The 55,202-nt window shown below is 59.8% G+C and carries 72 protein-coding genes and 1 tRNA gene (2 of these 73 running past the window's edge); 70 read left to right on the top strand and 3 right to left on the bottom strand.

Annotation, left to right across the window (positions count from 1 at the left end):
* The 45 genes from EDD75_RS02030 to EDD75_RS01835 all read left to right on the top strand — a co-directional run.
* Positions 1-50, top strand: partial view of a hypothetical protein gene (locus EDD75_RS02030; protein ID WP_123927304.1) — the end only. It extends 250 nt beyond the left edge of the window; only the last 50 of its 300 coding nucleotides appear in the window; the start codon falls outside the window, past its left edge; it ends in the stop codon at positions 48-50.
* An 85-nt stretch (positions 51-135) separates the two neighbouring features.
* Positions 136-444 carry a hypothetical protein gene (locus tag EDD75_RS02025; protein WP_123927301.1) on the top strand — a complete coding sequence of 103 codons (309 nt, stop codon included), beginning with the start codon at positions 136-138 and terminating at the stop codon, positions 442-444.
* A 13-nt stretch (positions 445-457) separates the two neighbouring features.
* Positions 458-658 carry a hypothetical protein gene (locus EDD75_RS02020; RefSeq protein WP_123927299.1) on the top strand — a complete coding sequence of 67 codons (201 nt, stop codon included), beginning with the start codon at positions 458-460 and terminating at the stop codon, positions 656-658.
* A 77-nt stretch (positions 659-735) separates the two neighbouring features.
* Positions 736-2,052, top strand: coding sequence for a ParB/RepB/Spo0J family partition protein (locus EDD75_RS02015; RefSeq protein WP_170157670.1), 1,317 nt, complete (start codon positions 736-738; stop codon positions 2,050-2,052).
* Entirely contained in the window at positions 2,030-2,830 is an 801-nt protein-coding gene (locus EDD75_RS11140; RefSeq protein WP_170157669.1) for a hypothetical protein, read from the top strand. The genes EDD75_RS02015 and EDD75_RS11140 overlap by 23 nt, the downstream gene beginning before the upstream one ends.
* A 14-nt stretch (positions 2,831-2,844) precedes the next feature.
* Positions 2,845-3,357, top strand: a complete 513-nt coding sequence (locus EDD75_RS11135) for a Holliday junction resolvase RecU (protein WP_170157668.1) — start codon at positions 2,845-2,847, stop codon at positions 3,355-3,357.
* A gap of 2 nt (positions 3,358-3,359) precedes the next feature.
* Positions 3,360-3,530 carry a hypothetical protein gene (locus tag EDD75_RS11130; protein WP_170157667.1) on the top strand — a complete coding sequence of 57 codons (171 nt, stop codon included), beginning with the start codon at positions 3,360-3,362 and terminating at the stop codon, positions 3,528-3,530.
* Positions 3,531-4,001: 471 nt separating this feature from the next.
* Complete coding sequence (locus EDD75_RS11125; protein WP_170157666.1) at positions 4,002-4,166, top strand: hypothetical protein; 165 nt, start codon at positions 4,002-4,004, stop codon at positions 4,164-4,166.
* A gap of 15 nt (positions 4,167-4,181) precedes the next feature.
* A complete protein-coding gene (locus EDD75_RS02005; RefSeq protein ID WP_123927290.1) occupies positions 4,182-4,394 on the top strand; it encodes a hypothetical protein in 213 nt (70 codons plus the stop codon).
* Positions 4,395-4,744: 350 nt separating this feature from the next.
* Entirely contained in the window at positions 4,745-5,671 is a 927-nt protein-coding gene (locus EDD75_RS02000) for a hypothetical protein (protein ID WP_123927287.1), read from the top strand.
* Positions 5,672-5,908: 237 nt separating this feature from the next.
* Complete coding sequence (locus EDD75_RS01995; RefSeq protein ID WP_123927284.1) at positions 5,909-6,412, top strand: Holliday junction resolvase RecU; 504 nt, start codon at positions 5,909-5,911, stop codon at positions 6,410-6,412.
* A complete protein-coding gene (locus EDD75_RS01990; RefSeq protein WP_123927282.1) occupies positions 6,399-7,067 on the top strand; it encodes a reverse transcriptase-like protein in 669 nt (222 codons plus the stop codon). The genes EDD75_RS01995 and EDD75_RS01990 overlap by 14 nt, the downstream gene beginning before the upstream one ends.
* A gap of 166 nt (positions 7,068-7,233) precedes the next feature.
* Positions 7,234-7,629: a hypothetical protein gene (locus EDD75_RS01985; RefSeq protein WP_123927280.1), complete on the top strand. Its 396-nt coding sequence runs from the start codon at positions 7,234-7,236 to the stop codon at positions 7,627-7,629.
* Between the two features lie 15 nt (positions 7,630-7,644).
* Complete coding sequence (locus EDD75_RS01980) at positions 7,645-9,162, top strand: CpaE/TadZ family protein (RefSeq protein WP_123927277.1); 1,518 nt, start codon at positions 7,645-7,647, stop codon at positions 9,160-9,162.
* Positions 9,125-9,835: an EAL domain-containing protein gene (locus EDD75_RS01975; protein WP_170157665.1), complete on the top strand. Its 711-nt coding sequence runs from the start codon at positions 9,125-9,127 to the stop codon at positions 9,833-9,835. Before EDD75_RS01980 ends, EDD75_RS01975 begins: the two co-directional genes overlap by 38 nt.
* Positions 9,822-11,006 carry a nucleotide-binding protein gene (locus EDD75_RS01970; protein ID WP_123927271.1) on the top strand — a complete coding sequence of 395 codons (1,185 nt, stop codon included), beginning with the start codon at positions 9,822-9,824 and terminating at the stop codon, positions 11,004-11,006. Before EDD75_RS01975 ends, EDD75_RS01970 begins: the two co-directional genes overlap by 14 nt.
* Positions 11,003-11,656, top strand: coding sequence for a Flp pilus assembly protein CpaB (gene cpaB / locus EDD75_RS01965; RefSeq protein WP_123927267.1), 654 nt, complete (start codon positions 11,003-11,005; stop codon positions 11,654-11,656). Before EDD75_RS01970 ends, cpaB begins: the two co-directional genes overlap by 4 nt.
* 4 nt (positions 11,657-11,660) lie before the next feature.
* The gene (locus tag EDD75_RS01960; RefSeq protein ID WP_123927264.1) at positions 11,661-12,941 is read left to right on the top strand and encodes a CpaE/TadZ family protein; all 1,281 of its coding nucleotides are present in this window, start codon (positions 11,661-11,663) and stop codon (positions 12,939-12,941) included.
* Positions 12,938-14,218, top strand: a complete 1,281-nt coding sequence (locus EDD75_RS01955) for a TadA family conjugal transfer-associated ATPase (RefSeq protein WP_123927261.1) — start codon at positions 12,938-12,940, stop codon at positions 14,216-14,218. Before EDD75_RS01960 ends, EDD75_RS01955 begins: the two co-directional genes overlap by 4 nt.
* Position 14,219: 1 nt before the next feature.
* Positions 14,220-15,083 carry a type II secretion system F family protein gene (locus EDD75_RS01950; RefSeq protein WP_123927258.1) on the top strand — a complete coding sequence of 288 codons (864 nt, stop codon included), beginning with the start codon at positions 14,220-14,222 and terminating at the stop codon, positions 15,081-15,083.
* 1 nt (position 15,084) lies between these two features.
* Positions 15,085-15,375, top strand: coding sequence for a hypothetical protein (locus EDD75_RS01945; protein WP_123927255.1), 291 nt, complete (start codon positions 15,085-15,087; stop codon positions 15,373-15,375).
* 12 nt (positions 15,376-15,387) lie between these two features.
* Complete coding sequence (locus EDD75_RS01940) at positions 15,388-16,233, top strand: type II secretion system F family protein (protein WP_123927252.1); 846 nt, start codon at positions 15,388-15,390, stop codon at positions 16,231-16,233.
* A gap of 4 nt (positions 16,234-16,237) precedes the next feature.
* A complete protein-coding gene (locus EDD75_RS01935) occupies positions 16,238-16,801 on the top strand; it encodes a pilus assembly protein TadG-related protein (protein WP_123927249.1) in 564 nt (187 codons plus the stop codon).
* Between the two features lie 19 nt (positions 16,802-16,820).
* A complete protein-coding gene (locus tag EDD75_RS01930) occupies positions 16,821-17,036 on the top strand; it encodes a hypothetical protein (RefSeq protein ID WP_123927247.1) in 216 nt (71 codons plus the stop codon).
* A 68-nt stretch (positions 17,037-17,104) separates the two neighbouring features.
* Complete coding sequence (locus EDD75_RS01925) at positions 17,105-18,127, top strand: TadE/TadG family type IV pilus assembly protein (RefSeq protein ID WP_123927244.1); 1,023 nt, start codon at positions 17,105-17,107, stop codon at positions 18,125-18,127.
* A gap of 336 nt (positions 18,128-18,463) precedes the next feature.
* Complete coding sequence (locus EDD75_RS01920; protein ID WP_123927241.1) at positions 18,464-18,955, top strand: hypothetical protein; 492 nt, start codon at positions 18,464-18,466, stop codon at positions 18,953-18,955.
* A gap of 51 nt (positions 18,956-19,006) precedes the next feature.
* Complete coding sequence (locus tag EDD75_RS01915) at positions 19,007-19,561, top strand: hypothetical protein (RefSeq protein WP_123927238.1); 555 nt, start codon at positions 19,007-19,009, stop codon at positions 19,559-19,561.
* A gap of 4 nt (positions 19,562-19,565) precedes the next feature.
* Positions 19,566-20,855, top strand: coding sequence for an RNA-guided endonuclease InsQ/TnpB family protein (locus EDD75_RS01910; RefSeq protein WP_123927235.1), 1,290 nt, complete (start codon positions 19,566-19,568; stop codon positions 20,853-20,855).
* A gap of 53 nt (positions 20,856-20,908) precedes the next feature.
* Positions 20,909-21,070, top strand: a complete 162-nt coding sequence (locus tag EDD75_RS11120; RefSeq protein ID WP_170157664.1) for a hypothetical protein — start codon at positions 20,909-20,911, stop codon at positions 21,068-21,070.
* 110 nt (positions 21,071-21,180) lie between these two features.
* Complete coding sequence (locus EDD75_RS01905) at positions 21,181-21,522, top strand: hypothetical protein (RefSeq protein ID WP_123927232.1); 342 nt, start codon at positions 21,181-21,183, stop codon at positions 21,520-21,522.
* On the top strand, positions 21,522-22,382 hold the full coding sequence (locus tag EDD75_RS01900) for a hypothetical protein (protein ID WP_123927229.1): 861 nt from the start codon (positions 21,522-21,524) through the stop codon (positions 22,380-22,382). Before EDD75_RS01905 ends, EDD75_RS01900 begins: the two co-directional genes overlap by 1 nt.
* Positions 22,379-23,422: a phosphodiester glycosidase family protein gene (locus tag EDD75_RS01895; RefSeq protein ID WP_123927226.1), complete on the top strand. Its 1,044-nt coding sequence runs from the start codon at positions 22,379-22,381 to the stop codon at positions 23,420-23,422. Before EDD75_RS01900 ends, EDD75_RS01895 begins: the two co-directional genes overlap by 4 nt.
* Positions 23,423-23,480: 58 nt before the next feature.
* Positions 23,481-23,783 (top strand): STAS-like domain-containing protein, encoded by a 303-nt coding sequence (locus tag EDD75_RS01890; protein ID WP_123927222.1) that lies wholly within the window; start codon positions 23,481-23,483, stop codon positions 23,781-23,783.
* Between the two features lie 69 nt (positions 23,784-23,852).
* Positions 23,853-24,278 (top strand): hypothetical protein, encoded by a 426-nt coding sequence (locus tag EDD75_RS01885; RefSeq protein WP_123927219.1) that lies wholly within the window; start codon positions 23,853-23,855, stop codon positions 24,276-24,278.
* Positions 24,278-25,030: a hypothetical protein gene (locus tag EDD75_RS11115; RefSeq protein WP_170157663.1), complete on the top strand. Its 753-nt coding sequence runs from the start codon at positions 24,278-24,280 to the stop codon at positions 25,028-25,030. Before EDD75_RS01885 ends, EDD75_RS11115 begins: the two co-directional genes overlap by 1 nt.
* Before the next feature lie 98 nt (positions 25,031-25,128).
* The gene (locus EDD75_RS01880) at positions 25,129-26,604 is read left to right on the top strand and encodes a ParB/RepB/Spo0J family partition protein (RefSeq protein WP_170157662.1); all 1,476 of its coding nucleotides are present in this window, start codon (positions 25,129-25,131) and stop codon (positions 26,602-26,604) included.
* A gap of 41 nt (positions 26,605-26,645) precedes the next feature.
* Positions 26,646-27,017, top strand: coding sequence for a hypothetical protein (locus tag EDD75_RS01875; protein ID WP_123927213.1), 372 nt, complete (start codon positions 26,646-26,648; stop codon positions 27,015-27,017).
* A gap of 71 nt (positions 27,018-27,088) precedes the next feature.
* Positions 27,089-27,490 (top strand): hypothetical protein, encoded by a 402-nt coding sequence (locus EDD75_RS01870; RefSeq protein ID WP_123927210.1) that lies wholly within the window; start codon positions 27,089-27,091, stop codon positions 27,488-27,490.
* A gap of 4 nt (positions 27,491-27,494) precedes the next feature.
* Positions 27,495-28,349: a hypothetical protein gene (locus tag EDD75_RS01865; protein WP_123927207.1), complete on the top strand. Its 855-nt coding sequence runs from the start codon at positions 27,495-27,497 to the stop codon at positions 28,347-28,349.
* An 86-nt stretch (positions 28,350-28,435) separates the two neighbouring features.
* Positions 28,436-28,615, top strand: coding sequence for a hypothetical protein (locus tag EDD75_RS01860; protein WP_123927204.1), 180 nt, complete (start codon positions 28,436-28,438; stop codon positions 28,613-28,615).
* 45 nt (positions 28,616-28,660) lie between these two features.
* Entirely contained in the window at positions 28,661-29,317 is a 657-nt protein-coding gene (locus EDD75_RS01855; RefSeq protein ID WP_123927201.1) for a hypothetical protein, read from the top strand.
* A 163-nt stretch (positions 29,318-29,480) separates the two neighbouring features.
* Positions 29,481-29,645 carry a Flp family type IVb pilin gene (locus EDD75_RS01850; RefSeq protein ID WP_123927198.1) on the top strand — a complete coding sequence of 55 codons (165 nt, stop codon included), beginning with the start codon at positions 29,481-29,483 and terminating at the stop codon, positions 29,643-29,645.
* A 186-nt stretch (positions 29,646-29,831) separates the two neighbouring features.
* Positions 29,832-30,251 (top strand): exoribonuclease R, encoded by a 420-nt coding sequence (locus tag EDD75_RS01845; protein WP_123927195.1) that lies wholly within the window; start codon positions 29,832-29,834, stop codon positions 30,249-30,251.
* Between the two features lie 2 nt (positions 30,252-30,253).
* Entirely contained in the window at positions 30,254-30,475 is a 222-nt protein-coding gene (locus EDD75_RS01840; RefSeq protein WP_123927193.1) for a type II toxin-antitoxin system HicA family toxin, read from the top strand.
* A gap of 108 nt (positions 30,476-30,583) precedes the next feature.
* Positions 30,584-30,781 (top strand): hypothetical protein, encoded by a 198-nt coding sequence (locus tag EDD75_RS01835; RefSeq protein WP_123927190.1) that lies wholly within the window; start codon positions 30,584-30,586, stop codon positions 30,779-30,781.
* A gap of 143 nt (positions 30,782-30,924) precedes the next feature.
* Here EDD75_RS01835 and EDD75_RS01830 read toward each other — a convergent pair whose 3' ends face one another.
* Positions 30,925-31,740, bottom strand: coding sequence for a DUF3800 domain-containing protein (locus EDD75_RS01830; protein WP_342780948.1), 816 nt, complete (start codon positions 31,738-31,740; stop codon positions 30,925-30,927).
* Between the two features lie 382 nt (positions 31,741-32,122).
* On the opposite strand from EDD75_RS01830, the gene EDD75_RS01825 reads away from it, so the two are divergent.
* The 3 genes from EDD75_RS01825 to EDD75_RS11110 all read left to right on the top strand — a co-directional run bounded on the left by EDD75_RS01825 (position 32,123) and on the right by EDD75_RS11110 (position 35,257).
* Positions 32,123-33,127, top strand: a complete 1,005-nt coding sequence (locus EDD75_RS01825; protein WP_123927182.1) for a copper amine oxidase N-terminal domain-containing protein — start codon at positions 32,123-32,125, stop codon at positions 33,125-33,127.
* Between the two features lie 16 nt (positions 33,128-33,143).
* A complete protein-coding gene (locus tag EDD75_RS01820) occupies positions 33,144-34,955 on the top strand; it encodes a hypothetical protein (RefSeq protein ID WP_123927179.1) in 1,812 nt (603 codons plus the stop codon).
* Positions 34,956-35,029: 74 nt separating this feature from the next.
* Positions 35,030-35,257 (top strand): hypothetical protein, encoded by a 228-nt coding sequence (locus tag EDD75_RS11110; protein ID WP_170157660.1) that lies wholly within the window; start codon positions 35,030-35,032, stop codon positions 35,255-35,257.
* On the opposite strand, the gene EDD75_RS01810 is transcribed toward EDD75_RS11110, so the two are convergent.
* Positions 35,250-35,459, bottom strand: a complete 210-nt coding sequence (locus EDD75_RS01810; RefSeq protein ID WP_123927173.1) for a hypothetical protein — start codon at positions 35,457-35,459, stop codon at positions 35,250-35,252. The genes EDD75_RS11110 and EDD75_RS01810 overlap by 8 nt on opposite strands.
* A 52-nt stretch (positions 35,460-35,511) precedes the next feature.
* On the opposite strand from EDD75_RS01810, the gene EDD75_RS01805 reads away from it, so the two are divergent.
* Positions 35,512-36,105 (top strand): hypothetical protein, encoded by a 594-nt coding sequence (locus tag EDD75_RS01805; protein WP_123927170.1) that lies wholly within the window; start codon positions 35,512-35,514, stop codon positions 36,103-36,105.
* A 436-nt stretch (positions 36,106-36,541) separates the two neighbouring features.
* Positions 36,542-37,591 (top strand): RRXRR domain-containing protein, encoded by a 1,050-nt coding sequence (locus EDD75_RS01800; RefSeq protein ID WP_123927167.1) that lies wholly within the window; start codon positions 36,542-36,544, stop codon positions 37,589-37,591.
* Here EDD75_RS01800 and EDD75_RS01795 read toward each other — a convergent pair.
* Positions 37,527-38,309, bottom strand: a complete 783-nt coding sequence (locus EDD75_RS01795) for a hypothetical protein (RefSeq protein WP_123927164.1) — start codon at positions 38,307-38,309, stop codon at positions 37,527-37,529. The genes EDD75_RS01800 and EDD75_RS01795 overlap by 65 nt on opposite strands.
* A 354-nt stretch (positions 38,310-38,663) precedes the next feature.
* On the opposite strand from EDD75_RS01795, the gene EDD75_RS01790 reads away from it, so the two are divergent.
* From EDD75_RS01790 to EDD75_RS01700, 20 genes are all read left to right on the top strand, one after another.
* Positions 38,664-38,867, top strand: a complete 204-nt coding sequence (locus EDD75_RS01790; RefSeq protein ID WP_123927161.1) for a hypothetical protein — start codon at positions 38,664-38,666, stop codon at positions 38,865-38,867.
* Between the two features lie 61 nt (positions 38,868-38,928).
* A complete protein-coding gene (locus EDD75_RS01785) occupies positions 38,929-39,375 on the top strand; it encodes a hypothetical protein (RefSeq protein WP_123927158.1) in 447 nt (148 codons plus the stop codon).
* 78 nt (positions 39,376-39,453) lie between these two features.
* On the top strand, positions 39,454-42,006 hold the full coding sequence (locus EDD75_RS01780; RefSeq protein ID WP_123927155.1) for a hypothetical protein: 2,553 nt from the start codon (positions 39,454-39,456) through the stop codon (positions 42,004-42,006).
* A 51-nt stretch (positions 42,007-42,057) separates the two neighbouring features.
* A complete protein-coding gene (locus EDD75_RS01775; RefSeq protein ID WP_148087040.1) occupies positions 42,058-43,467 on the top strand; it encodes a diguanylate cyclase in 1,410 nt (469 codons plus the stop codon).
* Between the two features lie 112 nt (positions 43,468-43,579).
* On the top strand, positions 43,580-43,786 hold the full coding sequence (locus EDD75_RS01770) for a hypothetical protein (protein WP_123927148.1): 207 nt from the start codon (positions 43,580-43,582) through the stop codon (positions 43,784-43,786).
* Positions 43,776-43,997: a hypothetical protein gene (locus EDD75_RS01765; RefSeq protein ID WP_123927145.1), complete on the top strand. Its 222-nt coding sequence runs from the start codon at positions 43,776-43,778 to the stop codon at positions 43,995-43,997. Before EDD75_RS01770 ends, EDD75_RS01765 begins: the two co-directional genes overlap by 11 nt.
* Positions 43,998-44,125: 128 nt before the next feature.
* Complete coding sequence (locus EDD75_RS01760) at positions 44,126-44,686, top strand: AAA family ATPase (RefSeq protein WP_123927142.1); 561 nt, start codon at positions 44,126-44,128, stop codon at positions 44,684-44,686.
* Positions 44,687-44,850: 164 nt separating this feature from the next.
* Positions 44,851-46,044, top strand: a complete 1,194-nt coding sequence (locus EDD75_RS01755; protein WP_170157659.1) for a cytochrome c3 family protein — start codon at positions 44,851-44,853, stop codon at positions 46,042-46,044.
* Positions 46,045-46,085: 41 nt separating this feature from the next.
* Positions 46,086-46,304 carry a hypothetical protein gene (locus EDD75_RS01750; RefSeq protein ID WP_123927136.1) on the top strand — a complete coding sequence of 73 codons (219 nt, stop codon included), beginning with the start codon at positions 46,086-46,088 and terminating at the stop codon, positions 46,302-46,304.
* A gap of 258 nt (positions 46,305-46,562) precedes the next feature.
* Positions 46,563-46,639: transfer RNA gene (locus EDD75_RS01745), tRNA-Arg, on the top strand.
* 41 nt (positions 46,640-46,680) lie between these two features.
* Positions 46,681-48,906 carry a cytochrome c3 family protein gene (locus EDD75_RS01740; protein ID WP_123927133.1) on the top strand — a complete coding sequence of 742 codons (2,226 nt, stop codon included), beginning with the start codon at positions 46,681-46,683 and terminating at the stop codon, positions 48,904-48,906.
* Between the two features lie 133 nt (positions 48,907-49,039).
* Positions 49,040-49,366: a hypothetical protein gene (locus EDD75_RS01735; protein ID WP_123927131.1), complete on the top strand. Its 327-nt coding sequence runs from the start codon at positions 49,040-49,042 to the stop codon at positions 49,364-49,366.
* Positions 49,367-49,384: 18 nt separating this feature from the next.
* Positions 49,385-50,956 carry a methyl-accepting chemotaxis protein gene (locus EDD75_RS01730; RefSeq protein WP_123927128.1) on the top strand — a complete coding sequence of 524 codons (1,572 nt, stop codon included), beginning with the start codon at positions 49,385-49,387 and terminating at the stop codon, positions 50,954-50,956.
* A 13-nt stretch (positions 50,957-50,969) separates the two neighbouring features.
* Positions 50,970-51,191 carry a hypothetical protein gene (locus EDD75_RS01725; protein WP_123927124.1) on the top strand — a complete coding sequence of 74 codons (222 nt, stop codon included), beginning with the start codon at positions 50,970-50,972 and terminating at the stop codon, positions 51,189-51,191.
* Between the two features lie 194 nt (positions 51,192-51,385).
* On the top strand, positions 51,386-51,604 hold the full coding sequence (locus EDD75_RS01720) for a hypothetical protein (protein WP_123927121.1): 219 nt from the start codon (positions 51,386-51,388) through the stop codon (positions 51,602-51,604).
* The gene (locus EDD75_RS01715) at positions 51,597-52,145 is read left to right on the top strand and encodes a sigma-70 family RNA polymerase sigma factor (RefSeq protein WP_123927118.1); all 549 of its coding nucleotides are present in this window, start codon (positions 51,597-51,599) and stop codon (positions 52,143-52,145) included. Before EDD75_RS01720 ends, EDD75_RS01715 begins: the two co-directional genes overlap by 8 nt.
* Positions 52,142-52,474 (top strand): hypothetical protein, encoded by a 333-nt coding sequence (locus EDD75_RS01710; protein WP_123927116.1) that lies wholly within the window; start codon positions 52,142-52,144, stop codon positions 52,472-52,474. Before EDD75_RS01715 ends, EDD75_RS01710 begins: the two co-directional genes overlap by 4 nt.
* A 183-nt stretch (positions 52,475-52,657) precedes the next feature.
* Positions 52,658-52,855: a hypothetical protein gene (locus EDD75_RS11105; RefSeq protein WP_170157658.1), complete on the top strand. Its 198-nt coding sequence runs from the start codon at positions 52,658-52,660 to the stop codon at positions 52,853-52,855.
* Positions 52,852-53,202: a sigma factor-like helix-turn-helix DNA-binding protein gene (locus EDD75_RS01705; RefSeq protein ID WP_211328040.1), complete on the top strand. Its 351-nt coding sequence runs from the start codon at positions 52,852-52,854 to the stop codon at positions 53,200-53,202. The genes EDD75_RS11105 and EDD75_RS01705 overlap by 4 nt, the downstream gene beginning before the upstream one ends.
* Positions 53,203-53,206: 4 nt before the next feature.
* On the top strand, positions 53,207-55,202 hold the start of the coding sequence (locus tag EDD75_RS01700; protein WP_170157657.1) for an S-layer homology domain-containing protein. It continues 2,501 nt past the right edge of the window; 1,996 of the gene's 4,497 nt are visible here — the first part of the coding sequence; its start codon is at positions 53,207-53,209; the stop codon falls past the right edge of the window.

Genomic DNA, 55,202 nt, shown 5'->3' with positions numbered 1-55,202 from the left:
GGGATCGGTGCTTAAAAAAAGGTTTCAATACAGTAATGGCTGATGTCTAATAAGCGAAGCGACTTTCGCGCGAACGAACTCTGGACGATCCGCGAAGATCCTTCTTAAAGAGTAAGAAAATAAGAGGTGATGACTTTGTTTGATCCAGGCTTCACTGTCGGATGCAGTGTGTTCGCCAGCATCTGTGTAGGTGCGGCATCCGCTATCCAACGTGTGCCGCGGGCGCTGGTGGATTTCCTCGCGGCTGCCGCGACGGGATGGGCCTGTGCCGTACTGGCGGCGGCAGAGGGGTGTTTTGCCGCTAAGGCGGCTTCCGGCGCGGCCACCGTCGCGCTCTGGGCGCGGCTGTGGTGCTCCGGGGAATCTGTGTCTGTGCGCGCCGCGATGGTGGCGGTGGGCGTTGCAACAGGAATTGCTGCGGCTTTTGCTTTGAGAGTTAATTAGGGGAGGGATAAACTTGGACACTTCTGAATTCCTGCGCCAACATTTAGAGCTTTGCTGGCCGGACATCAATAGGGTGGCGGCCAAAGTGATGGATCTGCTGGCCGAAGAGGGGCTACTTATATGCGAGGCGAGAGAGGTGCTTCGGGAAGTAAGCAACCGGCTGGAATTCACTAAGCTGTCGGTGTCTCAAGAGCGCAATGATCGGCGGGACTGAAGTGCTGTAGTTGTTATACGAAGAATGCAAACTCCGGCGCAACGCCGGTTTTTGTTTTTCAGGAGGTGTTTTTTATCGTGAACGAGATTTCTGTTTCTTTTCTTAAAATCCACCCGAAGAACGGAGAGTACTTTTCTCCCCCTACTCCGGAGGAGAAGGAGGCGCTGAAGCGCAGCATCGCGGCGGAGGGCATCCGCGACCCGCTGAAGGTAACCCCGGATTACACGGTGATCGCTGGACACGTGCGGCTGGAAATAGCGAAAGAGCTCGGACTGAAGAAGGTGCCCGTGGTCATCGTGGACGGCGACCCGGAGTACCTGGAGTACCTGCTGATCGCGGACAATGATGAGCGGCGGACGTGCAATGACCCCATCAAAAAAGCGAAGCGGGCTGAATTCCTGAAGCGGTACTGGGGGATACAACAGGGTGGAGACAGGCGATCAAAGGAGAAAAATTCTCCTTTGAAAACACTGGATGATGTTGCCAGAGAAGTTGGGGAGGATGTGGCTAACCTGAAAAAGCTCCTCAAACTCAACGACCTTATTCCTGAGCTCCAGCAGCTCGTTTCCCAGGGCAAACTCTCCCAGACCGCGGCCTATTCCCTGGCTTTCCTGCCGCCTGATGAGCAAAAAGAACTGCTTGCTTCCCTGGACGAAGCGGGCGTAGCCGGTCTCTCCGTAAAGGAGGCCCAGGAGCTCCGCAGGAAGCTGGACGCTTTCAGGAAGGAGAAAGAATCCCTCCAGGGCCGCCTGGTTGAACTGGAGGAAGAGAAGGAGTCCCTCTCCAGACAACTCGCGGATCTCCAGGATTCCCTCTCTTCGGTGGAAGAGGAAGTCGCCGAAAAGTTAGGCCGGCAGTACGAGGAAAAACTGCAAGAGGCCCTCTCTGGCTTGCAGAAAAGACTCCGGGAGGCGAAAGAAGAGTCCGAGCATCTGCGGGCGAAGCTCAGGGAACTTAAACAGAACCCCGTGGAGAGGGTCGTCGAGAAGGTCGTCTACCAGACCGATCCTTCGGTCGAAGCCGAGCTGAAGAGCCTCAAGGAGCAGCTCGCTTCCCTGAAGAAGGAACGCTCTGAACTCAAAACCAAACTCGAAGAAACCCACCGGACGCTCAACAACTACCTGGAAGCGAACGCCCGTATCAAGGGGCACAGTATCACCGACGAAACCAGGTTCCGCTCGTCCGTCACGATGGCCGCGAAGACGATTGGGGAAGCCGTGGCCAGGGTCAAGATCGATTTCAAGCCCTCGTTCCGCCGCAACAAAGACTTAACCGACAGGCTTCACCTGCTGGTGGAGCACCTTGAGGAGGCCGCGCGGGAACTGCGCGAACTCGCTGAAGGCGGAATGCTCGACGCGGAGGTGATCGGGGTTGAAGCTGCTGGAGTTAATTGACCGGGATCTTTATAGCGAAATAATCGCCCACTCGATGGAAGAGCTGTCGGCGGCGGCGGAGATATTCATTGCCGAAACGTACGCCCGGACGTACTACAATCAGATACTCAACAAAAACGACTTCCCCGGCCTCCTGGGAAGCCAGCAGTTTGTCGCGTGGATCAACGACCACACCGGCAGGACGGGCAAGACGAGGCCGGGCCTTCTCCGCCTTTACATCGCCGACAATCCTTCGCATTTCAAAAAAGAGAAGTGGCTGACAATCTATCTTCCTGTAGCAATGGCCTACGCACGGGATAAAATGCAGGACAAGAGCTACGTTAAACGCGGCGAGGTGAGGCTTCTCGCCGCCAGAAGCTTTGCGGACGAGGAGTGGCTGAGACGCGCGACCGGTCTTTTCGGCGTGAAGATGCTCGAGTTTCTGGCGCGGCACAAAGCCTTGAGGACGGAAGCCGCCCGGGCGGTCGTCGAGGCCAACCAGCAGTTCAGGACCGAGGTCAAAGAATTCACGGCCGTCCTCTTTCGGGCCAGGAAAGACGGTCTCCCCGACCACGCCTTCCGGCGGCTGGAAGACATGATCCAGCGCACCGTTCCCACGAGGATATTCGGCGACGTGCTGAGAAAGATCCGGGCGGAGAGCGGGTTCGAGTACCGCCAGTACCTCCGGTTGAAGCCGCGTCTGGAAGGGCTTCTCCGGGAAGTGGCCCGGCAGTCGGCCCTCCTCCTTCCCGGAGAGCAGGCAACCCTGGACGAGTCTCAACCGGGGCTTTTCTTTTGAGGAGGTGTTCTCTTGTGCTCTCCGTTTACGCCAACAGGGGTTGTGCCCTCGAAGACCTGGTTGAGGCGGTCTTTGAGGCCAATCCGAACTCGAAGGTGTTCCGCCAGAACAACAGGTGGGTTCCCCTGCGCTCCGGCAAAGGGGGCGCGTTCCCGTCCAGGGGTGCCCCCGTGGACTTCGTGGGTTGCATTGAGGGCGTCCCCGTGGCGATAGAGTGCAAAGAGACAAGTTCTCCCAGGCTCCCCCTGACGGAAAGCCGCTTTCCCGAAAAGGAGAAGGTGGCGCTGGTGGAGTTTGAACGGGCCGGAGGGAGGAGCTTCATAGTAGCGGCCTTCTGGAGGGAGAACGCCCTGGCGGTGTTCAAACTGGAAACCTTCCTTCGAGCCCTGGAGCACAAGAAGAGTGTTAAATATGACGACGCGGACGCCGTTATTTCCCTGGACTTCGCTCTGGAGCTTCCCGTGAGGATTGCAGCACTAACACGAAAAAGGCGGGGCAGGCGCGAAAAAACAAAAAAGAGGTGTTAACGTTGGATATTAAGACGGAAGTCCTGAAGTCCCTGTGCGAAATGATCAGGAAGTGCGCCGCAGATTTTGCGGAGAAGATCGAAAAAGACCCGAACTACGACTCCTGGCAGGAAATTGCCCTAATAAAAGAACTGAGCGATGCTCTCTACAATATCAGACTGTCGTGCGGGTAGGGACGGTTGTTTTGATTTCCCGGTAGATAGCTAATCAACGGAACATAAAAACACGAATGGCCCACCGTGGTCCGCATTGACACTCTACGAACCAGCTCACAGAGTGTCCCGAGGCGTGGTGGGCTCTATTGTCTATAGTAGTTTATAGCGTGTAATTGCCAAAAGTCAAGTCCGAATTTACTTTTAGGGATCAATATCCTGCTGGTTGGAATTTCATAATCCCTGCTGCCGAAATATCAACGAAAGTCCCATCAGTTTTGCCGCAAGCTTTTCAAGCAAAGCACCATCACCTTCTTGGGGGTGGTTTTCCTGAACCGGAAGTCTGTTAAGATCGGCGACCTCCTGATCGATTAGAAAAGGGCTATTCACAGGGTACTCTTCTTTACAGAAGACCTTGCTCTAACCGAACGAGTTCTCCCCGCGATCGAAAATTCCCTGCTCGGGTACGCCCGGGAAAGCGGGGTTCCTCTGTTGACGCTTACCGGCAAGCCGTTTGAGTTCCGCGGCGTTTCTTTCACGCTGGAGGAGTTTGTTCACTACGTTGACGCGCGGCGGCCTTTCGGCGGGTACGTCCTTTTCATCAGACCGGAGCTCTTCAGGGACCGTGTGGCGGCGGTCTTCGCCCTCGGGCTCTAGAGGCGTTCCCGTAAGATGGGCACGCCAGCGTTCGCGCTTTACACCCTTCTTGTCAAAAGGGACAACCACCGGAGCTTCGAGACGGGCGCTTTCACCAGACTTTACTTTTTTGACCGGGAGGTGCCGACCATGTTTGCGGGTTCGCCTTCGGTCGAAGTTTTTCCGGGAATCCGGGCGGTCTGTGAGGAAGAACGGTTGTCGTTCTTTCCTTCTTCGGAAGAGGACTGAGCAACAGTTGTATACTCCTGGCGCACGCGCGTGCGCCTTTTTGATTTTCAGGAGGAGGATTCAGGCGGAAAGCGGATTCGAGTACCGCCGCTACCTTCAGGTCAAACCTCGATTGGAAAGGTTGCTTCAGGAAATAGCCCGACAGTCGGCCCTTCTTCTCAAAGAAGGGCAAGCGGCCTCCGAAAACTGTCAATTAGAGCTTCTTTTTGCCTTACCAGAACCGATGAAGACGAAAAACGGTTGACAAAAAAAGAAGCATTGCGTTTGCCGTAATGGACCGTAATGCCGCCAAAGCCTGCCGCATCAAGGCTTGAGCGGCATTTTTCATTCATTGCGGGAGGTGTTTTGCCTTGGACTTCTTCAACGATATTTTCAAGTTCGTCGCGCAGGGCAAAGAGTTTGCCGAAGTCTTCACGCCGGAAGTCGTCGACAAGCTGGCCGAACTGGATGAAAAAGACTACGACCTGTTCAAGGTGCAACTCGACGCTCACCTGATTCTGAACCAGATCGAGATGGAAGAGATCAAAAATCTGGACAAGCTGGTTCGCGCAGCCCGGGCCAGGCTGGAGGAAAAGCGGTCGAAGCTCCCGCTGGCTCCTGTCAGGGAACAGTTGCCGGACGCCCCGGATGAGCTGGTATTCGTCCCGCCCGGGTGGCTGCTTGCCCCCGACGGAGTGTACCAGACCGATGCGGAGGGCGCTCCGAAGCGCCGCGTGTGCACGTCCCCCTTCTACGTCTCCAGGAAGCGGCTGGACCCCGACAGGAGGAAGACATACATTACTCTGACGCTGAAGGTCAAGGAGTGGCGCACCACAATGGTCCCCGCGTCTTCTCCGGTCAGGAAAGTGGTCGCCGCAGTTGCGGAGATGGGTGCGCTGGTGTTGGACGACAAGGCTTTCTCCCGGTACTGGGGCGACCTCTTGAAAACAAACTGGGACGCGCTTCCTGTCGTAGAAGCAGACTGCGCCCTATACGACGAGCTTATGGCTTTTGTCGCCGACAACATGGACAAGATCTCCGAGGCCGGTCCCTGGGGCAAGCTGGTCGACGGCAAAGACTCCTACCTGGCGCTGAAGCCCGAAATCGTCAAGAAGTTCGCCGGGTCCGCCGGCGTGGACTACGAACACCTGCTTCTCTCTCTGAAAAAGAACGGCCTCTTGCTCTCCGACGCTGACTCCCGCCTTAAGACCGTCTGGTTCGGCGGCCGGGCGCGCCGGATGGTGGCGGTCATGTGGGACCGGCAGGCTTCAGCGCAGCGTTCTGTTTGCGGAGCGTAACAGGCGCCGACCCTGCGCACGCGCGTGCGTTTCTCGAAAGAAAATCCCGTTTTGCGACAAGAAAGCCTTTTTCGAAAAACCGGCGGCAGAATCGATCGGGAAAGCGTCATATCAAGCCGATTCTGCCGGTTGCAATGCTCAGCTCAGGAGCTTTGTTTCTGAGACCTCCGCGCAGGGGCGGGACATAAAAGTCCTGCGGTAAGTTGTAGTGCCCAGCTAAAGGAGGCGCATTCTCCAATGCTTCCAGCTACAGCCAACCGGGGTTGTGCTTTAGAAGACTTGGTTGAAACAATCTTCAGTGCTGATCCCAAATCGGCGATGCACCGGCAGAACAACAAGTGGATCCCGCTGCGCGGCGGCAAAGCAGGCGCGTTTCCCTCCAGAGGCGCGCCGGTCGACTTTGTGGGGGTGATTCGCGGCGTCCCTGTAGCCCTGGAGTGCAAGGAGTGCGGAGCACCGCGGTTCCCGCTTTCGGAAACACGCCTTCCCCAGAAAGAGAAGGACGCGCTCCTGCGGTTCGTCAAAGCCGGCGGAAAGAGCTTCCTGTTGGTCTGGTTCTGGAAGAGCAACACGCTTGCGGTTTACCCGATCGCAGACGTGCTGGCGTTCTTAAAAGAGGGGAAGAAGAGCTTGACGCCGGGCGACGCGGCTTTCGTGTTGTCTGTGGGCGAGATGCTTAAACTTCCTGCCAGGCTGGTTTGTGAACCCAAAGCGGGAGGTGACGCAGTTGCAGCACCTTAGCGTTTATTGCGACGGCTCTTGCGGGCCCAATCCGGGCGGCGTCGCCGCGTTCGGATGGACGGTCTACGACGGCGAAGAAAAGGTTTGCGAGTTCTGCTCTGTCGCCTGCGTGGGAGAAGGCGCGACCAACAACGTCGCTGAATACAGCGCAGTTGTTTCTGTTTTGAGCTGGCTTCTGGCCAACGGCTACGCGAAGAGGAGAGTTGTCGTCTATTCGGACAGCGAGTTGCTGGTACGCCAGTTCGCCGGGAAATACAGGGTCAAGGCTTTAAACCTGGTTCCCCTGCACCGGCAGGCTTTAGAGTTGGCCGTGCGCTTCAGGGAAGTCGCCTTCAGGTGGATCCCCAGGGAGAAAAACGCCGAGGCCGACGCGCTTTCCCAGAGGGCCCGCCGGGGCGCCCTGTTAAGCTGCGGAAGAGGGGAGAAGGCCCAAAAACTGGCCCCGCTCGTCCGCCACCTGGGAGCCGATTTGTACGCCGTTCCTTCCCAGTCGGATCCGTTCAAAGCGTATACCGTGGATCTGTCTAAAAACACCTGCGATTGTCCCGACTTTCAGGCCAGGGGGAAGAAGTTGGGATATTGCAAGCACATTCTCGCCGCGAGAAGGTTCGCGGCGAAGCATCCGAAGCCTCCGGGTTTGGAAGAAACCGCCTAAGTTTTCCGGGTTGTCACCAGATATTCAGGGCGCACGCGCGTGCGCCTTTTGTTTTTTTAGGAGGTGTTTTTTATGAAAATCCTGCTCTTTTGCTACCGCGGCAAGGTTAAAGATCTGCTGGCTGCGATTGAGGCAGCTATAAAAATGCATTAGGAGGTGTGTATCGGTGCCGAAACTTGCCGAGCTTCTCGACCGGAAAACATTAGAGGATCTCCGCGCGCTCGTTCGTCCGGAAGAAAAGGCGGAAGAAAAGGTTTCCGTCACGGCCCACGCGGTCGACCGCCTTCTCAACGGAGGCTTCCGCTTTCCCTCCGAAGTGCCGCGCACCCGCGAAGCGGCGGAGCGGCTGCTGGCCAGGGCGGTACTGAAAGGCAGGTTCGTCCGGAAGTGCGCGGGAGGCGCGGAGGAGGTCTGCTGGAACGATCTCTACCTCGTGATAAGACGCTTCCCCGACGGGAAGATCGTCGTGCTCACGGTGAACGGCGACCGCGCCTGGCGCGGCTGGTGGGTTAAAAAAGAGACATACAAGCGTTTCAGCGCCAAGGCGCTGGCGGCGTTGTAGGAAGGGGAATAACGAATGTCCGGAACCCGTCTTTACGTAATTTTCGGGAGTTATACAGAGAAACTCTCCGAGCACCTTTCCCCCGCATACGAGATAGCCGGCTCGGACCGGACCCTGGAGGCGGCGGTCGCCACGTCCAGAAAGCTGTCTCCTCCTCCCGATATTTTCCTTGTCCTGGGCTCCGCGCTCGCGTCGGGCATGGTCGAAGGGAGGATAGACTATGGGGCGGCCCTGGTCAAAAACCTTAAGGAACTCAGGAAGGCCTGCCCTATGAGCCGGGTCGTGGTCGTGCTTTCTTCTTCCGCGGACGATCTTTTAGTCCAGGAGATAGCGAAACTGGGGATCTACGACGTTCACAGGGTCGACGAGGTTCGCGTGGACGACCTGGTTTCCTTCATCGAGAACCCCAGGACGTTCGCGGACCTCGAAGTAGGCGCGGCGGCCACGGGAGACCCGGGCAAAGTTTCTTTCTCTTCCGAGAGTCGGGCGAGCTGGCTTCAAGGCCTGCTGCGGAGGTTCCAGAAAGAAAAGCCCGCCTACAAAGAGCGGGTTCAGCCGACCCGGACAACCACGAAAGCCCTCCAGGGGCCACTCGTCGTGGCCGTGGGCGTGTCGCTTCCGGGAATTTCCCAGGTTAGTGTGCCTCCCGCGACCGCCGTGGCGGTCCTGTTCGCCCCGGGGTGCGCGGACCGGTCCCTCCTCCCTCCGGGGGCGAAGGGCTACATCGTGGGAACGGGGCCCCTGGCGTGGCGGGATGCGGCGCGGACCGGCCTCCCCGTGATCGATCCCGGGAAGGCGACGACGCTGGTCGACGCCGGGCGGAGCAACTTCTGCGTCGTGGTCTACTCCTCCTCGACCGCCGTGGGCAAGACGACCGTCGCGCTCAACCTCGCCTCGCTTCTCTCCAAAGAGAAGAAGGTCTGCCTCGTGGACCTCGACTCCGGGAAGCCCACTTTAACGGAGCTCGTCACGGGGCGGGTCGACGCGAGGGGAGACCTGTCCGCTCCGGTGCCGACGCGGTGGGGCTTCGACTTTGTACCGGTCGTTTCGGAAGACGTTTCCCTCCAGGACGCCCTTTCGGGCTTCCGCGGCCTCCTGGCCCGCTGTGATGTCGTGGTGGACTGCCCCGGGAGGCTCAATTTATTACCCTGCATGGAGGCCGCCCTGCGGGTGGCGGACAGGATCCTTCTGGTCTCCGACTGCACCAACAGGTCCGTGGCGGCCGTGCGAAACTTCGCCGTCGGTACGATGCGGGAGCTTGGGATTACCGAAAGGACCTTGCTCGTGGTCAATAGGAAAGAGATGAAGCCCTTCCTCAAGCCTACGGAAGTAGCGGAGAGGGTCGGAATACCGCTTTCTTTCGAGCTGCCCTTCGACCCCCTCGTGGAGAAGATGTTCGGGGAGTGCCAGCCCCTCACGCACCTGAAGTTCAAGCGGTCGCCGCTTCTCGAAAAACTCCAGGAGATTTCCGTTTTCTTGAAAGGAGATGACGCGCTTGTTCAACCTGGAGTACCAACCCATAGTGCAGGCTAAGACCCTCAATTTAATGGGTTACGAGGCGCTTTTAAGACACCGGGAGCACAGGAACCCTTTAGAGGCGATAGACGAGGCCCGGAAACAGGGGACCCTGGCGCTGCTGGAGGCCGCCATCCTGGAAAGGGCCGCCCGGGATGTGGTTGCAACGAATTCGAGACTATGGTGGAACCTCACCTGGGACGACTTCTCCAGTCCCGCGTTCCTTCCAAAGGCGCTCAAGAGGCTCGCCGACGCCGGGATGCCTCCCTCCCGCGTGGTGGTGGAGCTTTCCGAGCGGTCCCTGATGGACAAAGAGGAGTTTATCGCAGCCGCGGAGCGGTGGATCTACAACGGTTTCGGGATCGCCCTCGACGACTTCGGCAGTGGGAGGTCCAACCAGGATCTCCTCTTCGGGGAGATAAGGCCCCACGCTGTGAAGTTCGACCGGTCCCTGTGTCACGGGGTTTCCGAGGACGAGGACCGGGGCCGGTTCCTGGTCGCGCAGATAAAGGAGATCTGGCGGCTGGGAATCGACGTGGTGGTGGAGGGTATCGAGACCAGGGAGGACCTCGCCTTTTTCAAGGCGCTCTCCGTTCCCGTGGGGATCCAGGGGTTTGTCTTCGGGTATCCCGCGATGTTCTCGGTGCTGGAGGAGAAGAGAGAGGAGTGGATCAGGATTGCTTGCGGGTAGAAAAGTGCTGTTTTATTTAAAGAACCCGCCCGCGGAGCGGTGGTTCGCCGCCCGCGTGGAGGGGGCGCGGTTCGAGCTCTCCGACGAGTGGGATCCGGACGCCGCGGTAGTGGTGGGACGGTCCCCCGCCGGCGGGGTGGACGACCCCGCGCGCGTGGTGGAAGAGCTCCTCTCCAGGGGGAGCTGCCCCGTGTGTCTGGTCGTCGCGGCCCCGGACGCGGAGCTGGAGCGCAGATTAAAACTCTTAGGGGTCCCCGGAGAATGCGTCGTCTGGGCCAACGGGGTGGGCGTGCGCCCCTCCGAGGTACTGAAAAAGCTCGAAGAGGCGATCGAGAAAGACCTCCGCCCCGAGCCGGTCGTCTTCGCGCCGGGAAAGGAAGAGGAGCCCGCCCTCTTCGCCCCGGAAACGCCGAACCTGCCAGACCTTCCGGAACCGGCCGAAAAGAAGGCAGAACCCTTGGAGTTTTTGGGGAAAGTCTCGCAGACCGAGGCCCCGGCCGACTGGAGCGCTTTATCTCCGTTCAAAGACAGGATCATCGTCGTCACCGGCGCGGGAACGGGGATCGGCCGCACCACGCTCGCCGCCTCCCTGGCCGCACACTTCGCTTCCCTGGAAGAGAACGTCGCGGCGGTGGATTTGGACCCCTCCCCGGAGCTTGCCCTGCACCTGGAGCGGCCGCAACTCTTCGCGGTTAAGGAGGAAGGGCTCGAGCGGTGGAAGCGGGGCCGCTCGAAGCACGGCGAGCTCTACGTCCCCGATGGCGCCTCCCCGCTCGACGCCTTCGTGCTCTTAGGTGTGCTTTCCTCCCAGGGGAAGCGCGTCGTGGTCGACGCGCCTCTCGACCTCGCCCCCTGGGGCGATTTCGCCAGGGTGATCTTCGTCGTCGGGAGCGACCTGCGCTCCCTCCAGGCGAGCAAAGACAGGCTCCCGCGCGGAGCGGTCGTCGTTGCCTCCAGGGTGCAGCCGGCGGACGTGAACGTGTGGCCGGAAGTGGTGGAGGACGCGCTGGGGGCGAAGCCCTCGATAGTGCTCCCCGAGGATTCCGAAGGCTGCCGGGCGGCGGGCGCCAGATTTGCTCCCGCGGTGGGCTCTCCCGGCAGCACGTTATTGGCGCAGGCGGTCGGGGACCTGGTTCCGTTGATTTTGCAAAAGGGGGCTGAAGTCCGGTGAAGCACAGGACGTTTTTCGTCGCCGCGGCGCTCTTCGCGTTCGCGGCTGCGGTGGCAGTCGTGACGCTGGTGAACGGTTACCTGAAGACCGAAAAAATCGTCGTGGCCGCGAGGGATATTGACGCGAACGTGGTGCTTACAGAGAGGGATGTCCGGACGGAGACCGTCTCCGCGAAGACGGTGGGGCGGGACGTTCTCAAAGATCCCTCCGGAGCGGTGGGGAAGGCCACGGACCGGCCCCTGCCCGCCGGGACCCCGGTCTGCTCCGGGTACCTCAAGCCCCCTCTTGCGGCGGGCGCCGCCGGGAAGCTGAGCGCCTACCCCGGCACGGTGGCGGTCTCTGTTCCGGCCAACGCCGACGCCACCGTAGGGGGCTCGATCAAGGCAGGCGACAGGGTGACGGTCTACGCGCTCTACAAAGGCGGTTCGCCTGTGGTGCAGCAGGGCCAGAAGGCGTTGTCTCCCGGCTCCCTTGAGGAGCTCGCCGTGAACGTTCCCGTGCTCTCCGTCCCTTCAGGGAATTCTCCCGTCGGACAGGGGAGCGCCGTGACCCTCGCGGTCTCTCTCGAGCAGGCTTCCAGAATACTCAAAGCCAGGGCTGCGGGCGCCGAGATAGCCTGCGTGCTGCTTCCTCTGGGGAAGGAGGAGTAATCAGGTGGCCTATCTCGTCTTTGGCGACCGCGAGATCACGGACCGGTTCCTGAAAAGCGGCCTTCCCGTCGTGGGGGTCGCGCACGACACCACCACCGCTTTGAGCGCGCTCAAATCCTCCACCGCGGAAGACGTGGTGGTAGGCTTTCCGGCCTACGAGGGCGAAGAGTTCGCTTTCCACGCGGCAGAGCTTTACCGAGACCGCCGCTTCTATCTGGTCTGCGACCGGCCCACGGCGGACCTCTGGGCGCGGGCCGCCGCTTTAGGGGTGAGGTTGATCGGCAGGAGGACGGCGGTCGAGGACGTGAAGCGCGCTTCTTCTTCTCCGCGAGGCTCCCTTACGGGAAGGGAGAACATAGACCCCGAGGTCATGAGGGACGCCGACGCGGAATATCAGGCCGCAAAGGCCGTGGCCCTCCGGACCTTGAAGCACCAGAGGGTCGCCGTCTACTGCCCCTCGGGGGGCAAGGGCAAGACGGCGATAACGTGCGGCCTGGCGACCGTGGCCGCTTCGTGGACGAAAAGAAAGGGCTTGAACTACAAGGTCTGCGTGGTTGAGGGGTCTCCTCCCACGCAGCAGCAGTCGGTTTGGGACTGGCTCCGGGTCCCCGAAAGCGTTCCTGTGGACATTACCGCGTGGGAGAGGGTCGAGGGGCTGCCCGGGTGGGACACGGTGGAGCGGCTCTTGGTCAACGTGGGGAGCATCTCCCGCGTCCCCGACCTCACGGAACTCTACTTCCTGCCCCCTCCCAGGAACCTCGCCGCCACGGTTTCCGGGGAAACCATGCTCCGGGTTTTAGGGATACTCGACCAGTACTTCGATTTAGTGGTGGTGGACCTTCCTCCCGATCTCAGGTACAACGCCGCGCTGGTGGCCGTGCAAACGTCTCCGCTCGTCCTGCTGGTTGTGACGCCCGAGAAGCCCGTGGTCAAGCAGTGCCAGAACATCGTCTCCCAGGCCCCCAAGCTGCAGATCAACCTCTCTGCCTTAAGGGTGGTGCTGAACTGCCCGCACTCCCCGGCGGCGGTCACTTTGGATCCTCGCAAGTACTCGGAAGCCCTGGGGGGGATACCCTCCATCGGACCGGTGATCCCCCACGACCCGGAACTGGTGGCGCTTCTAAACAGGGAAGGCCCGCCGCCCGTCCTGGCGAAGCCCGACGGGCCTTTCGGGAGGGCGCTCTGGCAGCTTACCGGGGCCGTCCTGGGGCACGAGATTTTCCGCCAGGTCGAGAGGCGCCGGGGGTTTTTACCCAGGCTCTTCGGGAGGAGGCTGGCGCGGTGAACAACGAGGAATCGCTGATCCAGAAACTCTTGAGCGGGCAGGAGTTCTTCTCGGAGCAGGACGCGGGCGCGGTCGAGATCCTGCGCCTGAAGGTTTTAGAGCGCGTGCGGAGGGAAAACCCGGCGGCCCTCAGAAACCCGCGGGCGCACGAGGGCTATCTGAGGACCGTGGCGCACCTGGAAGCGGAAACCCGCGTCGACCTCATCGAGAGCGTCGTCCAGGACATCCTTGGCTACGGCCCCCTCCAGCGCTACATCTTTCCCGAGAGAGACGAGGACAGGGACGTTACCGAGGTCATGGTGACGGACCACAGCCAGGTCTACGTGGAGCGGCGGGGCGTCCTCGAAGAGGCGCCGGTCCGCTTCAGGAACGAGGAGCACCTCCGGACCATAGCGCAGAAGATCGTCATGACCTGCGGCCGGAGAATAGACGAGTCCTGCCCGGAGCAGGACGCGCACCTGCCGGACGGCTCGCGCGTCCACGTGGTCATCCCTCCCCTCTCCCCTTTGGGGACCACCATGACCATCAGGCGGTTCCCGGAGCCCCTCACGATGAGGGACCTTTTGGAGAGCAATACCCTGACGGAGGAGGTCGCCTCTTTTCTCAGGGAGGCGATCGGCAGGAAGCTCAACGTGGTCATCACCGGGGGCATGGGCTCGGGCAAGACCACCCTGCTGAACGCGCTCACCTCCTTCATTTCGGAAGCGTACGGCCCGACCGCCTCCCTGGTGTGCTTCGAGGACGCGCTGGAGCTGCAGCCCCAGCACAGGAACGTGCGGCGCTTCCTCTCCAGGCCTCCGGGACTTGACGGCAGAGGGGGGATAGAGCTCGCGGACATGGTGAAGAAGATGCTCCTCCGCCTGCGGCCGGACTTCATCATCCTGGGCGAGAGCAGGGGAAGGGAGGCCTACTACGTGGCCTCGGCCATGTTCGTGGGCCATCCGGCCATGACCACCTTCCACGCGGACAGCGCCGTTGACGCCGCGCTCTACCGGTTCCCGACAATGCTCATGATGAGCGACGAGGGAAAGTCGGAGGGGAGGGCCGCGTGCCTGGAAAAGACGGCGATGGCCCTCGACGTCGTGGTCCACTGCGCAAAGGTTGAGGTGGAGCCGCGGCGGTTCGCCCGCAGAGTGGTGCAGGTCGCCGAAGTTTTACGTCAGGAGACCCCCGACGGGTTGAAGCCTGCCCCCAGGGTCGTCTTCGCCTACAAGGGCGGGCGGATCGAGCAGGTCGCGGAGCCGAAGGTCTTCTCCAAAAAGAGAAGGGAGTGGTAACGTGCCGCTGATCTTCTTCTTCGTGGCGGCGGCCGCCTTCAGTTTCTTCTGCGGAGTCGCGCTGCTGAAAAGACGGAACCCCATTCTGGAGATGGTAGCCCTCCAAAAGAAAGGGAAAGAGGCCGCCCGGCGCTCCTTCCTCAGGGAGCTGTGGCGCTGCGACGACGACCTGCTCTCCGTGGGGGTGGTCTCCGCGCTCACCACGGCGGCCGTGGTTTACGGGCTGACGCGGTTCGTTCCTGCCGCCGTCCTTTTTGCCGCGCTCGCGTTCGTCTTCGTCCCGCGCTTTTACGGCCGCGTGCTTCAGGAGAAGAGGAAGGCTGCCTTCCTGCAGCACCTGGCCCGGTGCGTGGCGGGGATGTGCTCGGTGCTGCGGGCGTCTCCGGACGTCCTGAACGCGCTCGAGTACGGCGCGAAGAGCGTGCCGGAGCCGATGCGGTCCGAAGTGCTCTTCGTGCTCGACAAAGCAAAGTCCAACACGCCCATCTCGGAAGCCGCGCAGCAGATGGCCGAGAGGGTGGGCCTGGAAGAGGTCAGGGTCCTGGCCGAGGGGTTATCGTTGGTGACCGACGTGGGCGGCCCCGCGGGGATAAAGCTCCTGGAGAGCACGGTGGAGTTTTTGAAGGAGCGGGCGATGCTGCGGCGCAAGGTGTCAGCCGCCACCGCCGACATAAGGCTGGGCTTCACCATCGGGAGCGTGTTCCCCTTCGGCCTGGCGGGCCTCATGGCCCTCGCGATGCCCGAGTACCGCGCGGCATTCTCTTCCCCTTCAGGGAGGTTGCCAATACTCCTGGCGGTCGCGCTTGTAGTCGTCGGCCACGTCATCGTGCGGAAGCTGCTAAAAGGGGCGGAGGAGGTGCTTTGAAGTGTGGGGCGAGTTTCTCTCCGCCGAGAATTATGCGCTTTCCTTCTTTGAGCGGCTCCCCGACTTTTTGTGGGGAGCCGTCTTGATGGCGCTCTCCCTGCTCGCGGTGCGGTTTCTTTTAAGAGCCGCGTTCTGCTCCTGCCTGGGGCGCGAGGAGGGCTCCGTGCTGGCGACGCTCGCCGAGTTCCTGGCGGCCTCTTTGCTGGGGCTCAAGCTCTACCAGCAGCCCGGGGCCGTGTTCGTGCTGATCGGTTACTTCGCGGCCCTGGCGCGGACGCTCGCGGCAGTTTAGGGGGTGTTGATTTTGTTCGTCCTGCTCAGCGTCTTCTCCGCGCTCTGCTTCTTCTGCCTCTTTCTGGGAACCGCTTTCTTGATCGGGCGCAACCCGGTTTCCGAAATGGTCGCGACCCGCTCCCCTTCCTCTCTCGCGGAGAGCTTCGGCCGGCTGCTGGAGCGGGTCTCCTTTCTGCGCCCCGCCCTGACGGGTCCCTCCCTCGCGCGCGACCTGCGCCGGGCGGGGTGGAGGCTTTCCTCCCAGGAGTTCTCCGGGATCTGGTTCGGGTGCGGCGCCGCCGGGGCGCTGGCCGCCGCGGCGCTCGTTTCGATTAGGCCCCAGGCGTTCCTCCTCGCGCTCCCGATACCCCTGGTGGCCTTCGCCCTGCCCAGGTTTCTCCTTTCCAGGAAGGCCTCCGAGATGCAGAAGCAGCTGGAGCGGGACTTCTTAATTTTCGTCGAAAAGACGGCGGTCTACGTGGCGGCTTCGGTCTTGCCCCTCAAGGTTTTAGAGAAGCAGTCCGAAATCCCGGGGCCCCTGGGGGCGGAACTGAAGATTCTCGTCGAAGAACTGGGCGGCACCCTGAAGGAAGAGCCGCTCAGGCGGTTCGCCGACAGGGTGGGGACCGACGCCGCGCGGGACTTCGCGGCCGCGGTCATCAACGCACTGAGGCACGGGTCGGAGAACTTACCCGAGGCGCTGCTGGCCCAGGCCAGGGAGATCAGGCGCGCCCGGGAAATGAAGATCGAGGAGATATCCAGGAAGATGGAGATCAAGACCATCATTCCCGTGGTCCTCACCGTGCTCCCTGCGGCCGCGATACTGCTCCTGGGGCCCCTGGCCGTGGGCCTGGTGCGCTCTATGAGAGGAGGCTGATCGGATGCTCCACGACGAGAGGGGCATGGTCCCGACCACCATCTCCTTATTAATGATCCCCCTGGCGATGCTCGCGATGCTGATGTTTTTTGATTTAGCCAGGATACACCTGGTCAGGGGACAGCTCAGGACGGCGGCGGACGCCGGGGCGCTGGCCGCGGCGCAGACCGCGGTGCTGGAGCCCCGCTACGTCTACGAAGCGGTCTATGACTCCCAGGGGAACCTGATTGCGCTCAACGCGAAGATCGCGGGTTACGACGCCGTGATCAAAGACCCCGTCCTGGCGGAGACAGCCGCGAGGGACGCCGTGCGGCGCAACATCTCCGGAATACTGAAGGCCCAGGAAAAGGCGGGCCTGCTGGAGTTCGACGTTTCTCCCGTACCGGCAAACGACAGCTTCGCGGGTCGAATCGAGGGCGACACAAACAACAAGTACCGGGTATCGCTCAGCTCCAGGCTCAAGCTTCTCCTGGCGGGGCCCTTAGCGAAGCTATGGGGACTGAACGACGCGGACAAGGGGGTGGGCGCGACCGGAACCGGGGAAGCGGTGGCTCCCGCCGCACCTTAAGGAAAGGAGGTGAACCGGCATGCTCGGCAAGGTCAACGAAATCGCGCTGCGGGCCTGGGCGCGCCTCGAGGTTCTGAGGATCCCCCTGAGAAACGAGAGAGGGGGGATGGGGGTCGTCGAGGCTCTCCTGATTTTAGGGGTCGGCACGATCATTTTAATGGGGACCTACTTCCTGGCGAAGGACCCGATCACCAACTGGTGGAACAAGTACATCATGCCGCAGTTTCCGCAGTAATAAGAAGGAAGCCTCCGTGAAGGAGGCTTTTCTTTTTTGAGAACTTGAACGAAAGGGGGTGAACCGGCGTGCTCAAGAGACTGAGAGACGAGTCGGGCATGACTACCGTCGAGTGGCTCCTCATCTCGCCTTTCGCGCTCTTCTTTATTCTCGCCTCAATTCAGATTCTTCAGGCGCTTGTGGCCCAGAACGTCGCCGCTTCCGCGGCCAGGGAAGCCGCGCGGACCTACGCGGTCTACCACGACGCGGCGCTGGCCAGGCAGCGGGCCGACGAGGTGATCTCGGGAACCCTTCCCACGGGAAGGGAGAACTGGGCGAACGCTGCGGCCGTCGTCCAGCCGTTTCCCGGTAACTCACGTATCCCTTCCGTCCAGGAAGGCTTCGGCGTGGCTTATTCTCCCGACCTGGCCGGCGCGAAAGAGACAAAAGACGGGGCGGAGCTGCCCGTCGCCGTCACCTTGTTGCCTGTCGGCCCGAACTTGAAGGGGGTGAACCTTAGCTACCACGTGGTGGACCAGAACAAAGTCCTCGTCTGGGACGGCGCGCGGACCCCCGTGGGTGATCTGAACCAGAGGGAGAGCAAGACGGTCGATCTACGCATCCCTCAAAAAGACCTGGAACTGCTGCAAAAGGGCTTCACGCTGCGGCTCGACCTGGTGAAGGAGGGCCAGTGGTGGGCTTCTCAGAGAGGCTCGCCGTGCAGGGACGTCTCCGGGAAGGACATCTGCGCCATGCTCGATGTAAAGAAGCAGCTCGACGAGGCCAGGAAGCAGGCCGAAGAGGCTAAGAAGCAGATGGAGCAAAGCAAACAGGAAGGCGTCGCGCAGGGTCCCGCCCCGGAGCCGAAAGAAGGGCAGCTCTCGATGACGGACAAGCCCCATAAAGAGAGGGACTACGACTGCAACTTCGACCCGGAGAAAGACGTGAAGCTCTACGACGACGGCGTTTACTGCACCGCCGTGGTGGATTATCACATCAGGACCATCTGCCCGGCGCTGCCAAAATTGTTCAACCCCGACGCCAGCGCGTGGGCAAAGTGGATCGACGTGAGCGGTAAAGCCGTATTTAAGCACGAGCTCGAAACGCCTTAGAAAAACGGGGGAGCGCGAGGGGGCAGTAATCCCCTTTCAATTTATTGAGGGGATACACGGACCTTCTCGCCTCAGTTCAGGTATCTCCCGTGAAGGGGAGTAGTGGCCGTGTGGCGCGGCCTGTGGTCCTGTCGCTCCACCTGGGGTAGCACGGAGTCCACGAACCGAAGCGCAGGAGCAAAAGCCTGCGTGCATGCCCTTAAAGAGATGCCCCTCAATTTATTGAGGAGAGGACGTCACTTAGCCCCCTCCGACCGCGGCCCGGTCTTTCGGGGGCCGGGCCGCATTTTTTTTTAAGAAGATTAACAAAACCCGAAAGGAGTTGGTCTTTTCTCGATGAAGCGCATCCTTAGTCTTATTGTTTTAAGCGTCTTTTGCCTCGCTCTGGGCTTCGGCTCAGGCTGGTTCGGGGCGCGCCAGCACTACGTCGTGGCCCCGCGGAAGAAAGCCCAGGAGATGGCGAAGAAGCACCAGGAAGAGCTGAACAAGATGGTCCGGCGCGGTAAGGTCGTCTCCGTCGAACCCGACGCGATCACGGTCAAGGTCGAAAAGGGCGGCGAGGCCGGGAGGACCGTCACCTACCGGACGAACGAGTTCACTTCCGTCCAGGTGGGGATGGGCTTCGTGAACCAGCCCGGGCAGAAGGTTGATCTGACGAAGCACTTCAAGCCGGGCGACTACGTTGATTTGCTGGTGAAGGACGGCCAGGCGCTGGCCCTGCACCGGGACTTCAGGCCCGAGGAGCGACCCGCGCCTCCGGAGGGCGTGCCCGGGCAGGTGTACGGGCCGCAGGTGAGGCTGGCGCCAAACGTGGCCCCGCAGAAATAAGCAAGAAAAAGCGGTCGGGCGGAAAGCCCGGCCGCTTTTGTTTTTCGGGAGGTGTTTGCGGTGGACTGGATAATCGCGAGGCTTCTTATAAGATGGGCTGCCATTAGCCTCTCTCTATTGTTTTTGTTTAAACAATTTACAGACAACCCTGCAGTTATTATGGTCGCGCTTTTTATAGGCGGCTCACTCAGTTTCTGGTGGGAGGAAAGAGAAATAGATGATTGGATCGTGAAGGAAATCGGCGCCCTTAAAAAGAAACTTAAAGAATCGCGGCGGAAAGAGGCATTACCGTGGGAGCAGTTGACTCAGGCGGAAAGGAAGGGTCGGTTCCTGGATTTCACCCTCTCTGAAAATAATGGTTTGGTAATTAGAAAAGCGGAAGGCCGGGCGACGCCGGAAAAGTTTTCTTTAAGCCCGGCTTCGTCCCTGGACGTGGAGCTTTTTCGGCTTCGCAGCCTGGGGCGGAAGCCGCACCTGACGGTAAGGCTCAGGAACGGTACGGAGCTGGTAGGGGCGTGCCGCACCTACACCTTCACGATAACTAGGCGCAGGATGCCCTTGAATTCATTCAGGGGAGGAATGCGCCTAAAATTTATGGTAAAATAAAAACATGAAACGTACCAACGTAATCCGCGTCCTATACGCCAGAGAGCAAGCCGAATACCTCGAAATCCTGGCAGACCGCTGCGCCGCACTCTGGAATGCCGTCCAGTACAGGTGCAGGCAGTTGTTTCTCAAAGGAGAGCCCGTGCCTTCCTACGCAAAGCTGTGCTCCGAATTCAAGGAGTGCTCAGCTTACAAAGCCCTACCGTCTGACATCGGGCAGGAGATAATCAAAAAAGCGCGGAAGGCATGGGACTCCTTTTTCGCTCTCCTGCGGCTTTACCGGAAAGGCGAGTTGGAAAACCGACCGCGCCTGCCGGGCTACTGGAAGGACCGCAAGACCGGGAAACGGACCGCCAAAGTCATCCCGGTCAAGTCGCCGAAGTCGTACCGCCTGACGGCCAGAACGCTTTCGCTGACGCTGCCCGCAGACCTGAGAACCAAAAACGGACACCGGCTGGTGCTGCAGACCAGAGGCGTCCTGCGGTTCTCGGGCACGCCCAAAACCCTGGAGCTGAAGTGTGACCAGGTGAAGAAACGCTGGTACGCCCGCCAGGTCGTCGAAGTATCCAAGTCGGTCAGATCCCTCAAGCCGGAAAAGCACGCTGCCGCAGACCTGGGAGCCAGGATACTGGTCGCCCTCGCCGTGGAAGGCATGGATCAACAACTGCTCTTCTCGGGACGCGAAGTCTGGAAGGACTTCCTGTACTGGACGAAACGCATCGCCGAAGAGCAGTCGAGGCTCAACAGGTCCGGCCGCAGGACGTCCCGCAGATTGAGGCAACTCTACCGGATGAGAGCCCTGCGCCTGAAGCACGCCCTCGCCGCGCTGGCTGCAAGAGTGGCAAGAACCCTGAAGCGCCACCGCGTGACCGTTTTGCACGTCGAAGACCTGACGCACGTCCGCGACGAGATGGACTTCGGACCGAAGAACCTCCTGGTCCACAACTTCTGGGCATTCCGGATGGTGCGGAACCTGATCACACAGGCGTGCGAACGGGCCGGGATAAGGGTCGCTGCCGACGGGACCAGGGACTCCCTGACCTGCGCCGTCTGCGGGTCGAGAGTGAGAAGGTTCGCGCGGCACAAAGCCCTCTGCAGACACTGCGGTCGTACCTGGCACGCAGACGCCAACGCGGCCGCATACATGCTAAAAGTTTCGGGCTCCTCGAAGGGGCACGGGCCGGAGGCCGGCCCGGGCAAGCCGCTCCGCTACAGGTGGAATAAACACCGGTGGCAGAGCCGCGCCGAATCCGCTGCCTCGCGCAGCGGCCCGAAAGCGGCCCAAGCCGCTTGACGGGAATCCTCTGACTTCAGTCAGGGGAGGAGGTCAAAGAACCACGGGAATTAATGCTTGAGGTTGCCTTCGGTGAAAACGAAGGGGAAAGAAAGCTCGTCTGGCTTCGCCTCGACGAACAGGTGGAGAGGGTGGAAATCGAAGCCGGAGGCGTTCCACACCCGAAGTGCGTCTCGCTGCGCGAGAGGCTCCGGCGGAAAGAGAGCGGGGAATGAGACGTTTTTTCTTTGCCGCAGAGAAAGCAAAAGAAAGGCGGTCAGGCAGAAAGCCTGGCCGCTTTTGGTTCTCAAGGGGTGTTTTGCTCATGCGGTGGAGAACAAGTCGGATGCTTCTTTTGAACTGGCTTTGCCAGGTCGAAAAAGATCCTTGGGGCGAGTTTTGGTTGGGAGCGTCTTCGCTAGCTTTCGTTGCGGCTGTTCTTCTGGCGTTTCCGGGTGCGGCGGCGGCGCTCGTTTGGGATCAAATCCAGGGAACCGGAAACACCCTTTGTTTTGTGTTGAAAGCGGCTTTCTGGTTGGGAGTTGGGGCGGCAGGAGCCTGGGCCACGGCCGTATCCGGTGTATTTTGGGCGGAGCTTGTTGCGGAACGGCACGGCAAAAAGAGGAAGGGGATCACCTTGAAAGAAATACTCACTAAGAAACTCGACTTTGAGCGGTGGTGCGATTGATGGAAGCGGGACTCACGCTGTCGGTGCTTCTTTTCCTGCTACTCGTCTACTTGCCCGGAAGCCTGGCGACGGCGGTGGCCGGGCGGAAGCGCGAAGAGCGCACGGTGGCTGCGACCGTGTTTTACGGAACACTGGTCCTCGTTTTGTCGCTGTCCTTGCTGTACGCTCTCGCGCTGGCCAAGAAAAGTGACGTATTGGAGCGGTTCGTATCTTCCCTTGCCGCAGCGGCTTCCGGCAAGCCCGTGGACCTGCGCGCGGTAGGAGGTGTCTTCGCCTTGACGTACTTCGCTTCCTCGGCGGTGGGGTTGGCGGAACTGTTTTTCCTCAGCGGGCTGGTTGCCCCGCCTGGATGGATGAGGCGGTGCTTCGCTTGGCGCCCCGTGCGTCGGACGGTTCGTTTCTGTGAGCGACAACGGGAGAGGTTGCTTTCTTTGATCGCAGAAAGACAGCAGGGTGCCCGGGTCAGGCCCGGGGACCAGTTCTTGGGGATCTTCGTTCGCTTCCGGAGGGCCGGGAAGCGCCCTCTGGTGAAGATTACGTTCGCGGACGGGACACAGTACAGCGGCGAGTGCCTGTCCTACAGCTGGAACGGGAAAGAGAGCGTGTTCCTGCGCAATCTGGACGACCCCCGGAAGGTATCCCACGTCGTGTTGGAAGGCGCGCGAACCGTCGAGTTTCTGAACTTCGCAGAAATCGAGAGCGCCCGGGCGGGAGCCAGAACAAAGGAAGAACTGGAAGAGTATCTGTCCGACCTGAGGAAGAACAGGTACATACTCAACGGCATCTCGTACGGCTACGGGGACGAACTGTACGGGGATCTTATCCAGAAAATAGAGAAGAAGCTGGAGGAGCTGGGATGAGGCGCTTCTTGTTCGCTGTCGTAATCCTTTTAGCAACACTCTTACTCGCCGCGCCCGCGCTGGCGGGCGATCCCGTTTCGTATAAGACGGCAAAGATAAACGGCCACGCCGTCAGCATGGTGACCGTGGACCTTTCCGACCGGAGGGTCGAGGTGCGGCCCGTCCTGGCCAACGGGAAAACCGGGCAGGTCTCCGACCTCGCCGTGATGGCGAAGAGGGTCAACGCTATTGCCGCAGTCAACGGTACCTTCTTCAACGCCTACAGCGACATGACCTCCTGGGGCACGATCGTGATCGACGGTATACTCCACAGGGCCGGCAACTCCGGCGGGGCCATCGGGATCACCGCGGACAACCGGGTGAAGGTGGCCCACCTGCGTGTGAAAGTAGAGGGGACCATCAACGGCGGGGAAAAGTGGTTCGAGAGCTGGTACGCCTGGGACTTGAACCGCAACATAAATGATTCTCAAGCCATAGTGGTCTTCACGCCGAGCTTCGGCCAGGCCATGCGCGCGCCGGTCGCCACCACGGTCGCCGTGCGGCAGGGCAGGGTGGTTTCGATCCAGCCCGGACCGGTTTCGATCCCCTCTGACGGCTACGTGATCGGCTTCGGCCCCGGCTCCCGGCACATCGCTTCCCGGTTCAGCGTCGGGGACGCCGTGCGGGTGCGGTACGTCTTTACAGACGAGAAGGGCAACCCTTTGGACTGGGGCGACGTGCGCCACGTGATCCAGGCCGGGCCGCTCCTGGTGAGGGACGGGAAGAACGTGCTGGACCTGGCCGCCGACGGGATGCGCGAGCCCAAGTTCTTCAGGAAGGGCTCCTGGAGTTTCGTCGGGGTTAAATGGGACGAGAAGCTGGTCGTAGGCACCGTCTCCGGCGTGACGATGGGCGAGATGGCCCAGGCGGTTCAAAAATTAGGGCTGAAGGACGCGATCAGCCTGGACGGCAACGCCTCCTGCGGGCTCTACTACCGGGGCGGGTACAAGGTGAAGCCCGGGCGGAGGCTGTCGAACTGTTTGGCCGTGATCGTTCGATAAATATTGGTTCTTGTGTCTTTACGGTTTATGGTGTTAAATCGAGAAAGGAGTGGTGTAAATGATCAAAATGAAGGAATTCGGTACCCATTTGACGGGACGTGCTTTAGGCAAGAAGGTTCGCGAATTAATCTTAGGAAAAACAAAAGAGTCGACGCCGGTTCTTTTGGATTTTGCCGGGGTGCAGATGGCTTCGCATTCTTTTTGTGACGAAGCCATTGGCAAGATGCTCCAGGAATTGGAGTTCAAAGAATTCAAGCGGGCGGTAAAATTTGTTAATTGCTGTGCAGAAATCAAGTCTATCATCAAATTTGTCCTGAGAGATAGGCTTACAGAAAAAAGGACGTGTGCTACGCTGGTATAACATTGTTAATGTAGTTCGACCAAAGGCGCACGCGCGTGCGCCTTTTTGTTTTTCAGGAGGTGTTTCACCATGTTCGCCTTTCTTGCCTGGAAGTGGAAAGAGTACCGTCGCTGGCGGGACGAAGTTCTTCTCGCCGGACGACGCCCGGAGAGTCACCCGGTTGCGCTGGGCATCATAGAGCGTTTCGGCGGCGAGGGGATCACTTTCGTAGCGGCGATGTTTTTCTTCTTGTGGGTTGCCGCGTTCGTGTCATCCGCCGTCTTGCTGTTTTTCTTGAGAGTGCCTTGGGGGGCGCGGTTGGAGTATTTAGTGGCGAAAGCCGGCTTTTACTTCTTCGCATTGCTGGCCGGATCGCTTCTTGCGGAATGGTTCCTATGCTTTGCGGTTTTTCTGTGGGAGGACCTGGTTGCAGAGGCCCGTGGAGAAAAGAGGAAAACAATCACTTTCCAAGAATTTTCTCGCAAAGAAATAGATTTTGAAAGGTGGTGCGGTTAGTGGAAATCGGTCTTTCGCTGGCAAGCGTCATTTTTCTGCTTTACGTCTTATTGCCGGGCGGCGTTGTTCTTACCGTTGCAGGGCGGCGCGAAAAAGACGTCACCCTGGCAAGGATGGTATTTTATGGCACGTGGGTTTTTGCCGTAGCTTTGTTACTCTGCTGGGGTGTCGAAACGGCGAGCGACTTCCGACTGTATACCGGTTTCACCGCCAGCTTGGCGAAGTTTTCACAGGGAGAGGGGCTTCTCGATGTGCGGCCACTCGCGCCGGTTTTCTTGATTGTTTACGCGCTCGCATGTTTCATTGGGTTTGCCGAACTGTGGAGCAAAGTAGGCGTATTTCCCTCGGGGTATTGGCTCCGGGTTAAGAGGCTTTACTGGAAAGTCGCACGGCAGAAGCCCTTTGCGGCCAGGTGGGTAAAGGTTGGAAATCTGCCCGGAGACGTCTTTCTTGCCTATCGAAAGGCAGGGAAGCGCCCCTACATCAAGGGAACTCTAAAAGACGGAACCGCAGTGCAGGGCGAGTGCCTGCGTTATTCGTGGAACGGGTCGGAGAGCGTCCTTCTCCGGGACGCCGACCGCCCCGACAGCTTGATTTGGGTGCGCTTGGACGATTTTGTCAGGCTGGAATTTGCCAACATTCCGACGGCGGAGACGGCAGGTGCCTCCTTCGAAGAAACCTGGCGGTGGCGGAAAGTGCTGAACGGGATAGTGCCGGGATTGGGGGAGGAATTTTTCTCCGGCGGGATGTAGACAACGAGCAGGTCCGAAGAGCAAGGACCGACAAAGGCGCACGCGCGTGCGCCTTTTTGTTTTCTGGGAATAATCGTTTTTCGAGAGGAGCTGGTCTCGTGCCCAACGAAGTCCCCGTCTCTCTTTTAAAGCCCCACCCCAGGAACGCGGAGCTGTTTCCCGAAAAACTTCCCGACGAGCTGTGGCGGCAGATGGTCGAGGACGTCCGGGAGAACGGGATACTGAACCCCCTCATCGTCGCGCCGGACTACACCGTTCTCGCGGGACACCTGCGCTTGGAGGCGGCGAAAGAAGCCGGCCTTGCCCGCGTTCCCGTGATCATCAGAGACCTTGACCCGGAGAGCGAGGAAGCGGTCTCCCTCCTGATCCGCGACAACTTGCTGAGGAGGCAACTCTCGGACGTGCAGGTGGCGCGGCTGATCCGGAAGCTCAAGGAACTGCGCGGCGTGAAGCGCGGCGGCGACAGACGTTCGGAGGAGGCGAGATCAAACTGCCAATTTGGCAGTTTGATCGAAATAGCTAATGTAGTTGGTCTGCCGGAAAGAACCGTGTACCGCCTCGACAAACTGAACGATCTCATCCCCGACCTCCAGGCGCTGCTGGAATCCGGCAGGTGGACGGCCACCACGGTCGCGGCGATTGTCGGGTCGTTGCCGCCCGAGGAGCAGAGGGAGCTGCTCGCTTCCCTGGGCGAGTCCGGCGTCTGCGGCCTCTCCGTGAAGGAGGCCCAGGAGCTCAAGAGGGAGCTCGATATCGCCAGGAAAGAGAAGGAAGCCCTCAACAGCCGGCTGATCGAACTGGAAGAAGAAAAACAATCCCTTTCCAGTCAGTTGGCCGACATCCAGGACTCCCTTTCTTCTGTGGAAGAAGAGATCGCGGAGAAGCTGGGACGGCAGTACGAGGAAAAGCTCCGGGAAGCCCTTTCCGACCTGCAGAGGAAACTGCGGGAGAAGCAGGAGGAGGCCGAGGAGTTGCGCGCCAGGTTGAAGGAGCTCAAGACAAAGCCGGTCGAGAGGGTCGTGGAGAATGTCGTCTACCAGCGCGACCCCGCCCTGGAGGCGGAAATCGAGGCCGCCAGGAGGGAAGCGGCCAGCCTCCTTCGGGAGAAAGAAAGGATCGAGTCCCGCTTCCGGGAGCTGGCCCAGGAGAAGGAGAAGAAAGAGGCGAAGCTCCGCGCGCTCGAAGAAGAGGTGGAAAAGCTCCGCCGGTGGCTGGACAACGCGCGCAAGGAACTGGAGAAGGAGAAGAGTCGCCCGAAGCCCCCGCAGTGGTCGAAGGAGCACCTGGAGTTCCAGGGATTGGTGCAGGAAGCATCCCGAAACGCGGCCTCGCTCGCCACGGCGCTGGGCCACCTGCTGGAGAAGCACCGGGCGAGGCTTCTGGCGGCGGCCCGCGTGCGCGGCGCTCCGGGCGACGAACTGGGCGAGATGATCGAAGTCGTGGGGGACGCGCTGCTGTTCAAGGGGTTCGACGCGGCCCTGAAGGCAGCCGCTTCCAAAATAACGGAAACGTGGGAGGCCCTGGAGCCGGGAAGACCGAACCTCCAGCTGGTAAAGGGAAGGCCGGAGAGCTGAGGAGGCTACTCCGGCCTTTTCTTTTTCGGGGAGGTGAGAGGATGAAGGCCCTCGCGGCGGAGATGCTGGAGCTTATCGAGGCCCGCCACCCGTTCGGGGTCCCCGTCGGAGAGCTGGCCGAGACGCTGTACGGCGAAGACACCCACCAGAGCCGCGCCAGGGTGCGCGGCCTGGCGCGCACGCTCAGGGCGTGGGGCCATCGGGTGTACGGCGTCGGCGGGGCATACAAACTGGTTACCGACCCGGACGAACTCGCCCTGGTCTCCGAGAGGGGGAGGAGCCTGAGCCGGGGCTTCCTGCTTTTCACAAGCGACACCATCGCGGGCGTCGCGGAGCTCGGGAACCCCGACAAGGCCCTGAAGCTGCGCCGGGAGCTGAAGCGCACGCTTGCGGAACTGGCCAGGGCGCTCTAGGGCGGGAGAAAGCATGGTTCAACCAGGCGCACGCGCGTGCGCCTTTTTTCTTTTCGGGAGGTGTTACAAAGATGGACCAAAAAGTTTTACAAGCGCTCGCGGACCCTATGGTATTCGGTGCTTTGGTGGTGAGAACCGCAGACGGAGGGGTGGCGCTCCGCCCCCTCGGAGGGGAGTGGGGCAACGACATAAGGGAGGCCGTGCAGGAGGTGGCGGAGAAGTACCCGGGCTGCAAGGTGCGCCTTCTGGAACAGAAGTGCGGTCTCCGGATGTACGAAGAGTTTTTTGAGGGGATTATTCCCCGTGACCGGGTGCTTCCTTACGCGGACTACCTGCCTGAGGCGAAAGCAGCTCTGGAAGAGATAAGGCAGCAGGTACTGGATCCTCACCGGAAGGAATTTTGGAGGAGGTTTTGGGAGGAAAAAAGCGAAACGCCGGGGAAATCCTCTTCAAAAGATTTTCCAGGGAGGTAGACCGGTGCAAAAAGCCGAACTCCGCGTAGTCCGGGTCGCAGACATTGCCGAGTTCCCGACGGAACTGGGAAACAGGTGTTCGCTTCTACCGGAACTGGGGCTCAACGCTTACTACAACTCCGAAGAGGAGCTTCTGGAAGCGTTGACCAAGAGTGCACGCAAGCCGGGTAGTCTTGATATTTGCTTGCGGAACAGCCGCTGCCGGCGCTTTTACGAAGCCTTTCGGGAAGGACGCACCCCATTCAGCGACAAAGACCCCATCTGCCTGCTGGAGCACGGAGGGCGGTACTGGGTCGTAGAAGGCAAACACCGCGTCTGCCTCGCGATGAGGGCCGGGGTGGAAAACCTGGAGGCGTTCGTCTATCACCTGAAAGAGGACACCGAATCTCTGTTGCCCCACAAAGGAAAACCGGAGCGGTTCCGCTTCTATCTTTCCTTCTCTTTAGGCTCCAGGGGTCCTGAAGAGGTCCGGGGTTCGGTGGCCTACTTGTGGGTTCAAAGTCCTCCGGGGGTGATCCCCGGCAGGTTTGATTTCAGAGGGGCATGGCTTGATGCGTCTCAGGACACCCGGGGAAGGTGGACGGAGCTCTTCCCAGGGCTCCGGTACCGCGTTTTGGCCAACAAGGAACTGAAGAAACAGGGCTTCTTTCGGCGCCGGGAGCGATACTTCGTGGAGTCGGAGGTCGCGGTAGAGCCGGATCACGCAAAAACGAAGGTCTGGCTTACAGAGGTGTCTGCTGCGGAGGTTTTGGGTCCGCAGCTCGCCGGGCCTCCTTCTTTTCGCACCGTGTACCGCTTCGGCTGCTGGCGCCGGGGCCACCTGCTGCGGCTGTCCCGGACGTGGCCGAGCCTTTTCTGAAAAGGTTTTCAGGAGAAGACAAAAACAACGGAAAGTTAGCCAAACACCGGGTCTTCCCGGTTTTCACTTTCCAGGAGGTGTTTTTCGTGGTTTTTACGCGCCCGGACGCGGTACTTGTCGCTCTGAACGGTGCGTGCTTCCTGGTTTCCTTCCCGCTTTACCTCTACTTCAGGGGCTGCGACAGGCAGGGCATGTACCTGGCGGGCGGCGCCGTCGCGCTCTGCGCTGCGGCCAACGGCGCCTTATTGATCGCGAGCTGGTTGTAGGAGAAATCCTTCTGCGCGGCGAATCTCCCGTCGGGGTGGTTTGCCGTGGAGAAGGTGCTGCTCGCCATTTCGATCCCGGTGTTGATATTGGGAGCGTTGATGTGGATGCTGCACCAGCTGACAGTTGCCTGGAAAAGGCGGAAGGTCGATTTTCCGGTGGGCTGCGGAGAATTAACCGAAACTCTTTTAAAAAAGCACGGCCTCGATTATCGGATTATCCACGATTCCAGCACCGTTGGGCGTTGTGATTGGAGTCGGAGAACGATCTGGCTCGGCTACGGCGAAAAAGAGAGCCACCTTGCGGCGGTCTTTCAGGCGGCGCACGAAGTTGGGCACGCCGTCCACGGCCCGCCCCTGTTCGGCAAAGTCGTGCGCCTCTTCTGGGGTGCTTACTTCGCATGGCTGCTCGCGTGCCTGTGGAGCGGTTTTACTCATAACGAAACAGGCTGGCTTCTGGTACCGATGGCCCTCCTCTTCGGTGTTTGGACCCTTGATTCCTGGGTTGACGAACTGCGTGCCACGTGGTATGCGCGGAGAGAATTAGAAGGACTGACTGCGGACCGCGCCGCAAAAACGGCCCTTCAAGTTCACTTTTTTGCTTACTGCCTTGTATCTATTGCGCTCCCGGTGTCCTTTTCGGTGGCCCTCCTCTCTACGGGAGAACTATTCCGGCGCTTCGGCGCCCTCATGGGGGTATCTTAAGATGAACGATATTTCTCCGGCGGTCGTGGGTCTGTTCGACCAGTTCGTTTTGCTGGCGGCCCTTTTCAACGCGCTGTTCCTGTTGGCGGCAATTGTGTCGGTGTTTTAACCGGAGCTTGCGGGAGAAGCCGAAGAAAAACTTTTAGGAAGGGAGGGAGCGTTGATGAAGGAGCTCCTCAAGCGGCTGGCGACGGAAGAAGACGGCCAGGGGATGGCGGAGTACGGCTTGATCCTGGCGCTGATCGCGGTGGCGTGTATCGCGGCCCTGGTTGTCCTCGGCGGCAGGATTAAAAACAAGTTCGAAGAAGTTTCAAACAACCTTCAGTAAAAGAAAGAGAACCAGAGAAGCGAAGGGGAGGGTTGACTTCCGGTTTTCCGGTCGGGCGATGGCTTTCTGTTCGCTGCCGACCTTACGTGCCAACATTTCCAACGTACCAATATCCCGTGTCCCTCAATACAATCTGCACTGAATGTGCAGTTTGTGTTATAATGGGGAGCAAGGGAGGTTGTGAAGATGCTCGAAGAAGTCAAATTCACCTCGGCCCGGAGTTCCCTCTCGGATCTGTTCGATCAGGTGTGGCACCGGTTTCTCCCGGCCCTCGTCAAGCGGCATCAGGACGAAGAGGTTCTACTGGTGCGCCGCGACCTCCAGGAGGAGATTCTGCGGACTTACGCTTTTAAGCCGGAAGTCTTGTATGAGGAGGACGGGTCGGTTACCCTGGCGCTCAACGAACTGGAATTGGCGGTCAACGCCCCCACGCTGGAGGAGGCGATTCAGGAACTCGTCCGGGAAATGAAGGTCTACGCAGAGGATTACAGGGACCGGATTCAGCTGTTCCTCCACGCGCCCAACCGCCGGGGGCACTTTCCTTACGTCCTGAGAATCTGGCTCTGCGACAGCGACGAAGAGATCCGCTCTCTCCTGGAGGTGTAGCGGTGCCTCCGACTTTCGGCCAGCTCAAGAGATACTGCGACAAGAACGGGTGGGTGATGGTGAGGAACACCGACCACTGGTACTACGAAAAAGTGCTCCCCAACGGGGAAGTATTACGGACCAGGGTGAGCCATGCGGTCGCCAAAGAGATCCCGGGGCACTTGTGGAGGAAGATCCTGAAGCAACTAAGGACGACCGAAGAAGAATTCTGGAAGGGTATCTAAGAAACCTCCTGCTGATGGTAAAGCCGGATGAGCAGAACGCCAAAAATCTGGCGTTTTTCTTTTTTTTCGGGGTGCTGCTTCCAGACTTTTGCGAAGGGAGGTGTTACCTTGCTTAGCAGGGTGGCGTCTACCCTCTTAGACGTTTTTAACGCCCAGGCCGAGGTGCTGTGCCGGAAGATCCCCCAGTCGGTCACTTACAAAACAGATCCTATTCAGCCCGAGGTTGAAGCCCTCTGCCAGCTCGCGGAGACCATCGTGCTGGTTGAAAAAGAGAGAAACGCTCAATCCGAGCCGGATTCAGAATGAAAAATTTTTATACCACCTACTTGTTTTTTTCCCTTTGGAGTGGTAAACTGAATTTAAGTTTAAGCAAATTTACTTTCGGGGATCGTGACTACACGGTCGAGCAAAAGGAGTCTTCGAGGACTCCTTTTGCTTTTTTCTCTCTCTCAGGGAAAGATTTTGTAACCCCTTCCTGTAACACTCTGCTGTTCATATCCCACTAGCTTGTGCCACACTTTCATCGCGTACTTATTAGTTCCACGGACATACTTGGCACCAAACGCGTAGGCACACAGATCTGCGACCTCCAAACCGCAAACTACCTTTCCCTCTTGGTTAAACTTTGGGTGCCATCCCACTTCGAGAATCTTTGACCGAAACTCTCGTGCTTCGATGAACTTTGTTCCGTTCTTTAGGATTGTTTGAACGTGCTCCCACAGAGCCCGATCTTCTTCTTTCCCGCGCGCCTCGAAAAGCACAAAAGAAGGTTTCTTCACGTTCATTACTAGCCTTTCCAACATGAACGTAACGGCGAGCTTATATGGATCAGTCGGAGAAAAGTATGTATTTAGCAATTTAGCTTTATCGATGATACAAGAGACTCCTTGCCATTCTATAACTTGAAGTATGTCATCCCACAGGGCAGTATCCATATGCATCCGCTTGCTGTTGTCCAGGTACTTGTCAGAAAACGGACCCATTTTCCTTCTCATCTCCCGGCTATGAAAGCAAACTTTTTTGATACTGTTTCTGTATTTGAATGTGCCATCCGGAGGCCATAATTGTTTCTTAAGCAGATTTGTACGCTTTTGAAGGGCCACGTAGTCTTGATAACTAATTATTACGCCAAAAAGGGAAAGTATTGGCCAATTTTTATCGACTTTTGACAAGTCCCGATCCCCTGATTCGTCGACACACAATACGTATTCTGCTTTTTCCGATGGCCAATGGGTCAGGAACAATGGTCTTATACGTGACAACATATTCAAACTATTGCTCCTGTAACCGAGAACTGTTCGCTTGTGGTAACCTTTTATATACGCCACTAATTGACTGTCTAACCAGTTATTCGCCCCGATTTGAAGTTTTCCTGCCAAATAACTGGCAGAATACCCCTCCAGGATGTTTTAGTTTAAGTCTCTACTTAACCAATTTGAGCTAAAAGACCTTAAAGCCCCATAAGTTGTCGGCTTTGGTCACATCCTGGGCATGTGGCTGCGCTCCGGGCGGTGCAAAAAGAGTCCGTGCGACGTACTTCAAGAGCAGGCTGGCGTGACAATTGTCTCATCCTGCTTTTTTGTTTTTGGGGCCCGCTTTCTGGCCAAAGTGGTAAAATATAACGAAAAAAAAGGAGGATGATACCGGATGCGCAAGTTCCTAACCCTGCTTGTCGCAGTTGCAACCCTGCTGATGTTTCCCGCTTTCGCCTCCGCCAGGGTCCCCCAGCCCGGCGACCCCGGCGTGCGGGTGGCGAAGTTTTACGTGGGCCAGAAGTTCTACGAAGTCAACGGCGTCCGGCATCCGATGGACGCGGCCCCGGTAGTCAAGAACGGCCGCACCCTGCTGCCCATCCGCTACGCCGGCTACGCTTTAGGGCTTCAGGAGAGGGACGTGGCCTGGGACCCCGCGAAGAGGGAGGCGACCCTGAAGCGGCGGTGGGGCGGCGGTTCCACGGACTGCGACTACGTTGTTTTCGCCCCGAGACAGGCAAAGTTCTCGGTCAACGGCTGGCCCTACGGCAAGCTCGACCAGCCCGCGGAGGTCGCAAACGGCAGGATAATGGTCCCGATGCGGGCGGTCTGCACCGCGCTGGGCGCGTTGTGCTTCTGGGACGGCAAAGAGCGGTCTGTCACCGTGGTGACGTGGGAGAAGCCGCCGGAGCCGGTGCCCCTGACCGTGAAGGAGGTCGCGGTGCCGCGGGACAAGTGCGAAGCGACGGTCACCTACGTTGACGGGCGCACGGAGAAGGTGGCGACGGAGAGGCCTGCGCTGGCTAAAGTTCAGGGTTATCAGGACTGCTATCTTGACACAGCCGAATACTTAAAGCTCTGGGGGATCCCTGAGAGTGCGATGCTCTTTGACCCAGTAAGGGGCGGCTTCCTGGTCCGCGGCGGCGCGGGGCACGCGGCGGTTTCCATCGACAACTGCGAGAAGCCGTACGTAGCCTTCTACACGGGGGAGAAGGGCTGGTGGGGGGCGTTCTTCGACCGCTGGCCTGCAGAGAGTGACAAGAACAGCGACCCGATGTTTGTGAAGGACGGGGTGTTTTGGGGTAACAATGCAGTTGGTAATGCTTCTGCGTATTTATGGGGTGTTAGTAGCGATCTTAGTTATGATGGCCAAATGGTAGATACACACTTGAAAATTTAAAAGAGGGTGATTTTTTATGGATGAACGTAACCTGAACGAGCGGAAAAGGAGAACCGTGAAAAGAGCGGTTCTCCTTATTTTACTGGCACTTTTACTTGTCGCAGGCGTTGCCCTTGCGTGGCAGGGTGGCGGTTATTCCTCCCCCTACTCCGGCCACGAATACACGCACCGCATCCCGATCCGGTTTTACTTGAACGATGGCATCCAGACTAAGTACTTCGGCTGGCTGCAGGTGCCTACGTTCGACCTGCCGGGGGTGCCCAACAGCGGCCTGTCCGCCGCGCCGATCTCCGAGGTCAGGAGCGTCGACCCCAACTTGGCGGAGAACTACTTCGAGGCGTTCCACTGGCCCAGGGACAAGGGTTACTACCTGCTCTCTGCTGAGGAAGGCTCCTGGGGCGAAAAAGTCCTCTTCCTCAAGCCCGAGTTCACGAAGTACATCCTGGGCATCCCGCTCACCAGGAAGGAAGAGGCGGACGGCTACGCGCAATCCGTCGGGGCCTATAAGAGCAAGGACGGCTCTAAAGAGAACCCCGCGGTCTTCCCCGCGGACAACAGCGGCCCCAGGCCGCGCTTCCCGGCGGACGTTACCTGGGACGGCAAGTACTTCGCCTACGCCAAGGCGCGGCTGCCCCACATAGCAGGGAACGACGCCATCGAAGCCGGCTGGACGGAGCTTACCAGGCCCGAGGGGGCGAAGTCCGTCGCCTGGGGCACCGGCCAGATGTTCGGCTACGGCCAGGTGATGGTCTCCTACCCGCACAACGTTAAGCTGATTGTGCTCGAACCTGTCTACCTGGCGAAGAAGCCGGGCGAGAAGGACCGCTACAGGGTGCTGTGGGCCAATGACACCCCCTGGGAGGTCCCCCAGGCGCGGCTGAGGGCCTACGTCCAGGAGAAGGGCGGCAGGCCCCAGCTGGTGGCGGAGGAGATTATAAGGATGGGCACGCCTTGGGAGCAACAGAGCCTCGGCAACTGGGAGTTCTCTGTTCCGGCCTCGGCTAAAGACTATGACGTGATCGCCACGGTTGACTATTACTGGAACGGCTCTTCTTGGGTTGGGGAGCCCCTGGCCGTGAGGAACCCCAACACCGGGCAGTACGTCCTCTACGGCCAGAACGGGCACATGGAAACGAATTACGCGGATAATGTAGTGAGCAAGTCGATGACCGGTGCCCCCACCACCAACCCGAACCGGCCCGTTCAGGCGCAGGACAACGACCTGGCCGTGGTCAAGGTCGAGGTGCTCGACGAGAACCACAACCCCGTCGGGAACACCCTTCAGGAAGGCAAGGTCTACTACGTCCGGGCCACCTACCAGAGCGGGTTCGACGTTTCGGGATGGGCCAGGCTGAGGCTGTACCGCTACGACGCAAGCCAGAAGCGGATGTACGAGTACGACGGGGGAAGCGCCTACTTCGGCCCGAAGGCGACCCTCCAGAAGGACTTCGGTTCCTTCGGTTGGGGCGCAGGGACTTACACCCTGATCGCCACAATAGACTACTACAACAGCGGCGACGACCCTTCGGCCGGGTGGAAGGCCGAGAAGTTCGACGGGAAGTACGACGAGAAGACCTACGACAACAACAAAATGGCCCTGGAGATTGGGGTCGGCGAGTCCCCGCCCTACGAGCCGCAGCCGCGGGAGTACAGCCGGTCCGTCTGGTACCCGCCGCTGGTGACCAAGACGGTGCCGGTCTACAAGACGGTCTACACCGTCGAGTGGCGGGACAAGTGGATCAAGGTGCCGATCAGGTTCGAGAAGGCGAACGGGAAGGTCGTGGTGCGGCTGGCGCCGAACTCCCCACCGTCGGCGCCGGGAGATTAGAGAAGAGAGAGGGGCTGTCCCAAAAGTTAACCGGGGCAGTCCCTTCTTTTTATCGTAAATGGTGGAATAAAACCATGGGGGTGATGCTAGTGCAAAAAGAAGAGTTAAAATTCCTTATGCGTCCAGATGTTATCGAGGAAACGGCTGCGGAGGTTGTCAGGTTAATGGCGCAGAGAAATATGATCCTTTATGAAGCTCAAGAAGTTCTTAAGGTAGTCGAGTATCGACTTGGGCTGGTCAAGCTTTCTGTATCTGAAAAATCGGTCGTCGGGCAAGTTTTTTATGATCTGCCCGTCAAATAGCAGTTCCTTTAATTTGGATTTGCCACTTTCTTTCCGAAACAATTTCCGACCAACATTTGGCGAGGCTGATCAATGCCTGGCAAAGCTCTTTTGAAACTGGGTTGGCGCAGTTAGGGCATTCAAGGTGCTCTTTTTCTCGGAGGTGACGCGCATCCATTCCGAATGTCTGGCTACAGCAACTGCAAGTCAGCAGGAATTCCATTATATGTGCCTCCTTTTTTGAGTTTAATACAAGAAGATGAAAGGCGGTGCTCATGCTGCTCTATTTATACTACGCCTTGCGGATGGATTCCTTTTCCCAGGCGATTCACTTTATCAACGATTCAATGGAAGAGGATAAGAGAAATCGATTTGGCTTCGGCCAGGTGACGGTTTTCCTGGACACGCCCGAAGCGGAAGACGAGTTCGTCGAGAGGCTGCTTGCAAGCCGCAGGTTTTCCGTCGTAGGGATGGCGGAAAACGAAAGCCTTCTGGAAGCATTCAGGAAGCCTGGCGGCAACGGCTGCCGCAGTCTGCCGATCAAGGGCAGCAGGGGCGCGGAGCGGGCAGCGGAATTGGCCGTGCGGATGCTCCCAACGCCTTACCCCTCCTGGGAGGGAGACTGGGACGGCATGGTTGTGCTACGTAGACCTTCTCCTTCTACGCTGGCCGTGGTATCTGCCTGCGCGTGGGCGAGCGAGATGCTCTTCCTGGTAAGCACGATCGTCGATCCATCCCGGCACCTTTTCGTTGTGGTTCTGCGCCCCAAAGGTGTTTTGCATGAGGAGCGGGGGATTGCTCAGCATCTTGTGCAGACAAACATGGTGCGGCTGGCGCCGAACAGTCTTTCATCGCCGCCGGGGGATTAGAGGAGAGAGAGAGGCCGGGCGAACAAAGCCCGGCCGTTCTTTTTTTTCGGTGCGGGATTTGGCGCGGAAGGGCTGTTCTGGCTTCTTTTTTCAGGATGTAGAATTAGTTTTCTTGGTCTAAAAAGGGCTGCGGTTGTTAAGAACCTGAATTGTTTTCTTTCGGTGCTGGCTTGGTTGAGGAAGGCAGGAATGGGTCAACCACCCCTCAATGAATTGAGGGGCCCGGTTTGGCGGGGCCGGGGGCAACTGGGTGACCAGGCGGCAACCTTCAGGGGTTGCAGGGGTCCGCGGGGCTACCAAGGACTTCCGGGTATTTCGCCAGCCCGGACTATCTCCGGCAAAACCGCTCAATGCCGCGCACGGTCGGAAATCGTGCTATGCCCTGCGGACATCGCCGAGGCGACAATCACTCCGAAAGGAGGCCGAGTATCGGCAGATGGTTACCAGAGTGCCCGTTGTGGGCGTGGACGGGAGACCGCTCATGCCTACCACTCCGAGGAAAGCGCGGCTGATGATCCGGGACGGGATCGCGGTCCCGCGCCGGAACAAGCTGGGACTTTTCTACGTCCAGATGCTCCGTCCCGTGGGGACGAAAACCCAGCCTGTGGCCCTGGCCGTGGACCCGGGCGCGAAATACGACGGCGTGGCCGTGGCTTCCCACCGGCGGGTGGAACTGAAAGCGATGGTCTTTCTTCCGGATGATGTCCCTAAAAAGATGGATGCCCGGAGGAACCTGCGCCGGGCCAGGAGGTACCGCAACACGCCCCGGAGACCAAAAAGGTTCGACAACCGCAGGAGGAAGGGCTACTGGCTGGCCCCCACGCAGCGATCCAAAGTCGAGACCCGGCTGAAGGTGGTGCGGGAACTGTGCAAAATCTACCCGATCCGGCTCATCGTCACCGAGGATGTGCGGTTCAACCACGCCAGGGACAGGAACGGCAAATACTTCTCCACGGTGGAAATCGGTAAGACCCTCACCTACCGGGAGTACAGAAAGCTGGCCGAACTGAAGCTGGTCGAGGTCTCCGAAACGGACGCCTGGCGGGCAAGGTTCGGTCTGGAGAAGCGCACGGACAGGAAGTGGGAGCAGGTCCCGGAGACCCACGCGAACGACGCCGTGGCGATGCTGATGGGCGTCACCGGCTGCCATGACAACCGGGACGCCCCCTTCTGGGTATGGCACAGGCTCAGGTACGCCAGGCGGAGCCTCCACCGGCAGCATTTCCAGAAAGGAGGTATCCGCCCTAAATTCGGCGGGACAACAAACGGCGGCCTCTTTCGCAAGGGCGACTGGGTGGAGGCGGAGAAGGCCGGGAAGGTGTACCGCGGTTGGGTGTGCGGGCTTCCCACGGAGACCACGAAACTGGTGGGCGTGGCGGACGCCGACGGGAGGCGCATCGGCCAGTTCAGCATGAGAAAGATCAGATTATTGGCAAGATCGACGGGATTTTCGTGGAGGGAGGTGAAGCCCGCATTCCTCCCCTGAATGAATTCAGAGGAATCCTGCGGGCGAGATCTTGAAATAGGTAATTTTTTGAGCTTTGTAAAGAAGGTAGTAGCGGGTTTGTGCGCCGGGCGTAGTCATTCCAAACTTCCGTGAATGATTTTTGAGCCAAATATTCTTCCTGCCGGATTCTTTCTTTCAATACGAGCAGAAGAAAGCTTAAAGACAATGCTCCGTAGGCGAAGGAAATGAACTTGTATTGCGGAGCGGTACAGACGAAAAGGCTGAGACTTATGCTGCCGAGGAGACTGAGATAAGAAAGATAGATAGGGTGCCGGACCAGAGAATAAGGGCCGAGCGTTTTAAGGGAAGGAGGGACTTCGACGCCGTTCACAAAGCAGGTTCCGAGCCACGACACGGCCTGGTGCCATAGTGCTGCGCTCAGTGCGGTAGTTCCTCCCAAAACCAGGGCGGCCAGGAGCTGGATGCGTGAAAGGGGATGAGAAAAGTGTTTGAAATAAACAAACACTTCCAAGGCAAGAAAGAAAAGAAATGCGAATACGGCGATTGTAACCCAGATCGGTTGCTTTTGCCAGATTGCTCGCATGATTGTTCGGGCGCGCCATGCAGTACGCCACACGAAGGATATGATTGCGATGTCTGCCACGGCAAGCGGCGCGATGGCAGGTATGAAGAGGGCAGCATACGTAATCAAAACACCAAGTGCGACTGTGACAAAAACCACCGTGCAGGTTTTCACGGAAGGAGCCCTCTTTTTTTTAGGTTAGTCAACAACATTGAAGCGTGGCTACCTCCTTTTGACCTTTTATGGATATCTGCTGCTGGTTTTATCCTGCTCTCTGGAACCGGAGCAGTCCTTCACCAAACCTTGTTGGACGCCACTTTAAGTTTTTTAAGCGAAATTTTAATTTATCTCAGCGGGGTTGGGTTTTTGTGCTGCATTGGATTGTTAGGATTATATTTCGTTTTTAGTCTGAGGAGTTCGCGGAAGGAATAAACTTTTCCTTTGTCACTCACCGAAAAAGATAGGCAAAGGTTGGGTTCTATGAAGCCAGGAGGTTTTCCTGCCGGAAGAAAGGAGGTGCTACCGAATTTGCAAAACGACATCGTGAAGAGCCTAAAGGAAGTTTTCGACGCCTACGCGAAGTACGTGCGTTCCCGCGCGGAGAAGCGGTGTGTCAGCGACGAGGAGAGCAAATCGCCTTTCATTGGGGCCGACACCGAACTTTCCATGCACGTCGAAACCCTGCGCAGGCTGGGGGAAACGATTATCAATCTGTCGAAACTGGAGAATTAGGTATTAAGAGGGGCCGGACGGATGAAAGCCCGGCCTTTTCTTTTTTTAGGGGGTGATTGCTTTGGCGGAAACGATCCGGGCTTCTGTCGATGAGCAAGCGATTCCTGAAATCTGCCCCAGGCTCGCCAGGTTGATCGCTTACCTGGGTCGGGAATACACCGCGATTGCAGGTAGGGAGGTTTCTCCCGAGGACATTCTCCTTGCGGCGAAGATCGTCAAGCACCTCCGGCCTCTCTTCGCGGGAAACTTGCTGCACGAATTCGTCCGGCTGCGGGCGTTCCTGCGGGAACACCGCGGCAAGATGGTCCGATTGTACCGGATGTACCAGATACACGTCCTGTGCTCGGAGGACGTCAAAAAAGTCTTCTTCAACCCAGTCGCGCCGCTGATTTTCTACCTGCTGGAGACGCGGCGGTGGGAGCTGCTGGCCGGGTGGGAAGATGCTTACCCGTTTCGCATTTTGCAGGACTTGGCTCTCATCTGGGGCAAGCCGTTCACGTTCGATTAAGTTGCAAAAGGAGCGTGATCCTGTATGTTTCACCACGCCAACCAGAACAACCCGACGAAAGGAGGTGAACCTGCAACCATGTGCAAGCTGCTTCTCTTCTCCGCGCTGCTCGTAGCTGCGCTCATATTCGCAGCTTCTCCGGCTTTCGCCTCCGCGCACCCGCCCTGCCAGTGGGTCCAGGTGGACGCGGACAACGATCCGAGTACCCCGCCCGTAAGCGTCTACGGCTACTGGGCGGACTTGAACGGGACGCAGGTACTCATCGTCTGCGACCCCAAGACGGATGAGCCGGTGCAGGACCAGGACGGCAACGGTATCGCCTACGTCAACAACGGCGGGTACGTCCAGGCCGAAAAGCAGGTGCTCGACAAGTACGAGACGAAGCGGGCGCTCGACTGGGAGCACCCGAAGGAGATAAAGCCGCTCCAGCTTACTCTGCTGGCGCCCAACGTCCCGCTTACACTGACGTACAACTTGCAGGACATCAACGCCCACGGCGGCCTGTGGCTCCACAGCACGGGTAATTGCGTCTCCTGGGGGCAGGGCAGGGGCTACGCCAAACTGCTCACAAACAACCCGGACGACTGGCTCATCGTGCTGGCCGTGACCAACCCGAACCCGTTCCCGGTGAGCGGGAAGGTCGACGCTCAACTCTGGAGATGGTCTAACCTTTACTCCGACTGGCCCTTTCAAAAGAGTCTTGCACTGGCCCTCGGTCCCAACGAAACGAAGTACGTACTGGTCAACAGGAGCAAGCAGGCCGATCTCCTGGCGCAGAAGTTCTCGGACTGCGATACGCAGGGCTACACGCTGGCATATATGTGGGCAAGCAGCGTCAGCGCGGCGGCCCTCCAGGACTTCCCCGCCGACATCATGGGTTCAGCGAAGGGCTTCGGCACGTTCGACATTTACGGGCCTTCCGAGCCGAGGTGGCCGATGCGGTTCGCGGTGGGCGTGAAGTGCAACGTCAACGCTTCCAAGTGGGGCGCGGACCTCGAGATGGACGAGAGCGGCAAGTTCCGCACCTTGAGGATGTGGGATAGCTTTTACAATTACGTCTGGTTTGACGCAGACGGGCGTGCCCACCTTTACCCCGGCAGCAGACCTCCTTACAAGTCCTGGTGGTCCGACCTCTACCGCGCCAGGGACGTGATCGAGGGCTGGTTCAACTCGCACAAGCTCTCGCAGATCCCGCTCATTGTCGATTCCCGGGACGCCAGGACGGTGGACGGGCTCTACTTCTACTGGTGCTCGTCCTCTTCGGGCTGGTGGCCAGAGAACTACGGCGCCTACGCTTCCTGGACGGAACAGGAGGGGCCGGTGCTCGTGGGGGCGAAGCCCCAGACGAATTTCTGGCTAGACTGGAATGTGCCCAAGTGGGCTCCGGTCCTGGAGCAAAACTTGGATAGGTACAGCTTTTACTGGAACGGCTCAATTCGCCGGATCTGTGGAGGGAAGGGCACCTTCTTCTGGGGCGACCGCCGCGAGTGGCTCCCGGTGTTCATGGCGAGGCTGTGCTTCGTCCACCGCTACTCCTTCATACCCGTTCAGGGCGACGTTGGAGTGCTGAAAGAAGACGTGGTGCCCGGCTACCAGATGTGGATCCAGACGGAGAGGGCCCCGAAGCTCTCTTTCAGCCACCCGCTGAAAAAGATCACGGCGACCAGGTACCATTTCCTCGGAGGCGACAACGGGCCGTATGATTACCTCAAGTACCTCGTCACCACCTGGGAATACGTCCCCGGTGCGGGGTGGACAAAGCTCTCGGAGCGTCAAGAATCCTACTGGTGGGAGTCTACCCCCGCGAGAGCGACTTGGGGGCGCTATTATTTCGTTCCCTATCCCGACAACAGCGACCCGAGGTCTGTTGGGGTGACCCCCGACGTCTGGGACGTGCGGGTGGAGTACGCGAGCGTCCTGAGCGCCGCCAGCGAGCTCATCGGCGGCGAGTTCAGGAACCGGAGGGGCTCCGACCTCTACCTCTTCGACCGGGCGGCGGACGCGCTCCGGGGCGGCCTCTACAACCTCTACGGCGTCTGGTACGGGTGGGGGTTCGGCAATTACACTCCCGCCGTGGCCAACCTCAGCGCGCCCGCCAGCAAAGTTACAGTTCCTTCGCCGGTGCGGGTGGAGCCGAAGACCTCCGCGCCCAGGTGGCGGCAGGACTTCGCCGCGTCCGTGCGGGTGGCGCGGAGGCCCGACGAGGACCCGGGCGCCGTGCTGAACGCCGTTTTGGCCGCAATCCAGGGGAGCCTGTCGAACTGCGAGGCCGTGTTCCTCTACGACCCGTACGGTTACGACTCCTACGGCTGCACGCCGCAGTTCGTCCTGGATCCCGATGTTCCGGTCAACTGGGGAAACTACGCGGTTCCTGTCGAGTGGATCCGCGGCTTCGGGTGCCTCCGGGACGCCTACAACTGGCTCTACCTCGGCACCCCGGACACCGTCTGGAGCAACTTCTCCTACTTCGCGCCGCTGAACGGGGGCTACGTGGCGCTGCCGGACGACGTGTTCTTGAACCAGTGCGTCCGGGAGTGGCCCCTGCGGCGCGAAGAGTGGAACTGGTTCTACGAAGACCCGTGGCTGGTGCGCTGGTGGAGCTACCGGTCGCAGAAGTGGATCGTTTCCTGACAAAGACCCGCGGCGACCCCGCGGGCCTTTTCTTTTTCCGAGGTGGTCGACGTGCTGTTCTTCCAACCCCTGAGCCTGCGTTTCGCCTTCGTGGCCGTCGCCTTGGCCGGCGCATTCTTCGGCGCCGCCGGCGCGTGCCTCTCGCCCGCGTTCGGGCCGGCCGCCCTCATCTGCCCGGCGGGCCTCGCCCTGCTGGCCGCGCTCGCAGTAGCGAACGTTTCGAAAGAAAACATTGCCGGGGCCGCGAAAAGGCTGGAGGCGCGCCTGAGGGCCGGCGGCTTCGCTCCCGCCGATCCGGGGGAGGTCCCGGCCGAAGTCAGGCCCCTCGTGGAAGCCTTCAACCTCGCCGTCGCGCGCGCCGCCGAGATGAAAGAGTCCCTCACCCGCGTTTCGGCGACCGATAGCATGACCGGGCTCTACAACCACCGGGAGTTCCACCGGAGACTGGGGGAGATGGTCTCCCGGGGAGAGAAGGTGGCCGTCGCCTGCTTCGACCTTAACGACCTGAAGCAGGTCAACGACCGGCACGGCCACCAAGCCGGGGACGAGGTGATCCTGCTTTTCGCCTCCGTCCTCCAGGACGCGGCTTCCAGGGTCCCCGGCGCGGTCCCGGCCAGGCTGGGCGGCGACGAGTTCGCCGTCCTGCTCCCCGGGTTCGACTACGAGGCGGCGGAGCGCTTTTCAAAGAGCGTCGCGCGGGATCCCAGGCTGGAGGAAGGTTCCGCCCGGTACTGCCCCGGCGGAAGAGTCACCGTGGGCCGGGGCGCCGCTGCCTACCCTGGAGACGTGGAGGACGCCGGGCTGCTTTTATCCAGGGCCGACGAGCGGATGTACGCCCACAAGTCCAACGGCAGGAGCTTCTCCGCGAAGCTCTCCTCGGTCCTGGCCAGGCTCGACGGCGAAACAACGCTTGACGAGGCCGAGGCGGTCTTCGAGGCGCTCCTGGGGCTGATAGACGGGCTGGACCGCGGCCTGGCGTCCCACTCTCGGAGGGTCGCGAAGCTGGCGCGGGAGGTCGCAGTGAGGATGGGGCTGCCCCCGCAGGAGGTCCGGCTGGCCGGGATCGCGGGCAAGTTCCACGACATCGGGAAGCTGAGCGTGGGGCCGTCGGTATTACGGAAGAAAGAGCCCCTCACGGAGGAGGAGCGGAAGCTCATCGAGCGCCACCCCGTCCTGGGCGCGGACATGCTCTCCGCCGTGGCCGCGATGAGGGAGGTCGCCGTGGCCGTGAAGCACCACCATGAGCGTTGGGACGGCACGGGCTACCCGGACGGGCTGAGGGGCGAGGAGATTCCCGTCCTCGCCAGGATCGTCGCCGCGTGCGAGGTCTACGACGCGATGACCAGGGCGGAGTTTCCCAGGAAGGGCTACGCCCCGGAGGCCGCCCTGGAGGAGATGCGGAAGTCGGGCGGGTTCGACCCGCGGGTGGTGGACGCGCTCTCCGGCGTGATTGGCCGGTGAGGAGGGGTTCCGGTTTGCGGGCGACGCGGCACCTGATAATCTTCGGCGACTCCCGTGAGATGCGCGAACTCGCGGACGAATCGGTTCACCTCGAAGAAGGGAGCGAGCGGCTTTGGATCAATGGTTACTGAAGAAGCGGTGTCCTCTTTGTGGTGAGTGCCATCTGAGCCTGCGGGAAAACGAGGAATTCCTCCGGTTCTTCCCAGGGCCGGAACTGAATCTCGAACGTCTGGAAGAGGACGAGAAAGCGGCTGCCGTGCCGCCCTGCGGGTGGTTGGTGGTGCGGGCAAAAACTGCTTCAGGGGGCGGTGAGCCGTGAGTTGCACGGAGAGAGTGTGCCGGGCAAAGTTTTTGGTGCGGGTTGCCGTCCTTTTGGAACTGGTTCTGCTGTTTTTTGCAAGGTGCTGTCCCAGCCTAACAAAATCGTGTCTTTTTGGCGGCCTATTTTTTGTCGCGGAAGCGATAACGGTTTTGCTGTTCGTGTTATCCGTTTTTTTATTTTTAGCGCCGTAGCAGCACTGGCGCTATAGTCACGCCTGCAGCGAGCCAGAGCGAAAATTCTAAGTTACTGAGCAAATACCAAATCACTGTTGCTTTTGCCTTACAATTTTTGTCTATTTGTTCTTCTAACCGAAATTTCCTGCAAAGAGGGATCAAAATGCGTCTCTTGCTCGTCGGCCCCGCCGGGTCCGGCAAGGACACGGTGGCGGACTACCTCGTGGAGAGGCACGGCTTCAGGAAGTACGCCTTCGCCGACAAACTTAAAGAAATCGCGGCGGAGATGTTCCCGGAGCTCTACGAAAGTAACCGGCGAACGCTGCTCCAGAAGCTGGGCGACGCTTTCCGGAACCTCTATCCGGACGTGGGGGTGGATCACGTCCTGAAGAAGATCGCGGCGGACGACCCGCCCTGCGCGGTGATCGGCGACGGCCGGTACGCGAACGAGTACCAAAAGTGCGTTGGGGAAGGCTTCGTGCCGTTGTTCGTGACCGCTTCTGTCCAAACCCGTCAGGCGCGGTTGCGGGAGCGGGACGGTCGGCTTCTCGCCTTAGAAGAAGAAACGCACCCTTCGGAAAAAGAAGCGCTTACCGTTCAAGCGTTGTTTCCCGGGTACCTGATTAAGAACGACGGGAGTTACGAAGAGTTGTGCAGAAAGGTCGACGAATTCGTCGCGTGCTTGCGGGGCGCGGGGATCGCCGGCGGAGCCGCTTGCTTGTAGGTAGCAAGCGCACATCAAGACTCTTGATATCGGAAAGCCACAGCGAGAGTATCACCCCCACTGTTCCGCCGGGATGGTGGGCCGGCATAAGCGAGGGCCGCTTCTGAAGCGGCTCTCTTCTTTTAGCTGGCTTTTGCCGATTTCCTTCATAGGAGGTGGTTTCCGTGCGGCGGTTGTCTTTGGTCTCCTGCATATTGTTGCTCGCGCTGCTCGCGTTTCCCGCTTATTGCCTCGCCTGGACGCACGGGCAGTTCACCGCGACCACGGACGCCTGCGCGGGCTGCCACGTGGCCCACGCCGGACAGGCGGCGAAACTCTTAAAAGTTGGCCCGCCCGAGGCGGCTCTCTGCTTCCTCTGCCACGGCGACGGCGGAACTTCTGCGCCCTACGACGTGGAGGACGGCTACACCGTGGGGGCGGCGGTCTACCCCTCCACGGCGGGCGGTTTCGTCTACGAATTCAAAGACCTGAACGCGAACTACGCCATTGACCCGGGCGAGCTAATTCCTGTGACCTCCCGGCACAACGTCTGGGGGGTCGTGTACGAGAGCGGCCCCCTGGTTTTGGACCCGGCGGCGGTGACGCTCGCGATACCGGGCGGCTCGAACGCTTTTACCGGGACCGGGTTCACCTGCACCTCCTGCCACGACCCGCACGGTGGAGGCGCAACCCCTGACCCTGCAACCGGCCTGATAACCGGTAGCGCTACAACGCCGAACCCGCGCTTGCTGCGCAAGACGATTACCGTTGGTACCGCCACTTACAGTGACCTCTACGTATCTTTTAAGTTCGAAACGGTAGGCACATTTACTTACGGTACCCCCTCGGTCGCTTCGGGCGTCTACCGGGTAATCCAGTACGTCGACGGTAGCACGAACTGGTGCGGCGCTTGCCATGTCAAGTTCCAGACCGACGATCCCGACACTGTTCCCGGTGCCGGGCACGCCGTATTCTACTACGGTATGTGGCGTCACCCTGTGAATGTTCATGTCATACCGCCACCTGCAACATCAACAGCCACTTTTGACGGGAGCATTGCCACCGGAACACCGCTAGAAATAAAGCCCACTGGCAGCAATATATCAGGGCTGCAGTATGTTCGGAATCTAGGGTGTCTTACCTGTCACCGGGCGCACAGCACGACCGCCACGATGGCCGGCTGGGCATCGAGTTGGCCGCGCTCCGAGGGCGGCACCAGCTCTTCGTCTGCGCTCCTGCGGATGGACAACCGCGGCGTCTGCTTCAACTGTCACCGTAGCGGAGAGTACAACTGCTGGCAGGATACGCGCATTGACTGCTCCAAGTGCCATCCCGGCGCCCATGTTGTCACCGTGGATTGTACTCTCTGCCATCTGTAGAATCAGCTGATTCCTAAAAATCTTTGCCCTAAGAAAGGAGGATGGAAACAAGCATTATGCGCTTTTCAAAGAGTAAGCTGAAAAAATTGCGCAAAAAGCGCGCGAAGCAGATGAGGATGACAGAGCAAGACAAGAAAAATGCGCTGAACTTGGAAGCGCATCAAATCGCGGTGAAATTGTGCAGGGGAAAGGTGCCGCTGGTGAGCGAAGTGCCGAGAAGCCGCCTTCCGGGTTCATTCGAATCGGGCAAAAGGCGTTAATTTGCAACAGTTTAAAAAGAGGGGGTGCTGTTACGGACGAGAAACACGCTCAGCAGACACCAGACAAGAACTGTCTGAACTGCGCGCACTTTAGCGACGAGGACGGCTTCTGCTTCGGCGGTTTTCGGCTCAGGTATATCCCTGCACCGGAAATAACTTGTTGCGAGAACTGGAAATCCGACGGTACCGATTCCCAAAAAACGAAGCGTTGACCAAGAGGGGCTGGCGGAAAGGCCAGCCTTTCTTTTTGGTCGAGTCGCGCCCGTAGCTCAGGAGGACAGAGCGGCGGTTTCCTAAACCGCGGGTCGGGGGTTCGAGTCCCCCCGGGCGTACCAAGATATCGAAGTAGCTCAAGAGGGGGTGTTTTACCTTTGTCATGTTAAGAACCTTTCTGATCATTTTCGCGTTCGTGCTTTTTCCGGGAATCGCCTGGGCGGTAGGGCCTCACGGCCCCTATTTCGATTCTCCAACCGGCTGCGGCGCGTGCCACGTGAGCCACGCGGCCTACGCGAAGCCGCAGATCATCAAGCCGAGCCAGACCGCGATGTGCCTGGTCTGCCACGACGGGACGGCCTCGATCTACAACGTCTACAACGCGGTCTACGGCTTCGGGCCGCTCTCCGGCTCGACCCACTTCCACCCGGTAATAAACACCGGGAACCCGGCGGTGGGCAGCGTGATCGAGTGCGCCTACTGCCACAACCCGCACGGCAGCACCCCGAAGCTCCTGTGGAACTACTGGGACAAGGCCACTTTGACTACAGGCGTCTACGGGCCGGGCTTCTGCCTCATCTGCCACGGCGCGACCGACAGGCTCTTCCCGAGCGTGGAGGACCCGGCGGTGAGCTACTGGGTCTACACCCTGGGGACGCACGAGAACGTCTACACGGCCCACTACCAGGAAGTGAGCCCGCTGCTGCCGCCCTCGGGGACGCAGGTGACCTGCGTCGCGTGCCACCACCAGCACGCCTCGGACTCGGTCAGGTTCTTGGTTTACGGCGGCGGGGTGCCGCTCTGCACCACCTGTCACGTGCTTTCCGGCTCGGGTTCGGTCCATCCGGTAACCGCCTTCTCCCGGACGGGCTCGGTCCACGACGTTTACGGGATCACCGACCCCGCGACCGGGACGACCGACCCGTATAAAACCGGGCTTTTGTGCACCTCCTGCCACGGGCCGCACACGGTCAGCAGCTTTGCTTACGTGGCGTGCACGGACTGCCACTACCCGTCGCCGACGGACAGGAACGCCTACAAGCTCACCGGCAGCTACTCCGTCCTCTCCGACCCGGACAACACGAAGCTCAGCTTCACCGGCGCGGCGGGGAACGCCTCCTTGGGCGGCGCGGCGAACTCGACGGGCGACCTCTCCGACTTCTGCCTGCGCTGCCACGACAACGACCCGCCGGTCGCCACGGCCACTTACGCGGTCTACGTGCCGAGCACCATCAGCTTCGCAAACCTGCCGCCCGTGACGACCAATTCCGGCGGCTGGGCGAACAAGGCGAACTACAAGCAGAGCGCGCACGGCTCCCAGAGCACGGTCATCACCTGCGGCGAGTGCCACGAGAGCCACGGGTCGAACTACAAGTGCCTGCAGCGGTATCCCGAGGACTCGACCACGGTCGACGGGGAGTGCCTGCGCTGCCACAACGGGCTGAACGCCACCTGGCCGAACGCGCCGAACGTGAAGACGGACCTGACATCCACTTACCACCACCCGACGCTGACGGTCTCCGGTCTCCACAGTAACACGGAAAACTACGCATTGAACCCGAACCGGCACGCGGAGTGCGCCGATTGTCACGACGTTCACCAGGCAACGAGTCCGAACCCGCTGGCGGGCGTCTCGGGCGTGACGCCCAACTACGGGACCACCGCCTGGACGATTCCGACGTCCTACGCCTTCACGAACGGGGCGACCTACCAGTACGAGGTCTGCTTCAAGTGCCACAGTTACTTCAGCTACGGGAGCACGCCACCGCTGAGCCCGACGGACGGGTTGGCGGAGACGGATCCGAGCGTGGAGTTCAACCCGAACAACCAGGGCTACCACGCGGTGGTGGGGCCTTCGAAGGTGCCGCAGTTCGCGGACTCGGCGGGGAACCTCCACTATTACGGCTCCTACCTGCTCCCCTGGTGGGGCGGGGCGCAGCTCAAGTGCTCCGATTGCCACTCCGGGACCAGGAGGGGGCCGCACGGGTCGGCCAACGGCTACATCCTGAAGCTGTCGGGCCAGGCGCTCTGCACTTCGTGCCACGACCCGTACTTCTACGCGACCTACGCGCAGACGCCCACGGGGAACCCGGCGATAGACGGCTCGGACAGCCTCCGGTCGGGCTTCTCGAACCCGAGCCTCGCGACCAACCCGAGCTACACGTTCCAGGGAACCACGGCTGTGGCTTCGGTCTACAACTACCACCCGGTCCACGCGAACCTGGGCTGCTTCGCGTGCCACGCGGCGCTGCCGCACGGGTGGAACGATGACCGGTCTCTCTTGGTCAGGCAGGCCGTCACGGGGCGCTACAACGGCGGGTCGCTGCTGTGGAACACGATCACGGTCCCGGCGTCACGGGGGCAGTGGAACTGCACGGACTGCCACTGACAGACGGAAGGCCCGGCTTCCGGAGAAATCCGGGGCCGGGTGCTTTTGTTTTTGGTGTGCCGCAGAACGGGAGCACTACTGTTCCCGTTTCTTTTTGTTTCAGGCGCAAGACTTTCAAAGAAAGGGTGGTATTTTGCGGAAGAAGGTTGTTGCAGTTCTTGTCACAGGCTGTCTCTTGGCCGCGGGGTGCGGCGCGAAGAAGGACATACGCCCGATCAGGAGCAGCGGAGCGCCAAAACCTGCCGTATGCGCCGAACAAAAAGATACCGTCACCGGCGTTGTCCGGAAGGACGGCAGCTGGTACTTGCTTTCGGCGGGCGGCAGGAACTACGTCCTGGTGCCTGGGAACTGCGATTCCGAGTCCGCCAGGAAGGCCATCGAGTCCCACGTGGGGAAGCCGCTCACCGTCCGGGGTGAGGCGGACGGGTCGAAGCTGCGGGTAGACGAAGTTAAAAGTTAAAAAGGGAGGTAGTTTTTCGTGCGCGAGCTCAAGCTGCAGAACGTGGTTGCTGCTTTGGTGGCCGCTGCCGTAATCTTTACAGCAATCGCTTGCACCGTCGCCGGAACGTTCGTTATGCGGTCGAGCACGACGAACCATCTACAAGAAAACCTGAAACAGAACCTTGTCGGGACCTACGACATGCTCTTCGAACATCACTACCCCGGCGCGTGGCGCGTGGAGGGGGACAAGCTTTACAAGGGCAACGTTCTGATGAACGGGAACTTTGAAGTCGTCGACCAGGTGAAGGAAGATTTCGGTGTTGAGGCGACCGTCTTTATGGGCGACACCCGCGTGGCGACTACCGTGAAGGACGCTGCGGGGAATCGGAAAGTCGGGACCAAGGCGGCCCCCTACGTGGTCGAGGCGGTCTTGAAGCAGGGGCAGAACTATTACGGCGAGGCCGACGTGGCCGGGACGCCCCACCTCACGGCATATATGCCGTTACGGGATGCCCAGGGTAAAGTTGTCGGGATGTGGTTCGTCGGGATACCCCTCTCTCACGTTAAAGCGACGATCGCCAGGATGGCGTGGACGGCGGGCCTGGTCGGCTTGATCGCGGTCCTGCTCTCGGTCCTAATAATAGTGCCGCTCGTCAACCGGTTTGTGGCGCCGATCGAAAAGACGGCCGAGCAGCTGAAAAAAGTAGCTGACGGGGACCTTTCCCAGGTCGACCTGGGCGCGCAGCGCTTCCGGGCGCTGCGGATGCTCGCCGACGCGACCGGGCGGATGGTCGGCCAGTTGCGGGACCTGGCGACCCGGGTCCAGGAAGCCGCAACCCAGACCCGCGGCAGGAGCGAGAACCTCGCCGCATCGGCGGAGGAGCTGTCGGCAACGGTCCAGACGGTGGCGGCGACCGTCGAGGAGCTCTCGGCGGGAGCGGAGGAGACGGCGGCGCACGCCCAGACGGCGGCGGAGATCGCCGACAGAATGGAGCGGGAGGCGAACGAGGGCATCCGAGCGCTGGACGGTGCGGTAAGCGGCATCCGGAACGCCCAGGAGGCGGTCGATAAGGGCGCCGGTCTCGTGAAGGAGCTGGGCGAGCGCTCCGCGGCCATCGGCCAAATCACGGAAGTGATCAAGGGCATCGCGGAGCAGACCAACCTTCTGGCGCTCAACGCCGCGATCGAGGCGGCGCGCGCCGGCGAGCACGGGCGCGGCTTCGCGGTGGTGGCGGAAGAGGTGCGAAAACTCGCGGAGCAATCGGCCCACGCGGCGGAAGAAATCAGCAAGATCATCGCGGAGATCCAACAGGGCACCGGCGAAGCAGTCAGCGCCATCGACCGGGCTTCGGCCACGGTGCATGAGGGCGTCCAGGCCGTGGTCGGCACGGAGGAAAGGCTCAAGAGCATCCTCAAAGGCGTGGCGGACACTTTAGCCGGGATCCGGGACATCGCGCAGGCCACGGAGCAGGCGAGCCAGGGGACCCAAAACGCAGCGCAGTCGGTCCAGGAGGCGAGCCGCGTGGCGGAGCAGGTGGGGCAGATGGCCGCGGAGCTCGCGCAGCAGGCGGCGGAACTGCAAGAAGCGGTAAAAGTGTTCAAACTTTAAGGGGATGGTCGCTTTGCCAAACGGTTTTCCCTCGGCTTCTTTCCAGCAGATAACGGAAGAGCTCTTTGCCGCCGCGGAGCGGCTGCGCGAGGCGTCAAAGAAGCTGCTCCCGCTCGAAGAAGCAGAGAAGTTGGTCGCCGAGGCTGAAGACGCCGCCTACAGATGCCGCCGGGCAGTGAACTCCGCGCGGCTCCTAGGGAAACGAAAGGCTGTCGACCGGCACACTCGGGTCTGACGCTGCAGGGGCTGTCCCAAAAGAGGCAGCTCCTTTTCTTTTTCGGAACGAGACTCCGGCGGGGGTGCGGCCGGATCCGCCGGGGGCAGGAAGGGAGTGGTCGGCCGGGAGAGTTCGCTTTCGGGAGGAGGTCCGGGCATTGAACCCGGGCTTCCTCTTTTTTCGAGGAGACTGCGGGAGGAGGTGCGCGAGCTTTGCCGTACGGCGGAGACCTGATCCCTTTTCTGGACGCGGCGGGCGACCTCTACGGCGCCGCGCGGAGGCTGAAGGAGAAGGCCGAAGTGTTCCCCTACGATCCTTCGGGAGTCGCGGAACTCCTGAATGCCGTGGAGGATGCGCTGAGGCGCTGCCGCGGAGCAGCGGAGGAGCTGGCACGCCGTCAGGAAGCGGAGGTATGGGAGCTTGATGACTGAAGCATGGGTCGAACCCCCGTTCGCGTGGGCGTTTCTGCGGTGGGCGGCGGCCCGCGCGGAAGCTCTACGCGACCCGGCAATAAGCAGGGAGGATTTGGAGCAGGAGGCGCGCATCGCGCTGTGGCAGGCGTGCAAAACCTACGACCCGGCGCTGTCTTCACTTAAGACGTGGTGCAAGCGACACGTGGAGTTCGCAGTGCGCGCCTTCCTGCGCGTCCAGTCCAGGAAGGGCCGGGTCTTCCAGCGGAGCCTCGACGAGCCGGTGGACGAAAAAGAGCGCCGCACCCTGGGGGAAACGGTGCCTTGTTCGGTTGCACCGGCTGAAGATTCTCTATCCGATACGGACTTCCTTCGGTGGCTGATCCGGGAGCTGGACCTGACGCCGTTGGAGAGTTTGGCTTTGCGGGTCCACCTTTTGGGCGGGAGCTACCGGGAAGTCGAAGAGGCAACCGGCATCTCCTGGAAATCCCTGGACAACGCCTGGCAGCGGGTGAGGAGGAAAGCGCAAAAGTTGATGGAAGGAGCTGAAATTTCGGGATGACTGCCGTGCTGCACATTTACGCACAGACGTCGCACCACGACGACGCGTTCATCGTGGGGAACCGCCAGGGTCTTTTGGCCCTGCGGCGGGCCATTGACGCCGCTTTAGAAAGCGGACAAAGCAAAGACTCGGTGTTTGTCTCCGACGGGGAAGGCTTCGACGTTTACGTTATCCTCCAGGAAGGCGACCTGCAATCGCCTGGATGGATCGCGGCCGCTGTTCCCTACACTGCCGAGTGGGCGGCCGAGACCCGGGGAAACGCCGTCTGGCCGTGGGACAAACTAACTAAAGAAGAGCAAAAACTCGTGGAAGAGGAGGGGTTGGCCTGAACACAGACGCGGCAATCGTAGCGGAAGCGATCCTGGAGCTCCGCAGGCACGGCCTGAGCGTTGCGCTCGTGGACGCTAAATTTCTCGTCAACTGGGGTCGGCGAATCGAAGTATTCACCGCCGAAGACGTGGTAGAACTGGCGAAGCTGGCGCGGGAACGACCGAATGAAGGGAGTGTTGTCCTTGGAGTGGCATGGAACCGGCGCGCAAATAAGTAATGGCGCCTTCGCAACGCTGATCGAAATTGCGGAAATTCTTCGGGAGATGGGCGAGACGCCGCACAGGCTGGCGCGGATCCTGGAAGAGAGGCGGCGCTCGCAAATAGAGATTTGTCATCGATTGACCGGAACTATTTTACCGGAAAGGGTGGACACGCCTTGAAGCGGTTCGAATGTTCCGTCGCGGAGTTGGGGGACCTGGAATCGCTGGCCCGGGCGGTGCCGGACAATCTCCAACGAGAACTGGAACTGCTGTCGCGAGAGCTGGAAGAGCTGAAGGCCGCGCTGCTCCGCTACGCGGCGCGGGACCGGAAAAACGTCCTCGCCCGGGCCGTCGGCGAACTTTCACCGGAGCAGCAAACGGTGCTGGCGCTCCGCTATCAGGAGGGGCTGACGCCGGAGGAGGCGGCGGCCGCTCTGGGCGTGCCGGGCGAAGCGATTCGCCGGGATGAGCGGAGCGCGCTGGCAAACCTTACGCAATCGGTCAATCAATCACAAAAGGAGGGCTGAATCCTTGAGACGACTACTTTTGCTGTTCGGTTTCTTGCTGGCGGTGTTGTTAGCCGCTTCGCCCGCGTGGGCGCTGACCACGCAGTGGTACCCGAGCGGGCCTTACGGGGGCGATGTACGAGTTTTTCTTCGGACCCCTACGGCTCTTTATGCAACTACTTCCTACGGCGTTTTTAGATCGACCGATGGGGGCACAACATGGACGGATTGTACGCCCGCTTGGGCCGATCCGGGATTTACCAACCAGGGAGTAAGCGATATCGCTTACGATCAAGTAAGTGGCGCAGTTTACGTCGCAGGTAAGGACTACCGGGTGTACTGGACGACCGACGGTGCGACATGGAAGTATACTTCGGCACTAGGTCCTGCCCAGTCGTACTATCCTACCATCTCCAGTATAGCCGGGGAGGTTTACGCGGCGACTGTATACGGGCTTAAATATACCACCGACGGAGTGAACTGGGTAGACATAAACACTACCGCCTATTATGACGCTCCAGTGTGGACCGACCTGTCAAACAACATTTTCATTTTTAAAGGTTCGACTGTATTAAAGAAACCGTTTGATAGTAATACCTGGGCATCTCTGACTGCGCCAGGTGCCCTTGCGATGAACAACAAAGCGAGCATATCCTGCGACGCAACAGGCACAATTTACGGAGCTTTTCAGTTAACGCTGGGAGGTGTTACTTACTACCGCGTTTACAAGTCCGTCGACGGCGGCGTAACCTGGACAGATATGACAACAACCGCCGGCTGGCCAGGAGCAACCAGCATAGGAATCGACGGTTCAACCTTCATCGCCGGCACTCCTGCTGGATTTCAGACGAGCGCAGACGGGGGGACAACCTGGAGCGGCGTTTCCACTAACGGGTTATATCCGGGTTTCAGCGTCGCTGCTGTAACGCACACGCCTGACGGATACTTCATCGGAACACCCCTTGGCGTATTCAAGAGCACTGACGGAATTACGGCAACTTTTTTCAGTCAAGGGATGCGGTGGGGCGTCCGAACCGACCAAGTGCTGGCGCTTTCCGGGATGAACATGGTAGCATTGGACGCCACCACTTTATTTGCCCGGTCGCCGTACGGCATCTATAAGTCAACTGATGGCGGACAATCCTGGAAACCGTTCATCGGTGTAGGCGGCCTGCCAAGGGGCCAGGGCATGCTCGTCAGCAACGATGGCTACCTTTGTTACGCCGTAGCCGGAGGAGGTTTCTATAAGGTATCGCCGGCAGACGGCACTCCGGTAGCGTCTGTTACCGCTGGAGTAAACAGCATTGCAAAAGACGTTTACGGAAACCTCTATTACAGCGATCTTTATAACGTCTACAAGAGCACCGATAATGGGTTAACGTGGGCAACATACGGCCCTGCATTACCAGTGACCCCGCAATCGCTTTACGTTGCCCCGGACGGCACGGCGTACGTCGGTTCGAACGCGAACTGGTACATCTACCGATGGTCTCCCGGGGCAACGTCCTGGAACCTGGTGTTCACTAATTGTTACGCTACAACCATTACTCAAGATATTTACGGCACGTTTTTCGCCTGCGGATGCGGCTCCGGAAAAAGCACAGACGGCATCAACTGGAGTGCGATACAAATTCCTCTGGGCGGAGTGCTCCAGAACGTTAGCGCCAGGGCGGTGGCGATAGATGCCCAAAACAGCATCTATCTCAGCGTCGATCTTCCCTCTGGGAGAAATGAAGTGTTTAAATCCGTAGACGGCGGGCAAACGTGGTTTAGCTTCTCGACCGGGATCCCGATAGATGCGGTAACCACGTATCTATTCGCAGCACCGAACAATACGGTTTTCGCAATGACCAATAAAGGCATCTACGACCCGCCGGTGGGGATCGACAATGTGTGCCCTGTCGGTTCACTTTCCTTCTTCACAGAGTTACCGGTTCTTACAGACGGGTCTATAGTGGTCACTAATGCAACGGTTTCTTTTACAGTTTATGGATCAGATAACAATGCGGTAACGGACTTTA

It is taken from the genome of Thermodesulfitimonas autotrophica, from assembly GCF_003815015.1.
GTDB classification, from domain to species: domain Bacteria; phylum Bacillota; class Desulfotomaculia; order Desulfotomaculales; family Ammonificaceae; genus Thermodesulfitimonas; species Thermodesulfitimonas autotrophica.
The sequence above is the reverse complement of the archived record's forward strand: the minus strand, read 5'-3'. Positions and strand labels throughout refer to the sequence as shown.

Bases quoted from the DNA above. Each gene is read 5' to 3' on its own strand.
- EDD75_RS01875 (WP_123927213.1), top strand. From the start codon at position 26,646: ATGAAGGCCCTCGCGGCGGAGATGCTGGAGCTTATCGAGGCCCGCCAC.
- EDD75_RS01760 (WP_123927142.1), top strand. From the start codon at position 44,126: ATGCGTCTCTTGCTCGTCGGCCCCGCCGGGTCCGGCAAGGACACGGTG.
- EDD75_RS01890 (WP_123927222.1), top strand. From the start codon at position 23,481: ATGATCAAAATGAAGGAATTCGGTACCCATTTGACGGGACGTGCTTTA.
- EDD75_RS01820 (WP_123927179.1), top strand. From the start codon at position 33,144: ATGGATGAACGTAACCTGAACGAGCGGAAAAGGAGAACCGTGAAAAGA.
- EDD75_RS01845 (WP_123927195.1), top strand. From the start codon at position 29,832: ATGCTCGAAGAAGTCAAATTCACCTCGGCCCGGAGTTCCCTCTCGGAT.
- EDD75_RS01850 (WP_123927198.1), top strand. From the start codon at position 29,481: ATGAAGGAGCTCCTCAAGCGGCTGGCGACGGAAGAAGACGGCCAGGGG.
- EDD75_RS01810 (WP_123927173.1), bottom strand. From the start codon at position 35,459: ATGGAATTCCTGCTGACTTGCAGTTGCTGTAGCCAGACATTCGGAATG.
- EDD75_RS01780 (WP_123927155.1), top strand. From the start codon at position 39,454: ATGTGCAAGCTGCTTCTCTTCTCCGCGCTGCTCGTAGCTGCGCTCATA.
- EDD75_RS01900 (WP_123927229.1), top strand. From the start codon at position 21,522: ATGGAAGCGGGACTCACGCTGTCGGTGCTTCTTTTCCTGCTACTCGTC.
- EDD75_RS01895 (WP_123927226.1), top strand. From the start codon at position 22,379: ATGAGGCGCTTCTTGTTCGCTGTCGTAATCCTTTTAGCAACACTCTTA.
- EDD75_RS01930 (WP_123927247.1), top strand. From the start codon at position 16,821: ATGCTCGGCAAGGTCAACGAAATCGCGCTGCGGGCCTGGGCGCGCCTC.
- EDD75_RS01800 (WP_123927167.1), top strand. From the start codon at position 36,542: ATGGTTACCAGAGTGCCCGTTGTGGGCGTGGACGGGAGACCGCTCATG.
- EDD75_RS01740 (WP_123927133.1), top strand. From the start codon at position 46,681: ATGTTAAGAACCTTTCTGATCATTTTCGCGTTCGTGCTTTTTCCGGGA.
- EDD75_RS01920 (WP_123927241.1), top strand. From the start codon at position 18,464: ATGAAGCGCATCCTTAGTCTTATTGTTTTAAGCGTCTTTTGCCTCGCT.
- EDD75_RS01715 (WP_123927118.1), top strand. From the start codon at position 51,597: ATGACTGAAGCATGGGTCGAACCCCCGTTCGCGTGGGCGTTTCTGCGG.
- EDD75_RS11120 (WP_170157664.1), top strand. From the start codon at position 20,909: ATGCTTGAGGTTGCCTTCGGTGAAAACGAAGGGGAAAGAAAGCTCGTC.
- EDD75_RS01935 (WP_123927249.1), top strand. From the start codon at position 16,238: ATGCTCCACGACGAGAGGGGCATGGTCCCGACCACCATCTCCTTATTA.
- EDD75_RS01805 (WP_123927170.1), top strand. From the start codon at position 35,512: ATGCTGCTCTATTTATACTACGCCTTGCGGATGGATTCCTTTTCCCAG.
- EDD75_RS01830 (WP_342780948.1), bottom strand. From the start codon at position 31,740: ATGTTGTCACGTATAAGACCATTGTTCCTGACCCATTGGCCATCGGAA.
- EDD75_RS01870 (WP_123927210.1), top strand. From the start codon at position 27,089: ATGGACCAAAAAGTTTTACAAGCGCTCGCGGACCCTATGGTATTCGGT.
- EDD75_RS01905 (WP_123927232.1), top strand. From the start codon at position 21,181: ATGCTTCTTTTGAACTGGCTTTGCCAGGTCGAAAAAGATCCTTGGGGC.
- EDD75_RS01980 (WP_123927277.1), top strand. From the start codon at position 7,645: ATGTCCGGAACCCGTCTTTACGTAATTTTCGGGAGTTATACAGAGAAA.
- EDD75_RS01825 (WP_123927182.1), top strand. From the start codon at position 32,123: ATGCGCAAGTTCCTAACCCTGCTTGTCGCAGTTGCAACCCTGCTGATG.
- EDD75_RS01910 (WP_123927235.1), top strand. From the start codon at position 19,566: ATGAAACGTACCAACGTAATCCGCGTCCTATACGCCAGAGAGCAAGCC.
- EDD75_RS01710 (WP_123927116.1), top strand. From the start codon at position 52,142: ATGACTGCCGTGCTGCACATTTACGCACAGACGTCGCACCACGACGAC.
- EDD75_RS01995 (WP_123927284.1), top strand. From the start codon at position 5,909: ATGCTTCCAGCTACAGCCAACCGGGGTTGTGCTTTAGAAGACTTGGTT.
- EDD75_RS11110 (WP_170157660.1), top strand. From the start codon at position 35,030: ATGGGGGTGATGCTAGTGCAAAAAGAAGAGTTAAAATTCCTTATGCGT.
- EDD75_RS02005 (WP_123927290.1), top strand. From the start codon at position 4,182: ATGGGCACGCCAGCGTTCGCGCTTTACACCCTTCTTGTCAAAAGGGAC.
- EDD75_RS01750 (WP_123927136.1), top strand. From the start codon at position 46,086: ATGGAAACAAGCATTATGCGCTTTTCAAAGAGTAAGCTGAAAAAATTG.
- EDD75_RS01885 (WP_123927219.1), top strand. From the start codon at position 23,853: ATGTTCGCCTTTCTTGCCTGGAAGTGGAAAGAGTACCGTCGCTGGCGG.